This is a genomic window from Streptomyces sp. NPDC007264 (genome assembly GCF_042869095.1).
GTDB lineage: Bacteria > Actinomycetota > Actinomycetes > Streptomycetales > Streptomycetaceae > Streptomyces.
This window is the reverse complement of sequence record NZ_JBIAFD010000010.1, coordinates 56,714-113,772: the sequence shown is the minus strand read 5'-3', so window position 1 is coordinate 113,772 and position 57,059 is coordinate 56,714. Positions and strand designations below refer to the sequence as shown.

The 57,059-nt window shown below is 72.5% G+C and carries 46 protein-coding genes and 2 tRNA genes (2 of these 48 running past the window's edge); 17 read left to right on the top strand and 31 right to left on the bottom strand.

Going from position 1 to position 57,059, the window contains the following annotated elements; all coding sequences use genetic code 11:
• A protein-coding gene (locus ACFYMU_RS19070; RefSeq protein ID WP_388374246.1) for an EAL domain-containing protein crosses the window boundary here: on the bottom strand, nt 1-819 show its start. It extends 1,158 nt beyond the left edge of the window; only the first 819 of its 1,977 coding nucleotides appear in the window; it begins with the start codon at nt 817-819; the stop codon falls past the left edge of the window.
• A 465-nt stretch (nt 820-1,284) separates the two neighbouring features.
• Here ACFYMU_RS19070 and ACFYMU_RS19065 point away from each other — a divergent pair, with 465 nt between their 5' ends.
• Complete coding sequence (locus tag ACFYMU_RS19065) at nt 1,285-2,661, top strand: M6 family metalloprotease domain-containing protein (RefSeq protein WP_388374244.1); 1,377 nt, start codon at nt 1,285-1,287, stop codon at nt 2,659-2,661.
• 203 nt (nt 2,662-2,864) lie between these two features.
• Here the strand turns inward: ACFYMU_RS19065 and ACFYMU_RS19060 are convergent.
• The 8 genes from ACFYMU_RS19060 to ACFYMU_RS19025 form a co-directional block, all read right to left on the bottom strand.
• Nucleotides 2,865-2,938: transfer RNA gene (locus tag ACFYMU_RS19060), tRNA-Lys, on the bottom strand.
• Nucleotides 2,929-3,606, bottom strand: a complete 678-nt coding sequence (locus ACFYMU_RS19055) for a bifunctional DNA primase/polymerase (protein ID WP_388374547.1) — start codon at nt 3,604-3,606, stop codon at nt 2,929-2,931. The genes ACFYMU_RS19060 and ACFYMU_RS19055 overlap by 10 nt, the downstream gene beginning before the upstream one ends.
• A 151-nt stretch (nt 3,607-3,757) precedes the next feature.
• Nucleotides 3,758-4,123 carry a hypothetical protein gene (locus ACFYMU_RS19050; protein WP_388374242.1) on the bottom strand — a complete coding sequence of 122 codons (366 nt, stop codon included), beginning with the start codon at nt 4,121-4,123 and terminating at the stop codon, nt 3,758-3,760.
• A gap of 203 nt (nt 4,124-4,326) precedes the next feature.
• A complete protein-coding gene (locus tag ACFYMU_RS19045; RefSeq protein WP_388374241.1) occupies nt 4,327-5,679 on the bottom strand; it encodes an AAA domain-containing protein in 1,353 nt (450 codons plus the stop codon).
• Nucleotides 5,676-7,280: a hypothetical protein gene (locus ACFYMU_RS19040; protein ID WP_388374239.1), complete on the bottom strand. Its 1,605-nt coding sequence runs from the start codon at nt 7,278-7,280 to the stop codon at nt 5,676-5,678. The genes ACFYMU_RS19045 and ACFYMU_RS19040 overlap by 4 nt, the downstream gene beginning before the upstream one ends.
• Entirely contained in the window at nt 7,271-8,434 is a 1,164-nt protein-coding gene (locus ACFYMU_RS19035; protein WP_388374237.1) for a hypothetical protein, read from the bottom strand. Before ACFYMU_RS19035 ends, ACFYMU_RS19040 begins: the two co-directional genes overlap by 10 nt.
• Entirely contained in the window at nt 8,385-9,338 is a 954-nt protein-coding gene (locus ACFYMU_RS19030; protein ID WP_388374236.1) for a phosphatase PAP2 family protein, read from the bottom strand. Before ACFYMU_RS19030 ends, ACFYMU_RS19035 begins: the two co-directional genes overlap by 50 nt.
• Nucleotides 9,339-9,529: 191 nt before the next feature.
• Nucleotides 9,530-11,074, bottom strand: a complete 1,545-nt coding sequence (locus ACFYMU_RS19025) for a hypothetical protein (RefSeq protein ID WP_388374234.1) — start codon at nt 11,072-11,074, stop codon at nt 9,530-9,532.
• Nucleotides 11,075-11,377: 303 nt separating this feature from the next.
• Here ACFYMU_RS19025 and ACFYMU_RS19020 point away from each other — a divergent pair, with 303 nt between their 5' ends.
• Together ACFYMU_RS19020 and ACFYMU_RS19015 are read left to right on the top strand one after the other, a co-directional pair.
• On the top strand, nt 11,378-11,848 hold the full coding sequence (locus ACFYMU_RS19020) for a hypothetical protein (RefSeq protein ID WP_388374232.1): 471 nt from the start codon (nt 11,378-11,380) through the stop codon (nt 11,846-11,848).
• 188 nt (nt 11,849-12,036) lie between these two features.
• On the top strand, nt 12,037-12,903 hold the full coding sequence (locus ACFYMU_RS19015) for a spermidine synthase (RefSeq protein WP_388374230.1): 867 nt from the start codon (nt 12,037-12,039) through the stop codon (nt 12,901-12,903).
• 84 nt (nt 12,904-12,987) lie between these two features.
• On the opposite strand, the gene ACFYMU_RS19010 is transcribed toward ACFYMU_RS19015, so the two are convergent.
• Nucleotides 12,988-13,521, bottom strand: coding sequence for a hypothetical protein (locus tag ACFYMU_RS19010; protein WP_388374228.1), 534 nt, complete (start codon nt 13,519-13,521; stop codon nt 12,988-12,990).
• Between the two features lie 141 nt (nt 13,522-13,662).
• Between ACFYMU_RS19010 and ACFYMU_RS19005 the strand changes: the two genes are divergently transcribed.
• The 3 genes from ACFYMU_RS19005 to ACFYMU_RS18995 all read left to right on the top strand — a co-directional run bounded on the left by ACFYMU_RS19005 (nt 13,663) and on the right by ACFYMU_RS18995 (nt 17,344).
• Nucleotides 13,663-14,367, top strand: a complete 705-nt coding sequence (locus ACFYMU_RS19005; protein WP_388374226.1) for a response regulator transcription factor — start codon at nt 13,663-13,665, stop codon at nt 14,365-14,367.
• Nucleotides 14,364-15,782, top strand: coding sequence for a sensor histidine kinase (locus ACFYMU_RS19000; protein ID WP_388374224.1), 1,419 nt, complete (start codon nt 14,364-14,366; stop codon nt 15,780-15,782). The genes ACFYMU_RS19005 and ACFYMU_RS19000 overlap by 4 nt, the downstream gene beginning before the upstream one ends.
• Nucleotides 15,783-15,892: 110 nt before the next feature.
• Nucleotides 15,893-17,344 carry a cellulose binding domain-containing protein gene (locus ACFYMU_RS18995; RefSeq protein ID WP_388374222.1) on the top strand — a complete coding sequence of 484 codons (1,452 nt, stop codon included), beginning with the start codon at nt 15,893-15,895 and terminating at the stop codon, nt 17,342-17,344.
• A 142-nt stretch (nt 17,345-17,486) separates the two neighbouring features.
• Here the strand turns inward: ACFYMU_RS18995 and ACFYMU_RS18990 are convergent, their stop codons facing one another.
• The 3 genes from ACFYMU_RS18990 to ACFYMU_RS18980 all read right to left on the bottom strand — a co-directional run bounded on the left by ACFYMU_RS18990 (nt 17,487) and on the right by ACFYMU_RS18980 (nt 22,353).
• Nucleotides 17,487-18,914 carry a phytoene desaturase family protein gene (locus ACFYMU_RS18990; RefSeq protein WP_388374220.1) on the bottom strand — a complete coding sequence of 476 codons (1,428 nt, stop codon included), beginning with the start codon at nt 18,912-18,914 and terminating at the stop codon, nt 17,487-17,489.
• Nucleotides 18,915-18,945: 31 nt separating this feature from the next.
• The gene (locus ACFYMU_RS18985) at nt 18,946-20,754 is read right to left on the bottom strand and encodes a DUF3556 domain-containing protein (protein ID WP_388374218.1); all 1,809 of its coding nucleotides are present in this window, start codon (nt 20,752-20,754) and stop codon (nt 18,946-18,948) included.
• 144 nt (nt 20,755-20,898) lie between these two features.
• Entirely contained in the window at nt 20,899-22,353 is a 1,455-nt protein-coding gene (locus ACFYMU_RS18980; protein WP_388374216.1) for a class I adenylate-forming enzyme family protein, read from the bottom strand.
• Nucleotides 22,354-22,530: 177 nt separating this feature from the next.
• On the opposite strand from ACFYMU_RS18980, the gene ACFYMU_RS18975 reads away from it, so the two are divergent.
• Nucleotides 22,531-23,805: a helix-turn-helix domain-containing protein gene (locus ACFYMU_RS18975; RefSeq protein ID WP_388374214.1), complete on the top strand. Its 1,275-nt coding sequence runs from the start codon at nt 22,531-22,533 to the stop codon at nt 23,803-23,805.
• Between the two features lie 49 nt (nt 23,806-23,854).
• Here the strand turns inward: ACFYMU_RS18975 and ACFYMU_RS18970 are convergent, their stop codons facing one another.
• The 4 genes from ACFYMU_RS18970 to ACFYMU_RS18955 all read right to left on the bottom strand — a co-directional run bounded on the left by ACFYMU_RS18970 (nt 23,855) and on the right by ACFYMU_RS18955 (nt 28,691).
• The gene (locus ACFYMU_RS18970) at nt 23,855-25,282 is read right to left on the bottom strand and encodes a GH1 family beta-glucosidase (protein ID WP_388374212.1); all 1,428 of its coding nucleotides are present in this window, start codon (nt 25,280-25,282) and stop codon (nt 23,855-23,857) included.
• Between the two features lie 147 nt (nt 25,283-25,429).
• Nucleotides 25,430-26,344: a carbohydrate ABC transporter permease gene (locus ACFYMU_RS18965; RefSeq protein ID WP_388374210.1), complete on the bottom strand. Its 915-nt coding sequence runs from the start codon at nt 26,342-26,344 to the stop codon at nt 25,430-25,432.
• The gene (locus ACFYMU_RS18960; protein ID WP_388374208.1) at nt 26,341-27,369 is read right to left on the bottom strand and encodes a carbohydrate ABC transporter permease; all 1,029 of its coding nucleotides are present in this window, start codon (nt 27,367-27,369) and stop codon (nt 26,341-26,343) included. Before ACFYMU_RS18960 ends, ACFYMU_RS18965 begins: the two co-directional genes overlap by 4 nt.
• Nucleotides 27,366-28,691 carry an extracellular solute-binding protein gene (locus ACFYMU_RS18955; protein WP_388374206.1) on the bottom strand — a complete coding sequence of 442 codons (1,326 nt, stop codon included), beginning with the start codon at nt 28,689-28,691 and terminating at the stop codon, nt 27,366-27,368. Before ACFYMU_RS18955 ends, ACFYMU_RS18960 begins: the two co-directional genes overlap by 4 nt.
• A gap of 339 nt (nt 28,692-29,030) precedes the next feature.
• Here ACFYMU_RS18955 and ACFYMU_RS18950 point away from each other — a divergent pair, with 339 nt between their 5' ends.
• From ACFYMU_RS18950 to ACFYMU_RS18940, 3 genes are all read left to right on the top strand, one after another.
• On the top strand, nt 29,031-30,086 hold the full coding sequence (locus tag ACFYMU_RS18950) for a LacI family DNA-binding transcriptional regulator (RefSeq protein ID WP_388374204.1): 1,056 nt from the start codon (nt 29,031-29,033) through the stop codon (nt 30,084-30,086).
• Between the two features lie 440 nt (nt 30,087-30,526).
• Complete coding sequence (locus ACFYMU_RS18945) at nt 30,527-30,940, top strand: hypothetical protein (RefSeq protein WP_388374202.1); 414 nt, start codon at nt 30,527-30,529, stop codon at nt 30,938-30,940.
• A 287-nt stretch (nt 30,941-31,227) separates the two neighbouring features.
• Nucleotides 31,228-31,608, top strand: a complete 381-nt coding sequence (locus ACFYMU_RS18940) for a VOC family protein (protein WP_388374200.1) — start codon at nt 31,228-31,230, stop codon at nt 31,606-31,608.
• 413 nt (nt 31,609-32,021) lie between these two features.
• On the opposite strand, the gene ACFYMU_RS18935 is transcribed toward ACFYMU_RS18940, so the two are convergent.
• The gene (locus tag ACFYMU_RS18935) at nt 32,022-32,441 is read right to left on the bottom strand and encodes a PIN domain nuclease (protein WP_388374198.1); all 420 of its coding nucleotides are present in this window, start codon (nt 32,439-32,441) and stop codon (nt 32,022-32,024) included.
• Nucleotides 32,441-32,695 (bottom strand): type II toxin-antitoxin system VapB family antitoxin, encoded by a 255-nt coding sequence (locus ACFYMU_RS18930; protein WP_361288642.1) that lies wholly within the window; start codon nt 32,693-32,695, stop codon nt 32,441-32,443. Before ACFYMU_RS18930 ends, ACFYMU_RS18935 begins: the two co-directional genes overlap by 1 nt.
• Nucleotides 32,696-33,120: 425 nt before the next feature.
• Between ACFYMU_RS18930 and ACFYMU_RS18925 the strand changes: the two genes are divergently transcribed.
• From ACFYMU_RS18925 to ACFYMU_RS18910, 4 genes are read left to right on the top strand one after another with little or no spacing between them, the layout of a single operon-like run.
• Nucleotides 33,121-34,668, top strand: coding sequence for a TIGR02677 family protein (locus ACFYMU_RS18925; protein ID WP_388374196.1), 1,548 nt, complete (start codon nt 33,121-33,123; stop codon nt 34,666-34,668).
• 40 nt (nt 34,669-34,708) lie between these two features.
• The gene (locus ACFYMU_RS18920; protein WP_388374194.1) at nt 34,709-36,133 is read left to right on the top strand and encodes a TIGR02678 family protein; all 1,425 of its coding nucleotides are present in this window, start codon (nt 34,709-34,711) and stop codon (nt 36,131-36,133) included.
• Nucleotides 36,130-40,269, top strand: coding sequence for a TIGR02680 family protein (locus ACFYMU_RS18915; protein WP_388374192.1), 4,140 nt, complete (start codon nt 36,130-36,132; stop codon nt 40,267-40,269). Before ACFYMU_RS18920 ends, ACFYMU_RS18915 begins: the two co-directional genes overlap by 4 nt.
• Entirely contained in the window at nt 40,259-41,545 is a 1,287-nt protein-coding gene (locus ACFYMU_RS18910) for a TIGR02679 family protein (protein ID WP_388374190.1), read from the top strand. Before ACFYMU_RS18915 ends, ACFYMU_RS18910 begins: the two co-directional genes overlap by 11 nt.
• 185 nt (nt 41,546-41,730) lie before the next feature.
• On the opposite strand, the gene ACFYMU_RS18905 is transcribed toward ACFYMU_RS18910, so the two are convergent.
• From ACFYMU_RS18905 to ACFYMU_RS18885, 5 genes are all read right to left on the bottom strand, one after another.
• Nucleotides 41,731-43,071 carry an endonuclease domain-containing protein gene (locus ACFYMU_RS18905; RefSeq protein ID WP_388374188.1) on the bottom strand — a complete coding sequence of 447 codons (1,341 nt, stop codon included), beginning with the start codon at nt 43,069-43,071 and terminating at the stop codon, nt 41,731-41,733.
• A gap of 326 nt (nt 43,072-43,397) precedes the next feature.
• Nucleotides 43,398-43,473 (bottom strand) — tRNA-His (locus ACFYMU_RS18900).
• A 114-nt stretch (nt 43,474-43,587) separates the two neighbouring features.
• The gene (orn, locus tag ACFYMU_RS18895) at nt 43,588-44,190 is read right to left on the bottom strand and encodes an oligoribonuclease (RefSeq protein ID WP_388374186.1); all 603 of its coding nucleotides are present in this window, start codon (nt 44,188-44,190) and stop codon (nt 43,588-43,590) included.
• Between the two features lie 175 nt (nt 44,191-44,365).
• On the bottom strand, nt 44,366-45,598 hold the full coding sequence (locus ACFYMU_RS18890) for a helix-turn-helix domain-containing protein (RefSeq protein WP_388374184.1): 1,233 nt from the start codon (nt 45,596-45,598) through the stop codon (nt 44,366-44,368).
• A gap of 378 nt (nt 45,599-45,976) precedes the next feature.
• A complete protein-coding gene (locus ACFYMU_RS18885) occupies nt 45,977-46,297 on the bottom strand; it encodes a hypothetical protein (RefSeq protein ID WP_388374182.1) in 321 nt (106 codons plus the stop codon).
• A 408-nt stretch (nt 46,298-46,705) separates the two neighbouring features.
• Between ACFYMU_RS18885 and ACFYMU_RS18880 the strand changes: the two genes are divergently transcribed.
• Together ACFYMU_RS18880 and ACFYMU_RS18875 are read left to right on the top strand one after the other, a co-directional pair.
• Entirely contained in the window at nt 46,706-47,233 is a 528-nt protein-coding gene (locus tag ACFYMU_RS18880) for a universal stress protein (protein WP_388374180.1), read from the top strand.
• A 350-nt stretch (nt 47,234-47,583) separates the two neighbouring features.
• Nucleotides 47,584-48,150, top strand: coding sequence for a GPR1/FUN34/YaaH family transporter (locus tag ACFYMU_RS18875; RefSeq protein ID WP_388374178.1), 567 nt, complete (start codon nt 47,584-47,586; stop codon nt 48,148-48,150).
• 94 nt (nt 48,151-48,244) lie between these two features.
• Here the strand turns inward: ACFYMU_RS18875 and glmS are convergent, their stop codons facing one another.
• From glmS to ACFYMU_RS18860, 3 genes are all read right to left on the bottom strand, one after another.
• Nucleotides 48,245-50,062: a glutamine--fructose-6-phosphate transaminase (isomerizing) gene (glmS, locus tag ACFYMU_RS18870; RefSeq protein ID WP_388374176.1), complete on the bottom strand. Its 1,818-nt coding sequence runs from the start codon at nt 50,060-50,062 to the stop codon at nt 48,245-48,247.
• A 56-nt stretch (nt 50,063-50,118) separates the two neighbouring features.
• On the bottom strand, nt 50,119-50,376 hold the full coding sequence (locus ACFYMU_RS18865) for a hypothetical protein (protein WP_388374174.1): 258 nt from the start codon (nt 50,374-50,376) through the stop codon (nt 50,119-50,121).
• Between the two features lie 67 nt (nt 50,377-50,443).
• Complete coding sequence (locus ACFYMU_RS18860) at nt 50,444-51,394, bottom strand: DUF4429 domain-containing protein (protein ID WP_388374172.1); 951 nt, start codon at nt 51,392-51,394, stop codon at nt 50,444-50,446.
• Nucleotides 51,395-51,490: 96 nt separating this feature from the next.
• Between ACFYMU_RS18860 and ACFYMU_RS18855 the strand changes: the two genes are divergently transcribed.
• Complete coding sequence (locus ACFYMU_RS18855; RefSeq protein ID WP_388374170.1) at nt 51,491-53,083, top strand: beta-N-acetylhexosaminidase; 1,593 nt, start codon at nt 51,491-51,493, stop codon at nt 53,081-53,083.
• A gap of 124 nt (nt 53,084-53,207) precedes the next feature.
• Here the strand turns inward: ACFYMU_RS18855 and ACFYMU_RS18850 are convergent, their stop codons facing one another.
• The 4 genes in view from ACFYMU_RS18850 to ACFYMU_RS18835 are tightly spaced (each overlapping or abutting the next) and all read right to left on the bottom strand, a layout consistent with a single transcriptional unit that may run on beyond the window.
• Nucleotides 53,208-54,977: an IucA/IucC family protein gene (locus ACFYMU_RS18850; RefSeq protein ID WP_388374168.1), complete on the bottom strand. Its 1,770-nt coding sequence runs from the start codon at nt 54,975-54,977 to the stop codon at nt 53,208-53,210.
• The gene (locus ACFYMU_RS18845; protein WP_388374166.1) at nt 54,974-55,522 is read right to left on the bottom strand and encodes a GNAT family N-acetyltransferase; all 549 of its coding nucleotides are present in this window, start codon (nt 55,520-55,522) and stop codon (nt 54,974-54,976) included. Before ACFYMU_RS18845 ends, ACFYMU_RS18850 begins: the two co-directional genes overlap by 4 nt.
• Complete coding sequence (locus tag ACFYMU_RS18840; protein ID WP_388374164.1) at nt 55,519-56,796, bottom strand: lysine N(6)-hydroxylase/L-ornithine N(5)-oxygenase family protein; 1,278 nt, start codon at nt 56,794-56,796, stop codon at nt 55,519-55,521. Before ACFYMU_RS18840 ends, ACFYMU_RS18845 begins: the two co-directional genes overlap by 4 nt.
• Nucleotides 56,780-57,059: the final stretch of a pyridoxal phosphate-dependent decarboxylase family protein gene (locus ACFYMU_RS18835; RefSeq protein ID WP_388374162.1), read on the bottom strand. Its footprint extends 1,163 nt past the window's final position; only the last 280 of its 1,443 coding nucleotides appear in the window; its start codon lies off the right edge, out of view — the gene reads right to left on this strand; the stop codon is at nt 56,780-56,782. The genes ACFYMU_RS18840 and ACFYMU_RS18835 overlap by 17 nt, the downstream gene beginning before the upstream one ends.

Genomic DNA, 57,059 nt, shown 5'->3' with positions numbered 1-57,059 from the left:
GACGGCCACGAGCAGCCGGTCGCCGACACAGTGGCCCAGGGTGTCGTTGACCGCCTTGAAGCCGTCGAGATCCAGATAGCACAGCCCGATCCGGCCGGTGCCGCCCTCCTCGTACGCCTCCGGCTCCAGCGCGGCCGAGAGCCGTTCGAAGAACAGCGTGCGGTTGGGCAGCCGGGTCACCGGGTCGTGCATCTGCAAGTGCCTCAGCCGGGCCTGGAGTTCACGGCGCTCGCTGATGTCGGCGACCGACAGGAGGACCGCCTTCTCCGCCTCCGGCAGCGGTGTGACGGACACCTGGACCCAGAGCGAGTGCCCGTCGGGGTGCTTGAGGCGGCGCGTGCAGCGCAGCCGGGCCCGACGGCCGCGCAACACCTCGCGGTAGGCGTGCCAGGTCCGGGTGTCCGAGGACAGGTCCACCAGGTCGGCGGCGGCCTTCCCGGCCAGCGCGTCCGTGCCGGTGCCGAGCAGCGAGCCCAACGTCTCGTTGGCGGTGACGATCAGGCCGTCCGGGTCGATGAGCGCCATGCCGAGCGGGGCGACGGAGAACGCGGCGCCGAAGGAGGCGGCCCGCGGCGCGGCGGCGCCGGAGCGCGGCGCCGCGTCGGCGGGTGGTGCATGGCCAGGTGGGGGATCGGTGGGTGGTGCGTCGGAAGGTGGGGCGTCGGCGGGTGGGGTGTCGACGGGTGGGGCGAGGGCACGCTCCCCGGGCACGGGCGGCGGCCCGGTGGTCGTACTGGTCGAGGCATCGACCTTACTCTGCGTGACGGCCGGACCGAGGAGGTCTGCCGCGGGTGTCGGTCCTTCGGACGTTCCGCTCACCGCTCGCTCCCGCAGTGCACTCGTTCGTCGTACAGATCTCGTGGGTCCGGTCGGGGTCGACGGCCGCGTGGCGGGCGACCGTACAGGCCGTGTCCGTGCAGGAAAGTGTGCCGATCATAGAGGCTGGCCCAGGGGCCTTCCAGCCGCCGTGCGATCTCCCGGAGCGCGCGGATGTGCTGACAGATCGTTTCTGCTCGCTCCTGGCAATGGTCCGCCGGGTCTTCGGCGGTTGTGACGTTCCGTGAGTATTCGAGGTGTCGGGCCATGTCGGCCGCCCCCTCGGTGCTTGTGCGCCGTCCTGCGCTCCTGTTCCGCACCACCCCTCCCCTCGGCCGTCGCGGTTCCCAACTGGCCTTTCCCCCGACTGGTGGTGTCTCACCCTTCCGGTGCAGACAAACAGGGCGTAGCCATACAAGTAAGACAAGGCTGGGTGCGGAGTTCCGAGAACCGCATCCGGAGGTCGATGTGCCGCGTCCGCTCGCTGGCAACGGGTTCGCCCGCAGGGTCCTGAAGGGCTTCCTGCCGGGTGGGTCGCCCTTCCTGCGCAGCACCGCGGCCGTGGTCACGACGATGACGGCGCTGATCGCGACCTCGCTGGGCGCGGGCCCCGCGCTCGCCGGACCACAGGCGGCGGCCTGCCGGCTGACCCGCAGCCAGGCCCACCACTCGGAGGGTGACGCCACCTGGAACTCCGCGTACGCGCGCCCCACCCGTCCGCTCGACGCGATCATGGTCTATCTGTCCTTCCCGGACGCGACGCCCGTGACCACTCCGCGCGAGCTGACCGCGGACTACTTCCCGGCCACCAGCCGCTTCTTCGAACGCGCCTCCTACGGCAGGTTCACGCTGCGCCCGCACCGGCTGAGCCACTGGATCCGGATGCCGCACCCGTCCACCTCGTACGCCATACAGCGCGACTGGAAGGCCGAGCACCGCAGGGCGTACCTGCGCGACGCGGTCGCCGCGGCGGACAAGGACGTCGACTTCTCGCGGTACGACGTGGTGTACCTGGTGGCCGACCCCGACGCGCCCGGCGTCGACTCGGACGCCACGAAGGTGGTCAACCTCGACACCCCGCTGCGGGCCGACGGGACGGACCTGCGCCGGGTGGTCACGGTCTTCGAGAAGCATCCGCCGGACCGGCTCGTCCTCGCGCACGAGACCGGACACGTCTTCGACCTGCCCGATCTCTACCACCGGCCCGCCGACGGCAAGGGCGACTGGGACACGTACGTCGGCGACTGGGACCTCATGGGCAGCCAGTTCGGGCTGGCGCCGGACCTGTTCGCCTGGCACAAGTGGAAGCTGGGGTGGCTGGACACCCGCCAGATGGTGTGCGTGCGGGGTGCCGGGAGCACGCGGCTGACGCTGGAGGCCGTGGGGGCGGGCCCGAGCGGGGTGCCGCAGGTGCCGGTGAACGCGCGCGGACTGTGGGGGACCGGGGTGACGGGTGCGGCGGGCACCGGCGCGGCGGGCCTGCGGCCCGGTGTGCAGGCGTTCGGGTCGGGGCACGGCACCAAGCTGGCGGTGGTGCGCACGGGGCCGGACAAGGTGCTCGTCATGGAGGCGCGCGGGGCGGTCGGGAACGACGAATCGGTCTGCACGCAGGGCGTCCTCGTCTATCGCGTCCGCAGCGAGACGGCGTCCGGCGGTGGCCCGATCGAGGTCCTCGACTCCCACCCGCACTCCACGGCGTGCCGCGACAACTCGGTCTACCCGCCCCTCGCGGACGCCCCGGTGGGCGTGGGGGAGACCTTCACGGCCCCGGGGGAGCGGGTCAGGGTGGCCGTGGAGGACCGGACGGCCACGGGTGCATGGACGGTACGCATCACCCGCACCTGACGGCGGACGAGTGACGCAGGTCGACCACGGCGACGGGGCCTCGCCGACGGCCCCTCGGGGGACAGCCCACCGGGCGGCGCCCCCGGCCGGCGGTGATGGGGGTGTGGGTGGCGTAGCCCCCACCCCGCGCGGCGAAGCCGCGCAGAAACGACGATGGCGACCCGGTTCGCGCTGTCCGCGAACACGAATCGCCATCGCCATCGTGCGCCGCCAGGGACTCGAACCCCGGACCCGCTGATTAAGAGTCAGCTGCTCTAACCAACTGAGCTAGCGGCGCCTGCTGACGTCGTAGACCTTAGCACCCTGGTCGGCGGGAGGAAAAATCGATATCCGTCCGGCCGTGGAGGCGGCGGCACGGGCGGCCCGCACGGCCGCCCAGAGGAGGACCTCGGGCCCCGGCAGCCAGGGGTGGCGGGTGTCGGGGGCCACGAGCCACCGGGCCGCGCGCCGGGTGGCGGGAGCGCCGGTGGGCACGGTCACGGCGTCCCCGGGGCCGTGGCACAGCAGGGGCGGAACGGTACGGGCGCGCCCGCCCCACTCCTCCCAGGCGAGCAGCGCCGGAAGCCGCAGGGCCGTGCCGGGGGCCGCGAACAGCAGCATCCGGCCGCGGTGCACGGCGACGGGCCCGGAGCCCGGCCCCTCGTCCCAGAGCCGGTCGAGCATGCGCCGTCCGAAGATCGCGGGGGTGTTGAGGACGTCGAACGCGGTGCCGCAGCGCAGGGAGACCGGGGCCGTGGGGCGCTCGGCCCAGGAGGCGAGGGCGCCCTGCGGATACGTTCCTGCGGAGGCGAGCCAGGCCGCGCCCTCCGCCGTGACGCCCGAGACGTCGCACCGGTCGGGAAGAGGGGCTCGGAAGGGGTCGGCGAACGGTGCTCGACTGCTCATATCGCAAGATCTACCGTCGGTGAGCGGGCCATCGCCGAGAGTCGCGGAAAACGGGGACAGCGGAGCGACGGGCGGAGTATGGTGCCGTCCGGCATATGCCCGAAGATCATTCCGCACCCGCACCCGCACCCGCACCCGCACCCGTAGTCCGAACCCGCACCGGGCACAGGGCCGACGCGGGCCCGGGAGCGGGAGGCGCCGGGCCCCGGGCTCAGCCCAGATTCTCCGGCCCGCTCGCGTCACCGCCGCGCAGCAGGTCCCGTCCGAACTCCACCATCTTCTTCGTGTAGTCCTCGGTCCATTCCGCCTGCTCGGCGATCGCCGCCGGCGTCAGCCGGTCGAAGCGGCGCGGATCGGCGAGCTGGGCCGCGGCGATGGCCTGGAACTCCACCGCCCGGTCGGCCGCCGCGCGAAACGCCTGGGTCAGCTCGGTCGCCCGCGCCAGCAGCTCCCGCGGGTCGTCGATCGACTCCAGGTCGAAGAAGTGCTCCGGGTCGGAGGCCGCATCCGCGGGCTCGAAGAGCAAGGGCGCGGGGCGTAGCCGCGGCTCGTTCCGACGCGGCGTGGGCTCCGCCATGTCTTCTCCTCCTCGTACGGTCCGGGTGGCACCGCCCTTCGGGTGGGCCACCGTCCATTGTCGCGCGCCGGGGCAAGAGGGCCGGAGCGGACGGGACGCGCCCCCCCGGGACCGCCCCCGGGCCCCTGCGGCACACGGCCTCGCCGCCCCGAGGCCACCGGCCCGTGCGATGTGCCCTGGGCCCGTCCGCATGCGCCCGCCGGTCAGGGCCGCCACGGCACGCGGTGCTCCGCCAGGTGCGCCAGCACCGCGTGGTTGGCCTCCCACCCGTCGGGAAACTTCACCGTCACCCCCAGCTGCACCGGCTCCGTCGACGGATGGTCGTCCAGCAGCTCCGTCACCCCCGCCCGGCACACCACGATGCACGCGTGCCGGTGCCGGGACGCCAGCACGCACAGCCGCCCCGTCTCGAGGTGGAAGGCCGTCGCGTCCGGGCGCCCGGACAGCGGGTGCAGCACCACCGTCACATCGAACTCCCGGCCCTGGAGCCGGTTCGCCGTGTCCACCGTCACATCCGGCACTCCGAGGTCCGCCAGCGCGGAGCGCACCGCCGCCGCCTGGTCCCGGTGCGCCGTGCCGACGGCGATCCGGTCCGCGGTCAGCGGCACCGGCTCCTCGCTCCGCTCGGACACCGCCGCCCCGCCCCGGTCCAGCAGCCGCCGTACCACTCGGGCGACCGCCCGCACCGCCTCGGGGTCCGTGCGCGGCGTGTGCCGCGCGGGCAGCTCCAGCAGCCCCCAGCCCGTCTGCGCCGCCTCGTCGATCACCCGGTCGGGGCCCGAGCCGTCCGAGGCCACCCCGAACGTGAGCCGCCGGTCCCCGTGCCCCGTGCCGCTGCGGAACGGCGTGTACGGGTAGAACGCGTGCGACACCAGCGGCGCCGCCGACGCCGGCAGCCGCCACGACACCGGCAGGCGGTGCTGCGGCAGCTGCGGATTGTGCGCGAGGAGCGTCGTCACGGCGGACGCGGACGGGTCGTACGACAGCCCCGCCCACTGCTCCGCGCCCACGATCGCGAACGGGTCCAGCTGCCCGGGGTCCCCCACGAACAGCGCCCGCTCGAACAGCCCCGCCACGGCCAGCAGCGCGTCCGAGCGCATCTGGTACGCCTCGTCGACGATCGCGTGCCGCCACTGCTCGACGCCCTTGACATGTGCCCACTTGGCGGCCGTCGAGATCACCACGTCCAGGCCGGCCAGCTCGCCCGCCTTCGCCGACTTCCTGACGTTCGGCAGATCGTCGAGCGCCTTGTCGTACGGGTCCGGGTCGCTGCTGTGCAACCGGCCGACCGGCAGTGCGGGATCCTTCTCCGCCAGCCGCAGCACCAGGTCGTCCACCTGCGCGTTGGTCTGCGCGATCACCATCAGCGGCCTGCCGGCGGCCGCGAGTTCGAGTGCGGCCCGCACGACCAGCGTCGACTTCCCGGCCCCCGGTGGCGAGTCGACGACGACCCCGCGGTGCGTGCCGTGCAGCGTGTCGCGCAGGATCGCCTCGGTGGCCCGGGCGGCCTCGGCTCCCGGATCGAAGGCCCTGCCCGGCTGGGCGAACACGGTCACAGCACGTCCTCCTCGGTCACCGGATCCGGCTGCGGCAGCGCCTCGGCCTCGCCCGGCGGACCGCCGTGCGTCCACGGCGTCTCCTCCGGGTCGGGCAGCTTCGCCCCGCCGCGCTGTTCGTGCTCGAACAGCGTGAAGCAGACGCGGTCGCCCTTCTCGGGTACGGAGCCGGCCTCCGGCTCCCGGCCGCGGCCCATCTTGTCGACGATGCGCAGGACCACGAGGTCCGCCGGCCCGTCGTGGCCCTCGTAGCCGACGAACTCGGCCGCCTGGGGCTTGCCGCCCAGCGACCGGTACACCTTCGTGCGCTCCCCGAGGTGCGGTCGGTCCTCGGTCCGCAGCGTCACCAGGGGGCGCGGGCTGGGACGCTTGCCGTCGCTGTACGCCATCACCACGTCCGTGACCTCGCCCGCGAACGCCTCCCCGGCGAGCCGCCGCCCGGCCATCACCAGCGGGTCGTCGAGCGCCTCCTGGGCGTCCAGGCGGGCCTGCTCGCGCTCGCGCGCGGCGAGCTTGTTCGCCGCGGTGACCGCGTCGTCGCGGCGCGGCTGCGGCGGCTCCCCGGCGGCCACCCGGTCCCGGTGACCGGTGAACGACCAGCGGTCGCGCGTCCAGCGGTCCGCCACGTGTGCGCCCTCCGGCAGGGCCCGCAGGAGGTCGAGTCCGTGCCACACCGCGTCCCAGGTCGGACGAGTACGGCTCGCCACCAGCGCGCGGACGTCCCGTTCCGCCGCGGTGAGCGCGCCGAAGCCGTCGTCCGCCTCCAGGCCGTCCTCGGCGGCGGCGAGCCGGGTCCGCGCGCGGTCGTAGCGCTCGATGGCCGGGGCGAGCAGCCTGTTGTCGAAGGCCGGGTCGGTCGCGGGTCCCGCCGGCGGGCACAGCAACTGGCCGTCCTCGTCCCGCGCGACCTCGGCCCGCAGCGCCGCATGCGCACCGGAGACGCCCTCCGGCGGGTCGATCCAGGCGAGCAGCGCGCCCAGATGCTGGTCCTCCAGGCCGGACTGCCCGGTCGCCCAGTGCCGCGCCAGCACCTCGGTGAGGGCGAGCAGCAGCGAGGAGCCGGGGACCCGGGCGCGCTCCCCGAAGTGGGTGAGCCAGCGACCGAGGAGCGGTACCCGCGGGGGCGCCGGGTGCGGGGTGTCCGGGTCCTGCTCGGCGGTGCGGCGGAACCGCATGGAGCGTCCCAGGAGGCGGACGAGGTCGATGCCCGCCCGGCTCGGCACGATCAACTGCGGGGCGTCGGCGCACAGGTCGACCTCCACCTTGACCCGCTTGCCGGTCTCCGGGTCGGTCTCGGAGCGCTCGGCGGGCTCGACCGCGTCGGCGTACGCGTCGAGGTACGGCAGCACGACGTCCGCGAGCTCGGTGAGGAACGCGAACCTCAGGTCGCGGTCGCGCGGCTGCGGCACCACAAGCAGCCGGGGGGCGTCCCGGTCGGTGCCGACCAGGGCGCCGAGCGGTGCCCCGGCCTCGCCTGCGGTGGTGAGCGGCACGAGGACCAGGGGCCGCTCGGACAGGTGCCGGTGCCGGACCGTGGCGGCGGGCTGGGCGCGGCCGGAGCGCACGGCCTCCAGGCGGGCGAGCGTGGCGATCAGCGACATGCGGCGCCCTCCGGGCGGGCGAGCGCCTCCGCCCGCAGCCGTGCCGCCCTGCGCAGGGCCGCCACCGCCGGGTCGTCGGGGTCCCCGGCCGCCCCGTGGGCGGCGGCCAGGACGTCGTCCACCGTCGTCAGGCCGCCGAGCTCGGCCCGCAGCGACCGTCCGTAGGAGGTCACGGAGCCCTCGGCGCGGGAGCGGTCGCGGCAGTGGAAGGCCAGTTCGCAGGAGGCCAGGCACTCGGGCGCGTACGTCGCCGGGACCGACTCGACGGCGGCCGCCAGCTCCTGGGGAGGCAGGTCGGGGGCGAAGCAGGTGCCCTCCGGGAGGTCGTCCGCGATCTCCTCGATGCGGGTGAGCCGGGCCAGCTGGCGCCGGGTGACCGCGCGCTGCCTGCGGATGTCGACCGGGGACGCGGTCGGCAGGTTGGAGAAGTCCTTCGGGCACACCAACAGGATCCGGTGGCGCACCACGGGCGCGGCGGCGCTCTCCTGGGTGCGCCCCTCCGGCTGCCCGCCGAGACGCGCGGCGACCTCCTCCAGCGCCAGCACGTACACCGCGGACTGGCGGGCGGCGGCGCCCACCTTCGCCGGGTCGGCCGAACCGTCCAGCATCGGGAAGGACTTGATCTCCACGACCGTCCAGCTGCCGTCGGGGTGGACCACCACCGCGTCCGGTTCCAGGAACGCGGGGGAGCCCGCCACGTCGAGGGCGAGCATGGGGTGGTCGAGCAGCGCCCAGGCCCGCGCCTCGGTGGCCTCGCGCAGCGCCATCGCCGTGCGGGCCGTGCGCCCCTCGGGGCCCACGGCGGCGAGGTCGGGAACCAGGGCGTCCTGCGGGGCCGCGGCGGCCGGGTCCAGCTTCTCGTGCACCAGCCGCAGCAGTTCGGCACCGCCGTCCGCCTTGACGCGGGCCTCGAAGGCGTTGCCCCGCATGAAGGCGAACTGCGACTGTCCGAACGCCGAGGGTGCGCCCAGCGCGCCCGCCAGCGCCGCCTTGTCCACCCCGGCCCCGTCCAGGAGCGCGCGCCGCCGGCACCCGGGGTTCGCGGCGAGCGCGGCCAGGGCGCGCGCGTCGAGGGCCTTGGGCCGTAGGGAGGGGCCGCGCAGCTCAGAAAGTTGCTGCCGCAGCGCCCTCCCCCGCGTCCGCGGGGGAGGCACCCTGCTCGGTTCCGGGCTCCGGTCGGGAGGTGCGCTGTCGGGGAATTCGCTCACCCGCGGAAGTCTGGCATCCGGCACTGACAATCGGGGAACCCGTGGCCCGCGGGACGCCGGTGACGGTCGTGGTGTGCGGCCGCAGCCGGGCCCGGACCGCGTCCGCGGCCCGCGTCACCGGCCGGGTCAGCAGCAGGCCGACGCCCATCACGGCGACGCCCGCGACCGCGTCGAGGAAGTAGTGGTTCGCGGTGCCCATCACCACGATCGCGGTCAGCAGCGGATACGCGACGCCCGCCGCCTTGGCCCAGCGCGTCCCGCCGTAGGCCCACAGCATCACTCCGCACCACAGCGCCCAGCCGACGTGCAGGCTCGGCATCGCCGCGTACTGGTTCGTCATGCCGCCCAGGCCCCGCGGCGCGCTCGCCTCACCGCCCCACCAGCCGTAGGAGCTGTACTGGGCCATCGTGTCGACGAAGCCGTGGCCCGTGGAGAGCAGGCGGGGCGGGCAGGTGGGCAGCAGCGTGAAGCCGATCAGGCCGATGAACGTGGACGTCATCAGCCAGGTGCGGGCCGCCCGGAAACGCTCGCCGCGGCGCCGGAAGAGCCACACCAGGATCGCCGGCGTCACCAGGTAGTGCAGTGACGCGTACCAGAAGTCGGCCGGCACGCCGAGCCACGCCTCGTGGGTGAAGAGCCGGTTGAGCGGGTGCTCGGCGTTGATGTGCAGCAGTTTCTCCAGCCGCAGGATCGCCACTCCGTGGTCGACGGCGCCCGCGACGTCGCCCCGGGCCAGCAGCCGGCCCGCGGAGTAGGCGCCGTACACCAGCAGGATCAACGGCAGTTCCGTCCACCAGCGCAGTCGGGGCGGCGAGCCCACTCCGGTGCCTGGTGTCTCGGCCTGCGGCATCCGATTCGCCCTCCCCCTTCTGATCTGCTGCGGCTCCCGGCGGTCCGGTCGTGCCACCTTACGGCGTACGCGTCCGTTCCGTGATGGGTGCCCCCCGGCCCACAAGACGCGCACACCGCTCCCCGGGTTGCCCGCCAAGCGGTGCGGAGGCGCGACGGCGGACGGGCTCCGGGTGGTCCGCCCGGGGCGGTTCATCCGGCGCGACGGGGTTCCGCCGGGCGCGGCAGCATCGCGTGGCGGTCGAGGAACGCCGACACCCCGGACGCGCGCCTGTGCGGCAGCAGCACCCTCGCCGTGCCCGCCAGCATCGCCTGGACCCTGGACGACTGGACCTGGTCCAGGAGGTCCAGGACGCGTCGACCGGCCGCGGCGGCCTCGTCGGGGCGCCCGCCGCGGGCCAGGTCGTCGGCCAGTTCCGCGGTGTACAGCGCGGTGTTCCGGGTGAAGTGCGGGTCCTGGAGCTGTGCCGCGCGCCGGGCGTGCCGGGCGGCACGCGGCCAGTCGCCCAGGGCCGACCAGCACTGCGCCTCCAGGGCCGCGAGTTCGGCCTCCCCGTAGAAGGTCATCCACTCGGGGTCGGCGTCCCTCGGCCCCCGCTCGAAGAGGGCCTGCGCCCGGGCCAGCGCCTGCTCGCAGCCCGCCCGGTCCGCGAGCCCCGCCCAGCCGCCCGCCTCCCGCAGGGCGAGCAGTGACATCAGCCGGTGGGAGCCGAGCGGGCGCGCGACGCGCTGGGCCGCCTGCGCCGCCCGGACGGCCTCCCGGGGCCGGCCCGCGTCGCGCGCGAGGAACGCCGTGTTGCAGAACGCGTGCGCCTCCAGGGCGGGGTCCCCGGAGATCCGGGCCGTCGCCAGCGCCTCGGCGTAGTGCGAGCGGGCGTCGTCGAAGCGCCCCGAGTCGTGCGCCAGCCAGCCCACGGAGATGGCCAGTTCACCGGCGCCCGTGTACAGCCGATCGGCAACCGCCTGCCGGGTGGTGCCCGCGTCGAGCAGCGCGTACGCCGTGCGCAGGGGACCGGCGGCGCGCCGGTAGAGGCCGTCGGCGCCGTGCCGGTCGTCGAGGACGCGGATCCTGCGGACCGCCTCCTCGAGCGCGCCCGCCTCGGACGAGCCGGGACGGCCGGCCGGGGGTTCGGCGGCCGCCGCCCGGCCGCCGAAGGCGAGCCCCAGGGGGCCCAGGGAGGCGGCCGCCACCGTGGCGGTTCCGCCGGTCATGAATGCGCGACGCCGCACGTCGCTCTCCTCGGTGTGCTGGTCGTCGTACGCGTGCATGCCGTACGACTCGTGGGTCTCGTGGGTCTCTTGGCTCTCTTGGCTCTTGTGGGCCTCTTGGGTCTCGTGAGGCTCATGGAGCTTTGCGTTCTCACAGGTCTCATACGTCTCATGCGTATCGCCGGTCTCACCGGAAACGGAAGGACGGCTGCCGGAGTGCGCGGGGGGCGCCTCGTCGGCGCTGCGCGCCCCTCGGCCGCGTACCGCCGAGCGGGGCGCGAAGCCCAGGTCGGTGAGCGTTCGCCCCGGGAACATATGCAGGAACACTCGTTCGTAGGCGTAGTTGGGGCAGCGGATCTCGCCCGCCTCGACGCGCCCGATGTACCGCGCGTCACAACTGACCCGCTCGCCGATCTCGCGCGCGGCGCGCCGTACCGCCGCGGCGAACTCGCCCGGGGAGCGCTGTCCGCGCAACTGCCGGAAGGCCAGGTTGGGCCGCGATGGCCGGGGGAACTGGGACGAGGTCATGGCCGGGCCCTCTCGTGCGAACCGTCGAACCATGCCGGGTTCAGGGTGAGTTGTCTGCCTGGTGGCAGTTGGTTCCCCTGCGTCCGGCGGTGCAAGAACGTACCTGCCCGGCGGGTGTCGGCAGGCGAGGTTTGGCTACAAACCGGATGTCTCCTCCGTGATCTGCCATGAACTGCCATCCTTTGCGGCAGTGTTGCGCCGTAGCCGTTGACGCCCTCGCGCGTTGTACCCCGTGGACCGGGAGCCCCCCGAGCTCCTGACCCAACTCACTCGTCGAGGAGGGGTTCCGTCGTGGAGGCCGGGATGCAGACCAGCCAGAGCACCGAGTTCCGCACGCAGACGCAGACGCAGACGCAGACGCAGAGACAAAGGCAGAGGCAGACGGCACGGCGGGTGCCGGCCGCGGAGCGCGGCGCACCCCCGCAGCAGGGTCCCGACCTCGTGACCGTTCCCGCCCGGCAGGGCCTGGAGGCGGTCGACATCCTCCGCCGGGGCGCGGGCGACTGCGTGGGGCCCGTGCTCCACGACGACGAATGCGACACGCTCGGTTTCCTGGTACCGCCCGGCACGGCGGACGCGTGGGACGTTCCGGGCAGCACCTGCACGCAGACGAACGGGCGCGGCATGAGCCTCGTCGCTCCGGAGTCCCCGGCCGAGGGCACGGACTGGCTGCTCCCGCCCGGCGACGCGGAACTGGCCACGGACCCGGTGGTGCTGCGCGCGGCCCTGGGGGAGGCGGCCCGGCTGATCGAGGCGGCGGACAACTGCCGGTGAGCCCGCCGACGGGTCGCGCGACCTGTCACGCGGACATCGGCACGCGTGGACATCGGACCCGCCTGGCCCTCCGGTCCTCTGACCCTCCGGCCGGACGGGCCGGACGGGCCGGACGGGGAGGATGGGGAGGAACAGGGGGGAAATGGGAAGAAGCGGTATCCCTTCCAGTCGCCCCTGATAATGGCGGGATGGGCAGGTCACGGAACACGCGGCGCAGGGAGGCCGCCGAGGCCGTCGTCGAGGAGGTCGACGGCGGGCTCGCCGAGCTGATACCCGACCGGGACCGGGCCCGCGCCTGGACCCTGCTGATCGACGGCGCCCCGCAGTCGCACGTCGACCTCGACGACCCCGCGTACCTCGGCTTCGAGTACCAGCGCCGCCTCGGTCACGTCATCGACCTGGCCGCCCCGCCCGGACGGCCCGTGCACGCCGTGCACCTGGGCGGCGGCGCCTTCACCCTCGCCCGTTACACCGCCGCCACCCGCCCCCGCTCCACCCAGCAGATCGTCGAGCGTGACGCGGCACTCGTCCATGTCGTCCGGCGCGTACTCCCCCTGGACGCGAACGCGCGGATCCGGGTGCGCTCCGCGGACGCCCGCGAGGGACTCGCCAAGGTGCCGGACGGCTGGGCCGACCTGATCGTCGTGGACGTGTTCAGCGGGGCGCGCACCCCGGCCCACCTGACGTCGGTGGAATTCCTCGCCGACATCCGCCGGGCGCTGAAGGGCGGTGGCGTGTACGCCGCCAACGTCGCCGACGGCCCCCCGCTCGCCCATCTGCGCGCCCAGATCTCGACCGCGGCGGCCGTCTTCCCGGAACTCGCCCTGATGGCCGACGCGGCCGTGCTGCGCGGCAGGCGCTTCGGGAACGCCGTCCTGGTCGCCTCCGCCCATCCGCTCCCGGTCGCCGAACTGACCCGCCGCGCCGCCTCGGACCCGCACCCGGCACGGGTGGAGCACGGCACGGCACTGGCCGCGTTCACGGGTGGCGCGAAGGCGGTCACGGACGCGGCGGCCGTGGCGTCACCGGCGCCGCCGCCCTCGGTGTTCCGCTGACCGCCGCGCCGCTCCGCACGCTCCCGGACAGGGCGCCCACCCCTCCGCACCCGCAGGTCATGCCCCCGGCTTCCCGCGGAACGCTCAGTACGTGCCCACGTCCACATGCGGCGGCCCGTCGTGCCAGGTGCAGAACACCGACACCCGGTCCGTGCCCGAGCTGAACTCCACCCGGATCCACGTCTCCGTCTTCCACACCTGCATCGACCAGCCGGGACCGGGCGTGGCCGACACCAGCGTCGCCGACGTGCTGCCCAGGTCGAACACCGCACGCCCGCCGTCGGTGTCGTAGCTCTTGACCCGGCCCGACGCGGACGAGTCCGGGGATGAGGACGCCGCCGGGGCGGCGCCGGCGCTCTCGGTGGGCTTCGACGAGCGGGCCGGCGTCGGGCTCGGCGCGGACGTGCGGCCCGCGCTCCGCGACGGGCCGGGGCGCCCCGTCGAGGACGTCAGCGGCGTCGGCCCCTGCGGCGTGGCGCCGCCCGCAGTGATCGGCAGGGCGCGCGGCGGATCGTACGCGGTTCCCGCCATCACCGTGTGGACACCCCACCACGACAGCGTGACCGCCGCCCCGGTGGCGAGCGACCACGCCAGTACGTGTACGAGTCCTCTGAGCATCCCGGCCATAGTGCCCCACGCACCCCGGGGATGTCCGACGGATGCGCCACGGCTCGCACGCGCGTACGACGTCCGTTGCCGCGCAACGGAGTTGTCCACAGGCCCCGGTCGGCCTCCGCCCCATGGCGTACGGTGCCGCCCATGGCAAGTGTGCTCGTGGTCGAGGACGATCAGTTCGTACGATCGGCGCTCATCAGGCATCTGACGGAGGCCGGGCACATCGTGCGCAGCGTCGGCACGGCGCTCGAGGCGCTGCGTGAGGTCGCCCACCTCTCGTTCGACGTCGTGATCCTCGACCTCGGACTGCCCGACCTGGACGGGGCCGAGGCGCTGAAGATGCTGCGCGGCATCACCGACGTGCCCGTGATCATCGCCACCGCACGCGACGACGAGACGGAGATCGTCCGCCTGCTCAACGCGGGCGCGGACGACTATCTCACCAAGCCGTTCTCCGTCGAGCACCTGTCGGCGCGCATCGCGGCGGTGCTGCGGCGCTCCCGCGCGGCCGCCGCGGACAGCGCGCCGTCCCCGGTCATCCGGGTCGGCGGCCTCGCCATCGATCCCCGGCGCCGGCACGCCGAACTGGACGGCGCCCGCCTCGACCTGACCCGCCGTGAGTTCGATCTGCTCGCCTTCCTCGCCGGCCGGCCCGGCGTCGTCGTGCCGCGCAGGGAACTGCTCGCCGAGGTCTGGCAGCAGTCCTACGGGGACGACCAGACGATCGACGTGCACCTGTCCTGGCTCCGGCGGAAGCTGGGCGAGACCGCCGCCAGGCCGCGCTATCTGCACACGCTGCGGGGCGTCGGCGTGAAGCTGGAGCCGCCCGGGCCGGAGCCGCTGTCATGAGGTGGGCGCTGGTGAAGGTGGCCGTGGCGGTGACCACGATGGTCGTGGTCGCCTTCGCGGTCCCGCTCGGGCTCGTCATCAAGGAGATGGCGCGCGACCGGGCGTTCTCGAACGCGGAGCGGGAGGCCGCCGCGATCGCGCCGGCGCTGTCCATCACCACGGCCCGGGACGAGCTGGAGCGGGTCGTCGCCGCGGCCGGCTCGGACGACGGAATCGCCGTGCACATTCCGGCGGGTGAGGGCACGAAGGCGGTCGACATCGGCCGCCGGCGCGCCACCGGCAAGGACATCGCCACCACGCGCCGGCTGGGCCGGGCCTCCACCGCCGACGTCGCGGGCGGCTCGACGCTGCTTCAGCCCACCGCGCTCGGCTCGGGCGCGATCGCCGTCGTCGAGGTGTACGTGCCGGACGCCGCGATGACCAACGGCGTGGGCACGGCCTGGGCGGTGCTCGCCGGGGTCGGCGTCGCGCTGGTCGTCGGCTCGGTGGCGGTGGCCGACCGGCTCGGCGTACGGATGGTGCGGCCCGCGCGGCGCCTGGTGGAGGGCGCGCACGAACTGGGGGAGGGCAAGCTCGGGGCACGCGTCCCGGAGGAGGGCCCCACCGAACTGCGGCTGGCGGCGGTCGCGTTCAACTCGATGGCCGACCAGGTCGTCCAACTGCTGGCGAACGAACGGGAGCTGGCGGCCGACCTCTCCCACCGCCTGCGCACGCCGCTGACCGTGCTGCGGCTGAACGCGGCCTCGCTCGGCGACGGGCCGGCCGCCGAGCAGACACGGGCCGCGGTGGCCCAACTGGAGCGCGAGGTCGACACGATCATCCGTACGGCGCGGGAGGCCAAGCCGCAGACGGCGGCGGCGGGCCCGGGCGCCGGGTGCGACGCGGCCGAGGTGGTGCGCGAGCGGATGGCGTTCTGGTCGGCGCTCGCGGAGGACGAGGGACGCAAGTGGCGGATGGCCGGGGCCGACCGGCCGGTGCGCATACCCGTGGCCCGTGCCGACCTCGCGGCCGCCCTCGACGCACTGCTCGGGAACGTCTTCCGGCACACCCCGGAGGGCACCGCGTTCGCGGTCGACGTGCACAACGGCGAGGACGCGGTGATCGTGCTGGTGTCCGACGCGGGGCCCGGCATCCCGGACCCGGCGGCGGCGATGGCCCGGGGCCGCGGATCGGGCAGCGAGGGCTCGACGGGGCTCGGCCTGGACATCGTGCGCCGGCTCGCGGAGTCGACCGGCGGGGACGCGCGGATCGGTTCGTCGGTGCTGGGCGGTACCGAGGTGCGGATCTGGATCCAGCTCGACGGGCGGGCTCCGCTGCGGCGGGGGCACCGGGGCTCGGCACGGCGGCGCCGGCGCACGGCCGCGGCACCAGCCGCACGGGGCGCTGCCTTTAACCGTCCCCGATCCCTCCCTTAAGCGCGTCCTAAGATCCTCGACTCCCGTCCGGATCGCGCCGGTTGTCCGATTCCGCGTCGCTAGCGTGCTGCCCGATTCCACTCCCCGTGAGGAACGAAGGCAGGCACGCGATGAGCAGGACGCACCGGCGCAGGGTGAGCGGGCGGAGCAAGGCGACAGGCGGCCTCGTCGCCGCGGCCGTGGTCGGCGGCGGCGCGCTCGCGCTCACCGGCACCGCGCACGCCGCCGGCGTCGGCGCCGTCTACACCAGGACCAGCGACTGGTCGACGGGTTACACGGCGCAGTACGTCGTCACCAACGACGGCGGTCGGGCCGAGGACGACTGGACACTGCGGTTCGACCTGCCCTCCGGTGCCAGGCTCAGCTCCCTGTGGAACGGCACGTCGACGGTGAGCGGACAGCACGTCACCGTGAAGCCGCCGTCCTGGGACAAGGACGGGCTGGCGGCGGGCGAGTCCATGACCGTCGGCTTCGTCGTCAGCGGCTCCGGCGACCCGACGGGCTGCCTCATCGACGGCGCGAAGTGCTCCGCCGACGACGGCACGACCCCCGAGCCGAGCGGCCGCCCGACCCGGTCCCCGGCCCCCACCCGGTCGGCGACGCCCACCGGCACTCCGGCTCCGACGGCGACGTCCTCCCCGCCCGGGACCCCGGGCACCGGCACGCCGGCCGTCGCCGGCTTCGCCCCGTACGTCGACACGTCCCTCTACCCGGCCTTCGACCTGGTCGCCTCCGCCGACGCCACCGGGGTGAAGGACTACAACCTGGCCTTCGTCACCGACGGCGGCGGCTGCACGCCCAAGTGGGGCGGCGTCACCGACCTCGGCAGTGACGCGGTGGCCGCGCAGATCGGTGCCCTGCGCGCCATGGGCGGCGACGTCCGGGTCTCCTTCGGCGGCGCCTCCGGCTCGGAGCTGGCGACGACCTGTACCTCGGCCGACGCGCTGGCGGCGGCGTACGGGAAGGCCGTGGACGCGTACCGGCTCACCAAGGTCGACTTCGACGTGGAGGGCGGCGCGCTGCCGAACACGGCCGCGAACACCCGCCGCGCCCGGGCCGTCGCCGAGCTTCAGCGGCAACACCCGGGCCTGGACGTCTCCTTCACCCTGCCGGTCATGCCGGAGGGACTGACCCAGGACGGTGTGAACCTGCTCTCCGGTGCCAGGTCCGACGGCGTGAGGATCTCCGCCGTCAACATCATGGCGATGGACTACGGCGCCTCCTACAGCGGTGACATGGGCACCTACGCCGAGCAGGCGGCGACCGCCACCCAGGCCCAGATCAAGAGCGTCCTCGGCCTCTCCGACAGCGCCGCCTGGAAGGCGGTCGCGATCACCCCGATGATCGGCGTCAACGACGTCTCCTCCGAGGTCTTCAAGGTCGACGACGCCACCCAGCTGGTCGGCTTCGCCCGGTCCAAGGGCCTCGGCGGGCTGTCGATGTGGTCGGCCGGCCGGGACAAGCAGTGCGCCGGCGGTGCCAAGCCCACCGCGGACGCCACGTGCAGCTCGATCGTCCAGGAGCCGTTCGCCTTCTCCAAGGCGTTCGGCGCGTACAAGTGACCGGCGCCCGGGCGTGACACCGGGACACCGGGCAACGGGGGACACGCGCCCCGGCCGGTCTGCCCCCCATCCGGCCGGGACGCGCGGCGCGGGCGTACGGGCGGTGCCGGGCGGGCCCGGAACCGCGGCACCACCGCGCCGGCTACCCGCGCGACGTCCGGCGCAGGTGGCGCAGGGCCCGTGCCGCGGCGCGGGCCCCGCACATCCCGTGCGCACCGGGGCCGGGCGGGGTCGCCGCGGAGCACAGGTAGTGGCCGGGTACTCCGACGTCGTAGGGCTGCAGGGTCGGGCGCGGCCCGAAGAGCAGCTGGGGGATGTCCTTGGCGCCGGTCATGATGTCGCCGCCCGGATAGTTCGGGTTGTACTCGGCGAAACCGCGGGGGGTACGGACGCTGGTGCCGACGATCCGGTCCCGGAACCCCGGGGCGAACCGCTCGATCTGGGCGGTGATCGCCGCGGTGGCGTCGCCGGTGTAGCCGTGGGGGACGTGGGCGTAGGACCACACCGGGTGCACGTCACCCACCGACCGCGACGGGTCGGCCAGATACTGCTGGCCGACCAGCACGAACGGTCGGCGCGGCATCCGTCCGGCATGGATGTCCCGCTCGGCGGCGGCGATCTCCTCGAACGTGCCGCCGACGTGCACGGTTCCCGCCCGCCGTGCCGCCGCGGCCGTCCAGGGGACCCCGCCCTCGACCGCGAAGTCGACCTTGAACGCGCCCGGCCCGTACCGGAACCGCCGGTAGGCGCGCGCGATCCGGGACGGCAGCAGGTCGCCCAGGATGTCGGCCAGGGCCGTGGGCGTGACGTCCCACAAGGTCACGTCCGAGGGCGGGAGCTGTTTCGCCGACCGTACCCGCACCCCGGTCCGGATCGTCCCGCCGAGTTCCCGCAGCAGCGCCGCCATGGCGTCGGTGATACGGCCCGAACCGCCCTCGGCGACGGCCCAGCCGTACCGGTGCCCCGCGGTGAGGATGCCGAGTCCGACGGCGGCGCTCAGCGGCCGCTCCAGCGGACGGAAGGCATGGGCCGCCACCCCGCCCCACAGCGCCCTGGCCTCGTCGGTCGAGAACCCCTTCGCCACCACCGAAGCGGGCGCGAGCGCCGGAACACCGAAGCGGGCCAGGCGGACCGGGTGCCGCGGCAGCCGCAGCAGGGGGCCCATCACGTCGTCGGCGTAGCTGTCGTACGCCGACGACGGGCCGTCGAACAGCAGCCGCCAGCGCCGCCCGTCGGCGCCGAGACCGGCCGCGGTCCCGGCCACCGAGCGGTGCAGCACCCCGGCCGTGCCGCCGTCGAGCGGATGCGCGCAGTCGATCTCCGGCCACGCCCATCGCAGCCCGTGGCGATCCAGTCCGAGGCTCTGCAGGAACGACGAGCCGACGGCCATGGGGTGGATGGCCGAGCAGTGGTCGTGCAGCAGTCCGGGAAGGATCGCCTCTCCGGAGCGGGCGCCGCCGCCGATCACGTCGGCCGCCTCCAGCACCGTCACCCGCACGTCCGCCCGGGCCAGGGCGATGGCTGCGGCGAGGCCGTTCGGGCCGGCGCCGACCACGGTCGCTGTCCTCATGTCGTCCTGCCTCTCCGGGTCGCGCCCTCGCTTACGGTGCCAGCCCCTCGGCCACCTCGGCCTGGGCCGCCGGCGGGGACGCCTGCGCGCGGGTCCAGGTGACGTCGAGCGGGATCGGACCGCGCGGCAGCCACGGCTGTTCCCGCACCGCGTCCGCGACCTTCCACGTACCCCGCTCGATCACACCCAGCGCGGCGTCGATCACCTGGTAGTGCTGGGTCCCCCGGTGGATGGGCTGCGACTCCACCCAGACGATGATCCACTCACCCGGCGCGAACCCCACCCGGGCCTGCACGGCCTCGATCAGGTCGAGGCCGTGCAGATGGCCGTCGCCGAAGTTGAACCCGATCAGGGAGTTGCACCCGAACTCGGCCTCGCGCACGGTGCGGCGGTCCAGATCGGGGAGGTTCTTCATCAGCACCGAGAACAGGCCGCGGCCCTGGCTGTGCATCGACCGCCAGGCGATCGTCTGCTGCATGGTGATCTCGGCGACCGCCGGCGGGTAGCCCATCGCCCGGAGCTGGTCGATCTGGTTCTTCGTCGGGCGGTGCCGCAGCGTGTTGAGCTTGTCCTCCGCGCCGGGCGCGAAGACCCACAGCGCGGATGCCCAGTTGCCCGCGTACTGGCGCAGCGAGGGCAGGAAGGACACCAGGTCCGGGCGGAGATTGCCGAGGACCGGGAAGAACAGCAGCGCGGCGGTGATGCCGACGGCCAGCCAGGGCGAGGACATGTCGCCGATGCCGTAGCCGTTGCCCGCCGGGAAGCCGAGGAAGAGGAAGACCGCCAGATAGCCGAACAGGATGTTCCACTCCAGCGGCACCGCCAGCGGGAACGTGGAGGCGATGAACAGGTGGAAGACGACCATCAGCACCACCCCGGCGACGGTGAGCCACCGGTTCGTCGAGAACAGCAGCACCAGCGGGGTGACGATCTCGACGGTCGTACCGCCCACGTGCGCCATGAGGCTCGCCACGGTCGAGGGGCGGATGTCGCGCGGGACGTCGCGGTAGTGCAGCCGCTTGACCCAGGTCCCGGGCACGCAGGGGCTGTTGGAGATCATGGGGGGCACGACGTGGGTGAAGTGCAGCCCGAACTTCGACACACCGGCGCCGATCCAGACCACGCAGAGCAGCAGCTTCGCGGCGATGATCATGTCGGTGAACGGCAGCACGGCGAAGAACACCAGCGCCGGCAGGTACTGCTCGCCCCGGGCGGCCAGGAAGACCGTCTTGTCCCGCAGACCGTTGACGACGTACAGCACGATCGGCGCGATCAGCAGCGCGGGACGCACCAGCCCCGAGGTGTCGTCCGGCAGCGTGTCACCGAGCGAGGAACTCGGCACCCCGGGCATCAGCAGCGCCGTGAGCAGGGACGCCAGGAACGCCAGGTAGAGCAGGACGTCGCCCACGGTGCGGCGGTCGCCGCCGGTGAACGGCACCCGCTTCCACGGCCTGAGCCGGATGGTGCCCGGCCGGGCCCAGAACAGGATGCCGCCGGTCATCGGCTTGAACTTGCCGGCGATCGGGCCCCACGACCCCGCGACGCCCACCGCCTCCAGCAGGACGGTCCACAGCACCAGCTTCTGGTAGACGATCGGCTCGTCCCACCAGTGCGCCACGTCCCAGACCGGACCGGCTCCCGAGGTCCAGGTGGCCAGGGCCGCCCCGCCGAGCACATACAGCAGGACGAGCTTGCACGCGTAGATCGCCGGGATCATCTTCGGCGTTCCGAAACCGTATTCGACCCAGTGCAGGGCGAGCGTTCTCAAGCGGTCCTGAAGAGGTTTCTCCAGAAAGGTCTCCGGGTCGACCGGAGGGAAGTTCGCGGTTTTGAAACCCATGGTGATGCCCCTTTCTCAGGACGGTTTCCGGGCGCGGCTCCCCGCACCCGGAAATGACCGGGTGAAGGATTTCCGGGTGATGAAAAGGCGCGGTTTCTCTACGGGTGTGCGGCCGCGCGGGACGCGGGCATCCGCCTCACCGGTTCACGAGGACGAGCGAAGACGCCGCTTGTCGATCTTTCCCACCGGGTTCCTCGGCAGCGCCTCGGTGACGGTGACCGACACCGGTACCTTGATCCGGGCCAGCGAGCCGCGGCAGTGCTCCATGAGTTCCTCGGCGGTGGCCTCCGCACCCGGCACCAGGACGACGTGCGCGACCGGGACCTCGCCCAGCACCGGATCGGGTGCTCCGACCACCGCCGCCTCCAGCACCGCCGGGTGGGTGTGCAGGACGTTCTCCGTCTCCTTGGGGTAGATGTTCTCCCCACCACGGATGATCATGTCCTTGATCCGGTCGACCAGGACGAGATAGCCGTCCGCGTCGAAACGGCCCACGTCCCCCGTGTGCAGCCAGCCGTCGACGACGGTCCGCGCCGTCTCCTCGGGCAGCCCGAGGTAGCCGCGCATGACGTTGGGGCCGCGCACCACTACCTCGCCCACCGATCCGTCGTCGAGCAGCCGGCCCTCGCCGTCCATCACGGCGACGGTCTGTCCCGGCAGCGGACGTCCGACCGTGCCCGGCTTCCGCGGCCCGGCAGGCGGGTTGATGGTCGAGGCGCAGGTGCCCTCGGAGAGCCCGTACCCCTCGACGACCGGTATCCCGTAGCGCCGTTCGAACCGGGCGATCAGCTCCGCGGGCATCGGGGCGGCCCCGCAGATGACGCGCCGCAGCGACGACACGTCCGGGCGCACCTCCGCGGGCAGCGCGACCAGCAGGGCGTAGATCGCCGGCACCGCGGAGAAGTAGGTGGGCCCGGCGCGCTCGACCGCGGCGAAGAAGGACGGGGCCCTGAACCGTCCGGCGACCGTGGCGCGCCCGCCCGCCAGCAGCGGCGACAGGACGCTCACCACGATGCCGTTGACGTGGAACAGCGGCAGGACCAGCAGACTGTGGTCGGTGGCGTCCAGGCCGAGACCGTCGATGATCATCCGGCACATCGCGGCGACGTTGGCGTGGTCGAGCATCACACCCTTGGGACGTCCCGTGGTCCCGCTCGTGTAGATGATCAGGGCGAGGGAGTCGTGGGCGCGGGCGACGGCGTCCTCGCCGTCGTCGCCGGCCGCGGCGTGGGCGTGCACCACCTCGGACACGTCGAGCGTGGCGACGGCGCGGGAGGGGGCGTCGCAGATCACCGCCTTCGCCGCGGAATCCTCGATCTGATGGCGCGCCTCGGCATCGGTGAGTTCGGGGTTCACGGGTGTCACGGCGGCGCCCAGCCGCCAGGCCGCGAACATGATGACCACGAGGTCGAGGCGATTCGGCAGAATCACCGCGACCACGTCCCCGGCACCGATTCCGTGTGCGCGCAGGGCGGCGGCCGCATTGCGGACCCGCTCCAGGAAAGTCCGGTTGTCGAGTTGTTCGTGGTCGTCCGCGATGCAGGGCCCTGCGGGATTCCGCGCGGCCCTGACGTCCGGCAATTCGGCGATGTGCTGCACGTTCCCTCACCATTGAGTCGCACCCTGACGAAGCTGGTGAGGAAAAGGTAGGGAGGCCGCACATCGCCGGCCATGGGCCTGCGTCCCAGCCCGCGACCGGTGTTTTGTGCCGCCGTCACAAAGGAGATTGCCGCCGGGTCCTGTCGCGTGCGCCGGCCGCCCGGTTACCGTCCCGCCATGAGCGTCGACGCGGACACGACCGTGCGGGATGTCGCCAAGCGCATCCAGGCCGGTCTGGAGAGCCTCACCACCGGGATGACCTCGATGTTCGTCGAGGTCATCCCCGAGTTCCGCCATGACGACGCGGTACGGCGGCTGATGGTCGCCAGCACCTCGTCGAATCTCGTGGCCATCTGCGACATGCTGGCGCTGGGCATCTCGCTCGACGACATCGCCGTGCCGCCCGCCGCCGCCGAGTACGCGCGCCGCTTCGCGCAGCACGACCTGTCGCTGGAGGCGCTGCTGCGTGCCTACCGCCTCGGTGAGCACATGTTCGTCCAGGGGGCCGTGACGGTGCTGCGCGGCCTGGAACTGTCCGCGGACGAGGCGCTGACGGCGGCGAGCCGGGTCGCGCTGCTGACCAACAGGTACATCGACCAGGTGATCGAGGGCGTCATCGACATCTACGAGAGCGAGCGCAGACGCTGGGACGCCCGCTCCGACGCGGCCCGTGCCGCTCAGGTCCGCGCCGTGCTCGACACCGAGGGGCTCGACCTGGCCTCGGCCGAGAAGATGCTGTCGACGTCGCTGCGCGGCTGGCACCTGGCCGCCATCATCTGGACGGGACCCGGCACCGCGGCCCCGGCCTCGGCCGAACTGCGGGCCGGCGCCGCGATGCTGGCCGCGGCCACCGGCAAGGCGCCGCTGACGGTCTCCGCCGACGAGCAGACGTACTGGACGTGGATCTCCTCCACGGGCCGGCCGGCCGTCGACCTCGACCGGATCGAGCGCGATCTGCGCGACCGTCCCGCGCTGCGCATCGCCCTCGGCGACGCGTCCACCGGGCTCGACGGATTCCGGCAGACCTTCCGGGACGCGCAGCGCGCCCGCAGTGTCGCCGTCACCGGGGCCGATCCCGGCCGCGCGCTCGTGGTGCACTCGGACGTCGCGCTGGCGGGCCTGCTCGTCGATCGCCTCCCGGACGTCGGGGCCTGGGCGGGGCGGGTCCTGGGCGGCCTCATGCGCGACGACGACGCCACGGTCCGGCTGCGCGAGACCGTGCAGGTCTTCCTCGACGCGCGGGGCAGCTTCACCGACGCCGCCCTGCGCATGCACGTCCACAAGAACACGGTCCACTACCGCATCCGCAAGGCGGAGGAGATCCTCGGCCATCCCCTCACCGAGAACCGGCTGGACATCGAGGTGGCCCTGCTGGCCTGCGCCCGGTTGGGGCTGGGGCGCGGGAGCGGGCCCGGCCGCGGTGGCCGGGACCCGTCCGGCACCCCCCGGTGAACCGCCCGGGGCGCGGCACTCCCCTCTCGTGTGCCGCGCCGCGGACGGATCAGCCCTCCAGCGGAGGCAGTTCCCCCGTCCGTGCCGCGCGTGCGTACCAGTGCGCGCTGGACTTCGGGGTGCGCTCCAGCGTCGCGTAGTCCACGTACACGGCCCCGAACCGCTTCCCGTAGCCGTACGACCACTCGAAGTTGTCCATCAGCGACCAGAGGAAGTAGCCGCGGACGTCGGCACCGTCCGCGATGGCGCGGCGGACCGCCGACAGATGGCTGTGCAGGTAGGCGATCCGCTCCGGGTCGTGGACGCGGCCGTCCGGGTCCGGCTTGTCGTCGTACGCCGCGCCGTTCTCCGTCACGTACAGGGGCAGGCCCGGCGCCTCCCGCGTGTACCGCATGATCAGCTCGTGCAGGCCCGTCGGGTCGATCGACCAGCCCATCTCGGTGCGCTCGCCCGGCGTCTGGTGGAACGCCACGTCGTCCGCGCCCGGCCAGGGCGAGTGGTCGCTCAGGCCGTGACCGTCCGCGCGGCGGGTGCTCGCGTCCGCCGAGGAGGCCGCCGACACGAGGGCCGGGGTGTAGTAGTTGAGGCCCAGCGCGTCCAGCGGCTGGTGGATCGTCTCCAGGTCGCCGTCCCGGAGGTGCGACCAGTCGGTGATCGACGAGGTCGCCTCCAGCAGCGTCCCGGGGTAGGCCCCGCGCAGCATCGGGCCGTGGAAGACGCCGTTGGCCAGGTCGTCGATCTTGCGGCCCGCCGCCAGGTCGGCCGGGTCCTGCGACACCGTCCGCACCACGGCCGAGTTGAGGCTCACCGCCACCGAGTTGCGGACCGGCATCACGGACCGCAGCGCGGACGTGCCGAGGCCGTGGGCCAGGTTCAGATGGTGGGCCGCGCGCAGCGACGCCGCCGCGTCGGTACGGCCCGGGGCGTGCACGCCCGAGCCGTAGCCCAGGAACGCGCTGCACCACGGCTCGTTCAGGGTGATCCACTGCTCCACGCGGTCGCCCAGCGCCTCGCCCACGAGCCGGGCGTACTCGGCGAACCGGTACGCCGTGTCCCGCTCCGGCCAGCCGCCCGCGTCCTCCAGTTCCTGCGGCAGGTCCCAGTGGTAGAGGGTGATCGCCGGCTTGATGCCGTGGGCGAGGAGTTCGTCCACCAGGCGGCGGTAGAAGTCCAGGCCCCGCTGCACCGCCGGACCCCGGCCGGTCGGCTGCACGCGCGACCAGGAGATCGAGAACCGGTACGCCGCCAGGCCCAGCTCGGCCATCAGCGCCACGTCCTCGCGGTGGCGATGGTAGTGGTCGACAGCGATGTCACCGGTCTCACCTGCGGCGGTCTTGCCCGGCGTATGGCTGAAGGTGTCCCAGATGGAGGGGGTACGGCCGTCCTCCCGCACCGCCCCCTCGATCTGGTACGCGGAGGTCGCCGCGCCCCAGAGGAAGGCGGGAGGAAACGTCACGGACGGAACGGGCTCAGACATGGAAGCGCTCCCATTGATGGTCGTGGAGACCGACGGTGGTAGGGGAGGAACAGGGCGGAGGGGCCGGGGTGCCGGTGCCCCGGCCCCAGGTCTCCGGCCGTGGCGACGGGGATCCCCCGCGCGAGGCCGGACGTGGGCGAGGGAGGATCAGCCCTTGATCGCACCCGCCATGATCCCGCCCACGATCTGCTTGCCGAACAGCAGGAAGGCGATCAGCAGCGGCAGCGTGCCGAGCAGGGCCCCCGCCATGATCACCGCCTGGTCGGGAACGTAGCCGGTGCCCAGGCCGTTGAGCGCCACCTGCACGGTCGGGTTCTGCTGGTTGAGGGCGATGATCGGCCACAGGAAGTCGTTCCAGGCGAACACGAAGGTCAGCAGGCCGAGCACGGCCATCGCCGGCCGCGCCGCCGGGAAGACCACGTGCCACACGACCCGCAGACTGCTCGCGCCGTCCACGCGTGCCGCCTCGATCAGTTCCGTCGGCAGCGCCTGCACCAGGTACTGCCGCATGAAGAACGTGCCGAAGGCGGTCACGAGCGTCGGCAGGACGACGGTCTGCAGCTGGTTGGACCAGCCGAGGTCGGACATCCACAGGTACAGCGGTACGACGGCCAGCTGCGGCGGGATCATCATCGTGCCGATGGTCAGCAGCAACAGGACGCCGGAGAACCGGAACCGCAGCTTGGCGAAGGCGAACCCGGCGAGCGTGGAGAACAGGACCGTGCTGACGGTGATGGTGCCGGCGACGAGCGTGGAGTTGACCATCGCGGTGCCGAGCCCGGCCTGCTCCCAGGCGGCCTGCAGGTTCTTGAACAGGTTCCCGCCGAACCACAGGGGCGGTGGCGTCTCGGCGAGCCGCCGGTCGGTGCGCGAGGCGGCGATCGCCGTCCACACCAGCGGCGCCAGGGAGACCAGTGCGAAGACCGTCAGCACGACATACGTGACCGGGCCCGCGTCCAGTTGCTTGCCGGCGCCCATGACCCGGGGGCGCCGCAGGCCCCTGCCGCGCTCGGCCCGCGTACCGGCCCGGTCCTGAGGAAGAGTCAGGTCGCTTGTGGTCATAGGGACTTCCTCAGCCGTCGGGTGAACAGCATGTTGATCACGGCCACCAGCAGCAGGATCAGGAACATCGCCCAGGCGATCGCGGACGCCTTGCCGAGGTTGCCGATGATCCAGCCCTGGTCGTACATGTACAGGCCGAGCGTCTGGTACTGGTGCTCGGAGCCGCCCTTGGAGCCGCTGACCCCGCCGAACAGCAGGGGCTCGCCGAACAGCTGGGTCGCGCCGATGGTGGAGACGATCACCGTGAACAGGATCGTCGGCCGCAGCATCGGGATCGTCACATGGCGGAACTGCTGCCAGCGTCCCGCGCCGTCGAGGGCCGCCGACTCGTAGAGATCGGTGGGGATCGCCTGCATCGCCGCCAGGTAGATCAGCGCGTTGTAGCCGGTCCACCGCCAGATCACGATCGAGGAGACGGCGAACTGCGAACCCCAGTCGGATTCACGCCAGTTGACCGGGTCGATGCCGACGAAGTGCAGCAGCCAGTTGATCGCGCCGCCGTCCCAGGAGTACAGCAGTGTGAAGACCAGCGTCGCCGCCGCCACCGAGGTGGCGTACGGGGTGAGCATCACGACCCGCCAGACGGTCGAGCCGCGCAGCCGGTAGTTGAGCAGGTGGGCGAGCCAGATGGCCGCCATGAGCTGCGGCACGGTCGAGATGACACCGATGGTGAAGGTGTTCTTCAGGGCGTTCCAGAAGAAGTCGGAGGTCAACAGGTTGCGGTAGTTGTCCAGGCCCGCCCAGGTCTGGTGGTCCAGCGCGGACAACTGCACGTGGTGCAGCGAGTACCAGGCCGTGTACAGCAGCGGGACCATCGAGAAGGCCCCGAAGACGAGGAAGAAGGGGGCGATGAAGACGTACGGCGACGCCTTCATGTCCCAGCGGTACAGCCGGCTGCGCCAGGAGGCGGTGCCCGTCGGCGGCGTACCGCGACCCTGAGCGCCCCGGGCCGCGCCCGGCTGCCTGCCGGGCGCGGCCTCGGCGCTCGACGCGGGGTGCGCGAGAGCCTCTTTGGAGCTGGTCACTGGCCGAGCACGTCCTTGATCTCCTTGGACGCCGCGTTCCAGCCCTGGTCCGGGGTCTTGCCCTTCTGCTCGACCTGGAGGATGCCGATGTCGGTGATCGCGCTGTTGATCGGCTGGTCCTTGGTGCCGAAGTACTGGACCGGGATGGTCTTCGCCGAGTCGGAGAAGATCTGTGTGATCGGCGCGTTCGAGAAGTACGCCGTGGTGTCGGCCTGCGGCTTCAGGCTCGCGTACACCGACGGGGTCGACGGGAAGCTGGCCTGCTTGGCGAAGACCTTCGCCTGCTGCTCGGGCGCGGTCAGCCACTTCGCCAGCGCGACGGCCTCCTTCTGGTGCTTGCTCGCCGTCGGCACGCCGAGGAAGGAGCCGCCCCAGTTGGCCGCGGTGGGTGCCGCGGCCACGTCCCACTTGCCCTTGCCGGATTCACCGGACTTCTGCTCGATGTAGCCGATCATCCACGCCGGGCAGGCCACCGTCGCGAAGGTGCCGTTGGCGAAGCCCTGGTCCCACGGCTTGTCGAACTGCTTCAGCTTCGCCGACATGGTGCTGGTCGCCACGTCCATGGCGACGTTCCAGGACGACTTCACCCCCGAGGACTTGTCCCAGATGACGTTGCCGTCCTTGTCGTAGTACCGCTCGGCCGCGCCGCCGAGGGCCGCGTTGTACACGGAGGACGCGGAGTCGACGTACTTGGTGCCCTTCGGCGCCTTCTTCATGTACTCCTTGCCGAGGGCGGCGTACTTGGCCCAGTCGCCCTTCCACTGCGCGGCGAGCTTGGTGCGGTCCGTCTCCAGGCCGGCCTTCTGGAAGAGGTCCTTGCGGTAGCAGATGGCCATCGGGCCGACGTCGGTGCCGAGCCCGATCGTCTTGCCGTCCTTGGTGGTGGCCTGCGCCGACTTCCAGGGCAGCCACTGGGAGGTGTCGACCTCCTTGCCGAGGTCGACGAACTTGGCGGCCTGCGTCTGCACCGCCTCGGTGATGTTGCCGACCTCGATCGCCTGGATGTCGTCGGTACCGGAACCGGCCTGGAGGCGGGTGAGGACCTTGGGCCAGTACACGTCGGTGCGGGTGGTGACGTTCTCCTTGATGGTGATGTCGGGGTGGAGCTTCATGTACTCGTTGTAGAGGCCGGCCTGCTTGTAGCCGAAGACACCGAAGGTGCCTATCGTCAGCTCCGTCCTGCCCTTGCCGCCTCCACCACCGTTCGAGTCCGACGAGCTGTCGCCCGAGTCGTCGGCGCAGCCGGCCAGCAGCCCCGTGGCCAGCGCGGCGATGGCCGCGAAGGCCGCCACCCTGTGGGACCGGCGGGTACTCGTGCGCATGTGTCCTCCTGTTGCCTGACGTGCCGACCCCCCGGCCAACTGCATTGGTTGGGCCCGTTCGTACTCGCTGCGGCTCGGGCGGGGAACGTGCGGGACGTGTATGTGTCAGGTACTGTGGGAGCGCTCCCACAGGTGATGTGTTGAAGAGTCGCGGGTTCGTGCGGGGGTGTCAAGGGAGGGGACGGGGGGAGACGCGTTCAGTTATCGGGACGTTAACCGGGCCGGCGGGTGGCCGGCTCGGCGGGGTCCTGTGCGGCCTGGCGGCCCCAGGGGCGGTCGGCGGAGTGGACCGGGCTGTTACATTCCAGGCCGGCGTGGTGATGACGGGAGGCGGGGCCAATGGCAAGCCACGGAGTGCGGGGCCGGAGCGGGGGTCGGCCGACCCTCGAAGAGGTGGCCGCACGCGCAGGTGTCGGCCGCGGCACGGTCTCCCGGGTGATCAACGGCTCGCCCCGGGTGAGCGACGCGACGCGCGCCGCCGTCGAGGCCGCCGTCGCGGAGTTGGGCTACGTGCCGAACACCGCGGCCCGGGCGCTGGCCGCCAACCGCACCGACGCCATCGCCCTCGTCGTCCCCGAACCGGAGACCCGATTCTTTGCAGAACCATACTTCTCGGACATGTTGCGCGGGGTGGGTGCCGAGCTGTCCGACACGGAGATGCAGCTGCTGCTGATCTTCGCGGGCAACGACCGTGAACGCCGCAGGCTGGCCCAGTACCTGGCGGCCCACCGGGTGGACGGCGTCCTGCTGGTCTCGGTGCACGCCGACGACCCGCTGCCCGACCTCCTCGCCCAGCTGGAGATCCCGGCGGTGATCAGCGGCCCGCGCTCGGCGCACGAGACGTTGCCGTCGGTGGACTCCGACAACCACGGCGGCGGCCGCTCGGCCGTCGAGCACCTGCTCGCCCGGGGCCGCTCCCAGATCGCCACGATCACGGGCCGGCTCGACGTGTACGGCGCGCAGCGGCGCATCGAGGGCTACCAGGACGCGCTGCGGGACGCCGGCCGCGAGGTGGACGAGGCCCTGATCGCGCCCGGCGACTTCACGGAGGAGGGCGGCCGGCGCGCCATGACGGAACTCCTGGCCCGCCGCCCTGACCTGGACGCGGTGTTCGCGGAGTCGGACGTGATGGCGGCGGGGGCGCGCAAGGTGCTGCGCGAGGCGGGCCGCCGCATCCCGGACGACGTGGCGCTGGTCGGGTACGACGACTCGGCGATAGCCCGCCACATGGACCCGCCCCTGACGAGCGTGCGCCAGCCGATCGAGGAGATGGGCCGCGCGATGACAGACCTGCTCCTCGACGAGATAGCCGACCGCCGCCCGGCGGCCTCGCGGAGCCTGGAGCCCCGGCAGGTGGTCCTGCCCACGCGGCTGGTGCAGCGCGACTCGTCCTGAAGAAGTGCGGAACCGGACGCGGTGCGGGGAGCTGCGGCTCGCGTCCATGCCCGGCGGCGTAAGAAGTCGATCTGGCGCCCCCCGGTCGTGGAGGCCGGGGTGGGCTCGCCGGATGCAACCCCTCCCATGTTCAGCGCGATGCGCACACGTCGTCGGCAGCAGCCGTCCGAGGCCCGTCACGGCCAAGCCGTGCCAAGTTCTCGCATTATCCGAATATCCTATCCGGCCGCCTTGTTCGTGCTATTCCCGTCCGGTGCCTCGGTGAAACGGTGCAATGGTGCATTGAGGGGGAGAGTGACTGCGCGGAGGATATTCCGTCAATACTGCTGTGCTTCTTTCGGATTCTTCCCGACCTGGTCGTCGATATCGACATGGGTGCATCGTAAAGGCAGCACACGGGTCGAACTGCGGCCCTTCAACGGCGGGACGGGAGATTGCACATGGCTCAGGAAGTCGTGGCCACATTTGCTGGTCCACTGGACTCGTTCTCCATCAACCTCACGATCGGCAACGGAAGCAGCGCACAGGTTCAGTCGGTGGGTCTCAGCGGCCGTACGGCCAAGTTCCCCGTCACCTGGGACAGCATGGGCACCTTCGCCGGTCCCGCGACGCTCACCAGCACGGTCGGTGTGGAGTCCGAGGTGGTGATCGCGAACTTCTCCGGGTTCGCCCCCGGGGAGCAGGTGTCGTTCACCGGAATCGACCCCGACTTCACGGGCGCCGCGTCGGCCGGGGTGCGAGTCCTCGATCTGGCCGGGGCCCGGGCGTATGCCCTCTTCTCCGACGGGACGACGGCCTTCGGCGAGTTCGAGGCGACCACCGCTGGGACGCTCCGCGCGGTCATGACGAAGTAGCCGAACTCCCAGACGGACGAAAGACCGAGGGGGAGACTCGGAGGAACTCCCTCGGTCTCTCGTCGGCACGGAATTCGGTGGACGACGCGGAAACGGGCCAGGAATCATGCCGGGAGAGACGTCGCCCCGGCCCGGCCCAGGAGTTGCGGAGCCCACGCCGTGTCTCCCGAGCGTCCGGCAGGAAGACGGTGTCCGTGGTCCGCCCGGGTCCCCGGGGAACGGTTCGGCGGCGTGGGCACGTTCGTGGACGCGTGGCGGGCCGTGGCCGGGACTGACACCATCGGGGGATGCTGGGTATCGGGTCCGTCGTGCTGGGCGTGTCCGACGTGGGGCGGGCCGCCGCCTTCTGGACGAAGGCGCTGGGCTATGTGCCGAGGGACGAGATCGAGGACGACTGGGTCGTGCTCGTGCCGACGGACGGGGCCGCCGGGCCGCGGCTGTCGCTGGGACTGAGCGAGACGCCCGTCCAGGAGCACCCGCGGGTGCATCTCGATCTGTACGCGGGCGGCGCGGCCGACCAGGCCGCCGAGGTGGAGCGGCTGCTGGCGCTCGGCGCACGGTGCGTCGACTGGGAGCTGTATCCCGAGGACGCCGACTTCGTCGTGCTGGCCGATCCGGACGGCAACCGGTTCTGCGTCGTCGACACCAAGGGTGCGGCGGAGGGGTGAGGCGTCTGTGCCGGGACGCACTCGGCCGGTGGCCCACTGAAGCGGGTCACCGGCCGGTTGCTGAGAGTGAGTGACGGGACTCGAACCTGTTTCGTATCGCTACCGTGACCTGCGCCTTTGCTGTGGTCGTGGGCAAATCAGGGCGTACGAGTGACGGGGGATGACGCTGGATGACGCTGTGCGGCATCCGGTTTGGCCATGGCCAAACGCTCCCGTCGGGGTCGGGGACGGTGGATGCGCATGCGCGTGGAGATCGTGCCCATGCGCACCACGTGCCGGATGGAGATCCGGATTCACCCGTGAACAGGCGGTCCGCAGTCGGACCGCGGCGGACCTGGCATGGCTGATGGCGCTACGGAACCCGTGACTGAGGCTTCCGGCCGCCGACCTCGCCCGGTGGACGGGCGGCCCGCTCAACGGTCGGCGCTGCCGGGCGGTACGACCCATTCGGCGGGTTGTCCCGTCAGGCAGGCGATCATGTCGAAGTCGCCGTCGTAGTGGAGGACCGTCCGCTGGTGCAGTTCCGCCGTGGCGGCGACCAGTAGGTCGGGGAGGGACAGTGTGCGGTGGAAGCCTGCGTTGAGAGCGTGGCGCTGAACTTCCAGGGCGCGGACGAAGGTGTGGTCGTCGGCGTGGATGTAGTCGAAGGCGTGGAGCCAGGTGCTGATCCGGGTCGCCTCGGAGCTGTCCCGTGCAGAGTGGATCATCTCGTACTCGGTGGGCTGGCACACTGCGAGGAGGTAACGCTCGTGGAGGGGCGCGAGCACCTCCTTGACGCTCGGTTTCGTCCAGCGGGCGAGGGCGGACTTGTCGATCAGGTAGCGGTCCTGCATCAGGCGGCCCGGCCTCCGTCGCGGTCGCCGTCGTGCTTGAGAGAGCCGTCAGCGTTGCGGGGGCCGGTGTTCTCGACGATCTCACTGAAGTCGAACTCGCCTGCCTCCATGGCGTCGAAGCCCTCCTGTCTCAGGTGCCTCTTGACGGCGTCTTCCATAGCGAGGCGGACGGCTTTGGCCTTCGTTTTGGCCCCGAAGATGCGCATGGCCTCGGTGACCATGTCTTCATCGAGGTCGATGACTGTTCTGGCCATGTGGACCGTCCCTCCGCTGCTAGCCCTGCCAATTGAAACGATACCTTTTATTGTCCAGAATAGATGTCGTTTCGGTCGGAGGTCTCATCGTGGATGGACGATCCTGGCAGCGCGGCAGGGCTGGGGAAGGAGGGCCGCAGCGAGGTTTGCCCACGGCGAAGACGGGGTGGCTGGCCGCGGGCGGCTCACCGGTGTGGCTGAGGGCGTACGCAGCGATCCGCCGCTGAGCCGGTCGCCGGGTGCATCCCCGACGGCGACCACTGCCCGGTAGGGCGGTGCGAGAGGGGCGTATTGTAGCGCAGCTGGAACGAGCCGAGGAGCGACTTACCCGCGCTGGTCGGGCTACGGCAGACTGGTGTGGATCCGGTGGTGTCCGGTCGGACGTGCACCGGCCGGAACAGGGGAGAAGGGAAGCCCGCAGATCCGTGAGTGACGAGTTCGACGTCTCGGAGCCCTCGGCCTCGGAGTCCGTTGACGAGGGCGCGTTCGGCATCGACGCGTTCTCCGTCGACGACCGGCTGCGGCTGTTCCACTTCGCCGCCGCCGAGAAGCGCCACGAGTACCTGTGGCTGCTGCGGGCCTTCGACCGCGGGCGGGCCAACTACCAGGTGCTGCTGCACGCTTCGGACGTGGTGGGGCTGCTGGAGCGGCTCGCCGTCGACCATCCCGCTGCGGGCGCCGCCGGCGGGCCCGCCGGTGTGCAGCCGCTGCTCGACGCGCTCGCGGAGTGGCAGGTCCTGGACCGGTCGTACGACGGGACGCGCGCCGCGAACCTTGCCGAGTACCGCAACCGCCACTACGTGTACCAGTTCACCCAGGCCGGATACCGGGCTTACCGGGCGGTGGAGGACGTGCTCGGCGCCAGCCTGGAGGACGCCCAGCTCTCCCGCCTCGTCTTCCCCGACATCCTCGGCGATCTGCGCGCCCTGGCCGAGGCCAACACCGCGGGCGACGGCGAGGAGGTGTACCGCAAGCTCGGCCGTCTCGACTCGGTGCTGAACGAGATGGCGCAGCGCGCCGCCCGCTTCTATCTCATGCTGGGCGACCTGGCGCGCACCAACGACACCCGGCCCGAGGTGTTCCTCGCCCACAAGGACACACTCCTCGCGCACATGCGGGAGTTCACCGCCGAACTCGGCCGCTACGCTCCGCTGCTGGCCGAGGCCGTCGAGAAGGCCGCGGCCACCGGCGTGGACCGGATGATCGAGTACGCGGCCGAGGCCGACGAGCGGCTCTTCCGCAGCCCCGCCGAGCGCCTGGCGGACTGGCGGCACCGGTGGGACGGCATCGTCCACTGGTTCGCGGAGCGCGAGCACAGCGAGACCGAGCGGCTGCAGGACGCCACCGTCACCGCGATCCGCTCCGTCCTCGCCCTGCTGCGCCGGGTCACCGAGGCGCGCCGTGGCGGGGTGAGCCGGGAGAGCCAGCTGCGCCATCTCGCCCAGTGGTTCACCTCCTGCGAGAGCGACGAGGACGCGCACGCCCTGTTCCAGGCGGTCTTCGGGCTCGGTGCACCCCGCCACATCGCCGTCCCGTACGCCGATCCCGAGCTGATCCCGGGACGTACGTCCTGGTGGGAGGCGGAACCGGTCGAACTCGCCCGCACCCTGGTCCAGTCCGGCCGCACCCCGGCCCTGCACGGCCCCGGCCGCATCGAACGCGACGACGACCGGCGGGCCCTGCTCCGCGCCGAACAGCTCAAGGAACAGGCCGAGCGCCGGGGTGCCGCGAACTCTCTCGCCTCGGACGGTGTGTACGGCCGGACGCTCGACGAGCCCGAGACACGGGCTCTGCTGGCCCTGCTGGACGTGGCCCTCGCCGCCCGTGTCCCCGCCAGCCGTCGGGTCACCGCCGCTTCCGGCTCCGCCCACGGGGTACGGCTCACCCTCACCCCCGCCGAGGGTTCCACCACCGTCGACACCGTGCGCGGGCGTCTCCATCTCGACGGGTTGCGCCTGGAGGTCACCGCATGAGCCGTACGAGCCGTACGAGCCGTCACCTCGGCAGGACCGCATGAGCCGCGTCGCAGAGGGCGTCTCCCCGCTCGAACTCGCCGACTACCAGAAGGCGGTACGGCTCGTCCTGCGGCATCCGCTGATCACACCCGGGTACCCGGACAAGGCGGCGCTGGCGACCGTGCGCCGCTGGGCCGACCAGCTGCGCACCGACCTGATGGAGGTGCTCGGCCACCGGCTTGTCACCACCGCCGACACCGCGCGGCTCCAGCGCGCCCAGGACGGCCTGGACGCCACCCGCCCGGCCCTCACCCGCGCGGGACGGCCCTTCGACCGCCGCCGCTACGCCTACCTCGTCCTCACCCTCGCGGCCCTGGGCCGCCACGGCGCGCAGGTGGCGCTCGGCGAGTTGGCCGACGCGGTCGCCGCCGACGCCGTACGCATCGACGGACTCGGCCTCGACACCGCGCGCAAGCCCGACCGGGACGCCTTCGTCGACGCCGTCACCTGGCTCACCGAGCGCGGCGCGCTCACCCTCGCCGACGGCTCCGCCACAGCCTGGGCCGGCGACCCCGAGCGGGCCGAGGCCCTGTACGACATCGACCGGGAGATCCTCCTCGCCGTCCATCACCCGACCCGCGTCCTGCAGCACATGACCTCGGTCACGGCGCTCCTGGACTCGGCCGGTGCGCTGGGCATGTCCGCAGGGCGTGCGGCCCAGCGTCGCGACCAGGCCCGCCGGGCCCGCCGTCTGGTGCTGGAGAATCCGGTCGCGTACTACGCCGACGCCGACACCGAACTCCTGGGCCAGCTGCGAGCCCCCGCCCTCGCCGAGGACCTGGAGCGCCTGACCGGGCTGACGGTGGAGCGGCGGGCCGAGGGCGTGGCGCTCATCGACACCTCCGGCAGGCTGTCCGACGTCCGTTTCCCCGGCGGCGGTACCGTCGCGCAGGCTGCGCTGCTGCTGGCCGCCCGGATCAGCGCCGCCGTCCAGCGTTCCGGACGGCACGCCCTGGAACTGCTGCCCGCGCCCACCGCCGCCGAACGCCTCGCGGCGCGCGCCCGGCGTATCGACGCTGCGCTGCCGTCGCGTGGTCCGGTCGCCGAACTCGCCGCACTCGCAGAGCCGGACGAGGCGTCGGCGCACGCGGCACCCGGTGACGACGGGCGGGAGCCGGCGGAGACCCGCTACCCCTTCGTCACGGACTCCTGGCTCCGGGGCAGGCTCAAGGAGATCACCGCCGAGTACGGCGCGGGCTTCGCCGCCGACCTGCGCGGCGACCCGGAACGGCTGCTGGACCAGGCGCTCGATCTGCTGGCCGCCATGTCGCTGATCGCCCGGGTCGACGGCGGGGCCCTCGCGCTTCCGCTGCTCGCCCGCTACCGGGGGGTCACCGCCCGGGTGAGAACCCGTACGGCGGCCGGGCCGCCCTCCCGGACAACCCTGTTCACCGACGACATCGCCAAGGACCCGATTCCGTGAGCACCGCCGCTCCCACCCAGGCCTCCGCCCCCTCAGCCCGGTTCGTCCCCACCCGCGCCGGGATCATCAACCTGTGGGACTACCGGGACGAGGAGTTCTCCTTCGCGGGCGGCTGGTTGGTGCTGCGGGGCCCCAACGGGTCGGGGAAGACCAAGGCGCTGGAGGTTCTGTTCCCGTTCGTCCTCGACGGCCGTATCGACCCCAAGCGGCTCAACCCGTTCGCCGCCGAGGACCGCACGATGAAGTCCAACCTGCTCTTCCGCGGGCAGGACAGCGCGCTCGGCTACGTCTGGATCGAGTTCACCCACCGGGAGACCGGCGAGGCCGTCACCTGCGGCATCGGGCTGCACGCCCAGCGGCACCGCGACACACCCGCCCGCTGGCACTTCGTCGCCGAGGGCCGCGTCGGTGAGGACTTCTCCCTCCTCACCCACGACGACCGGCCGATGACGAGGAAGCAGCTCGCGGCCGAACTCGGACGTGAGCTGATCACCTCCACGGCCGACTACCGTGCCGCCGTCGACCAGCGCCTGTTCGGCCTCGGCCCGGAGCGGTACGAGCAACTGCTCACCCTGATCCTCACCCTGCGCCGCCCGCAGCTCGCCAAGAACCTCGACCCGGCCAAGCTCTCCGACACCCTCACCGCCGGCCTGCGCCCGCTCGACGACGACCTGATCGCCGAGGCGGCCCGTTCCTTCGACGACATGGAGTCCGTGCAGCGCACGCTGGAGGGGCTGGCCGCCGCCGACGACGCCACCCGCGCCTTCCTCGCGAGCTACTCCACCTATCTGCGGGTACACGCCCGTGCCGCCGCGGACCGGCTCTCCGCCCGCCGCGCCGAGACCGCCGAGCGCGCCGCCGCGCTGCGCACCGCCACCACGGACCTGGCGGCGGCCCGGGACCAGCAGGCCGCCGCCGAGAAGCACGCCGAGTCGGCCGACGCCGCACTCGCCGCCCAGCGCGCCCGTCTCGACCAGCTGCGCTCCTCCGCCGCCTATCAGGCCGTCGAGCAACTGGCCGACCTGGAACGCCTGGTGCGCACCTGTGAGCAGACTGCCCGGCAAGCGAGCGCCGAACGCGAACGCCGCACGGCCGCCACCGGCCGTGCCCGCGCCGAGGCCGGACACGCCGCCCGGCTCGCCGCCGAACTCGACGCCGCCGTCTCCCGGGACGCCGCCGCCGTCGCCGACCACGCCCACACCGCCGGCCTCCCCTGGACCCCGGCCGACGCCGAGCCCGCCCACCTCGCCGAACGCTCCGCCGCACTCGCCGCCGCCCGCCACGAAGGCGTCCGGGCCGTGCGCGCCGCCCAGCAGGCGGCACGCGGCGCCGAGCAGACCCGTGACCTCGCCCGGGTCTCCCTCGACCGCGCGCAGGAGGCCGTCACCGCGGCCGAGACCGCGGAGACCGCCGCCGAGTCGGCCCTCGATTCCGCCCGAGAGCAGGCCCGTACGGCACTCGGCCAGTGGACGCAGGCGCACGGCGAGCTCCTGACCGAGGAGGGGGTCGGCCGACTCGCCGGAGCCCTCGAACGCACCGGCGAGGCCGAGGCGGTCACGCTCGCCGACGCCTTCACCGAGGCCACCGCTCCCGCCGTGCAGGAACTGCGCGACACCCTCGCCTCCCTGCGCGCCCGGCGCACCGACGTCGAGCGCCGCCGCGCCGAGACGGAGGCCGAACGTGACCGGATCGCAGCCGAACACGACGACGCCCCACCCCCGGCCCGTGGCCGCTGCGCCGACCGGGCGGCTGGTGACGGCGTCCCGTTGTGGCAACTCGTCGACTTCGAAGAGGAGCTGACAGAACGTCAACGAGCGGATCTGGAAGCGGCCCTGGAGGCGTCGGGCCTCCTCGACGCACTCGTCACCGCCGAGGACACCCCCGTGGCGGCCGGGCGCAGCGAAGGCTACCTGCGTGCCGGCGCCCCGGTGAACGGACCGAGCCTCGCCGATCTCCTGCGCCCCGAGAGCCCCGAGAGCCCCGAGAGCCCCGAGAGCCCCGAGAGCCCTGGGGTCGGCATGGCGATCCCGACCGCCGCCCGGATCACCGCCGTACTGCGCTCCGTCGCCGTCACCGGCGACCTCGACACCGGCATCCCGCACATCGGTCCCGACGGCCGGTACGCGGCCGGTGTCCTGGTCGGCGCCCACACCAAGGAGCACGCCGAGTACGTCGGCGCGACCGCCCGCGCCCGCCGGCGTGCCGCCCGGATCGCCGCCTGCGAGGCGCTGCTGGCCGAACTCTCCTCCCAGCTCGACGAACTGGCGCGCCTGCAGGCCCGTACGGACGCCTCCCTGGAGGCGTACGCCGCAGCCCGCGCCGCCCTGCCCCGCACCACCGGCATCACGCAGGCCCTGCGCGAGCTCGACCGGGCCGCGGCGAGGCTGCGCGCCACCCGCGACGCCGCCGACGCCGCCCAGGGCGCGTACGACGAGTCGGTGGCCGCCTGCTCGGTCGCCGAACGTGCTCTGCGCCGCACCGCGGCCGAGCACGCCATCGAGACCGAACGCGTCGACGCCGTCGAGACCGCCACCCGCGCCTTCGAGACGGCGGTCCGCGAACTCGCCGCCCGCCGCCGCGAACACACCCGCCAGCGCGAGGCGGCCGAGGCCGCCGCCGACCGGCTCGGCGCCGCCGCCGAGGACGAGGAGGCGGCGGCGGACACCGAGCGCGCGGCGCGCCGCCGGCACACCGAGGAGGCCGCGGGACTCGAGGCCCTCCAGCGGGCCGTCGGGGCCGAGGCACAGGAGGTGATGCGCCAGGTGCAGGAGACCGAGGACGGGATCGACGCCCTGGTCCGGGAGGCCGAGACGGCCCGCACCGCCCAGCACACCGCGATCGCCGGCACCGCGGCGGCCGAGGCCCGCCGTACGGCCGCCGCCGAGGCCGGGGCGGTCGCCGCGGCGGAGGAGAAGGACACCGCCCGCGGGCTGCGCCCCTACGCCGCCCGTGAACTCCTCGACATCCTGCGCTGCCCGCCCGGCCTCGCCTGGCCCGCCCAGGAGGCCGACTGGGCCGGTGCGGCACTCCCGCCGGCCGTGGTCGCCGTCCATGAGGCGGTCCTGTCCGTCACCCGCGACCTCACCCCCACCGAGAGCAGCCTCAAGCAGTCCGTCACCCGTCTCACCAAGGCCCTGGACGACCTGCAGGCGCAGCTCGCCGCCGCCGGACAGGACTACCGGCCCGAATGGGACGGCTCCGACGGGGTCATCCTCGTCCGAGTGGCCGACGAGGAGGGCCCGCTGCCCGTGGCGGCCTTCGCCGAGAAGATCGCCTCCCACCGTCGTGACCAGGCCGAACTGCTCTCCGAGTCCGAGCAGCGCATCCTGGAGGACGCCCTGCTCACCCGGCTCGCCCAGCAGATCCACGACCGCACGGTCGACGCCCGCGACCTGATCAGGCGGATGAACACCGACATGCGCCGGCGCACCATGTCCTCGGGGACCACGGTCGGGGTGAGCTGGCTGCTCGCCGACCACCTCGACGACGAACAGCGCGCCGTCTGCGCACTCCTCGACGCCGACGCCGCTCGCCTCGGCCCCGACGGTCTCGCCCGGGTGCGCGTCCACTTCGCCGCGCAGATCAAGACCGCCCGAGCCCGCCACCGCGACCAGCCCTACCGCGAACTGCTCGCCGAGGTTCTCGACTACCGGCGCTGGCGGCAGTTCGCGTTCCAGCTGGTACGCCCCGACAAGACGGAGGAGCGGCTCACCCGCGCCCGGCACAGCCGCCTGTCGGGCGGTGAGCAGTCCGTGTCGCTGCACCTGCCGCTGTTCGCCGCCGCACACGCCATGCTCAACTCCGCCGACCCGCACGCCCCGCGCCTGCTCGCCCTCGACGAGGCCTTCGCCGGAGTGGACGACACCGGGCGCGGCGAGCTCATGTCACTGGCCGCCCAGTTCGACCTCGACCTGTTCATGACCGGCTACGACCTGTGGGCCGCCCACGCCTCCGTGTCCGCCGCCGCCCACTACGACCTCGCACACACCGCCGTCGACCACACCGTCTCCGCGCTTCTGCTCGTCTGGGACGGCGACCGGCTCCTCGCCGACGACACCGGCGACCTCACCACAGCCCTCGGCTCGCCCGGCACCCGGCGCGCCCCGACGCCCGAGGAGACCGCGGTTGTCGGCTGAGCAGCGTGAAAGCCATGGGTACAACGAGTTGCGGGGCGAGGGATGGACCCGCCTGCTCGCCGCTGCCCGCCGCAGACTGGAGCGCACCGGCGGCGCGCTCGACGGCGACATCGGGCTCACGGGGCCCAGCGAGGCCGAGCGCCGCACCGTCATCGGCATCACCGGCCGCTACCGGCCCGAGACCGCCAAGCGCCTCGCCGTACCCCTGCGTGACCTGGACGGGTATCTGTACGACCGTTACGGCACCGGTCTCCTCCAGACCCTCGGCCGGCTCCACGGTCCGCTGCGCGACCGGCCGGCCGAACGGGCCGACGAACAGGCCCGCCGGGAGCAGGCCCTGACGTCGGCCCACTCCAGTCGGCTCGCCGGGCAGGGATGGTTCGCCGCCTGGCTCGACCGCGTCGCCGCCGACGGCACTCTCACCCGTCTCGTACGCCGGGGGGACGCGCCGCTCCTGGACGCGGCGGTACGCGTCCTGGAAAGACTGACCGGTGACGGGGACCACCGTACGGGCTCCCCGTACCGGGTTCCCGGTGTCCTGCCGCTTCCGGTACTCGCCGAGTGGGCCACCGGCGACACCAAGGCCCTCGTGCCGGGCGCCCCGCTCGAACAGCTCGTCCTGCGCGCCCTCGCCCAGCGCGCCGGCGACGGCCGCGTCGTCCCCCGTGAGCGGGCCGGGCGGCGAGCCCTGTGGGAGAGCGCCGGAGCCATCGCCGACGACCTCGCCAGCCAGGTACTCGTCCTCAACATCGGGGCCGAGGGCGACACCGTGGTCTGCGACTGGCTGCGCGACGCCGCAGACTTCGGCATCCCCTTCCGGCTCACCCTCCACCAACTCGCCACCGACCCCGTCGTCCCCGCCGCCCGCACCATCTACGTCTGCGAGAACCCGGCCGTACTGCGCGCCGCCGCCGGCGAACTCCAGGCCACCGGTGCCGCCCTCGTGTGCACCGAGGGCGTCCCGTCCGCCGCCTGCCACAAACTGCTCGGCGACGCCGTACGAGCGGGAGCCCGGCTGCACTGGCGCGCCGACTTCGACAGGGCCGGACTGCGCATCACCGCCGACGCCGTGGCCCGCCACGGTGCCCGCCCCTGGCGGATGACCGCCGCCGACTACACGGCAGCACTCGGCGAGGGCGAGTCCACCCCGCTCGCGGGACCGCCCGCGGCCAGCCCCTGGGACCCCGGACTGGCCCTCGTGATGGAGGAGTCGGGCAGTGCGGTCATGGAGGAACGCCTCCTGCCCGCGCTCCTGTCCGACCTCACCTGCGCCTGAACCGGCGTCCGGTGGTGGTCGGATCGATCCGTCCACCACGGAGTGCCGGCCGGCATCCACCGGCGAGTCGGCGTCAGTGCCCGAGCACCCTGGGGCTGACTGGAACGGCGGTGTCAACTCGGGGAGCGGGCGACGTCGAGCCCCGCTGAACCGCCCCGTAGATCTTCGACGGCTCCGGTGCCCGGTCAGAACAGTTCCAGATCCTCACCGCTGGTGTCCGCGATGACTGGCCGGGACTGGGCGGGGAGGCTGTCCAGGCGGTCGGGACCGGCCGCGGCGGCCACGGCGGGGGCCGTCTCGGTCAACCAGACCCGAAAGCGGTCGGCGGCTTCGCGGTAGGGGACTTGCGCCAGGACACGGTGCTCGCCGGCGGGGCAGAAGTCGACGGCGACGGTGAGCAGGCAGGAACGGGGCGCCTGTTGACTGCCCGTCCAGGACACGCGCAGGACGCCGCAGGGTTTGCGCCCGCGGGGGGCGGGGTGGGTCGGGCGCAGCGGTCGGCAGGCTATGTGGGCGGTCCATGCGGCGAGGTGCGGCAGGGGCAGGGTGGTGCGTGCGCGGCAGCCGGGGCAGCGGTGCCAGTGGCGGAGCCAGTCGTCGGCGTCGGTGTGGAAGAGGCGTGTGTAGCGGTTCGCCACGCGGATGTCGTTGCTGTACAGGTGGTCGGGGCGTTCCAGTGTGTTGCAGGACTGGCAGACGGGGGCGCGGACGTAGCCGTGTTCGTGGCAGTGGTCGAGCACGGTGGCAGGCGCAGTGCGGCAGACTGCGCACGCCCACCCGGCCACCCTGCGGGAGGTACCGGGCTTCCTGCTGAGCACCGAGTACAGCTGGCCTTCCAGCTCTTTGTCGTACGGGCGCAGTGAGGCGGTGGGGCCCTCGGGGCTCGTCGTCTGCCGACCGCCGGCGTTTCGGGCCCGTCCGGGGGAGGGCGGCTCGGTGGCGGCCGCGCTTGCCTGGCGGGCTCGCGCGGCTTGCACCCACTGCGTTTCGGCGTGCTCGGCTGCGTCCAGCAGCCTGACCACAGCGCGCGGCAGCCACCACGTGCGCTGCGTCCCGTCGCGGGTCTGCTCCACGAGTATCTGTCGCCAGTCGATCCCCGCCAGATGGTACGGCCGGCCGGCTTCACGTCGTGCTGCCCGCTCGGGGCCGCCCAACTCCTGCAGTTCCCCCGCGATGCGTCGGCGCCAACGCAGCGGCGTTTCCTCGTCGCACTCCTGCCTCGGCGCCCCACGAAACGGACCGATGAGTACCAGGTCCTGCGGATCCATCCCCACCGCGTTCAGTTCCGCGGCTGCCCGGCGCACCCGGGCCTCCGGAACACTCCACTGACCGCCGCTCACCCCCACCGTCGCCACCACATGGCCGCCGAGCAGGACGTACCCCATCCGGGCACGGGCAGGAGAGCAGGTGAATGCCCCAGAAGCTGTCGGCACGGCACTGTCGGCGGTCAAATCGACCCACAGAGCGTCCGCGGCACCCAGGGCGATCAGACCGTCCGTGCGACCGGGCATGACACGCTCTGACATACCGACAGGCTAGCGGCCTGCGACGAGCCAACCGGTCTCCGAGCGCCTCGGTCGGCCGGGCCGCCGGCCGCAAGTCCTTGTTTCTGAGCAACTGGTTCGTCAGTGCCTTCCGTGGGTCTGTATCCCGTCACTCAGCGGCGGATCGATGACCGAAAGCTATACCGAGGGTGAATGGAAGCATACGTTGAGCGAGATTCCGTGCGGACTTACGGCCCTAGCTTCTTCGTCGACGGCTCGAATCGCGGGTGGATGGGCCGTGGTGAGACCCTGGCCAAACGGCAGATAGGCCCATGATCCGCGTTCCCGCAGGTCATGGGCCTATCTCATGGGGTGAGTGACGGGACTCGAACCCGCGACATCCTGGACCACAACCAGGTGCTCTACCATCTGAGCTACACCCACCACGACCGGTGTTCTTGCAGTGGTTTCCCCTACCGGCCGAGAAAAAGTGTACAGGGTCCGAAGGGGTGCTCGCGCCAGGCTTTCCCGTGGCCCCGGTGGGCCGCGACGGGACGCTTACCGCGCCGGCAGCACGTGTCTGGCCGCGATCGTGCGTGCCGTGTCCGAATCGGGGCCCGGCTGCGGGACGAAGATCGCCTCGCGGTAGTAGCGCAGCTCGGCGATCGACTCGCGGATGTCGGCCAGGGCCCGGTGGTTACCGTTCTTCTCGGGGCTGTTGAAGTACGCCCGCGGATACCAGCGCCGGGCCAGCTCCTTGATCGAACTGACGTCCACGATCCGGTAGTGGAGATAGTCCTCCAGCGTCGGCATGTCACGGGTCAGGAAGCCGCGGTCGGTGCCGACCGAGTTGCCGCACAGCGGGGCCTTGCCCGGCTCCTTGACGTGCTCCCGCACATACGCCAGGACCTGCTCCTCGGCGTCGGCGAGCGTCGTGCCGGCCGCCAGCTCGTCGAGCAGTCCCGAGGCGGTGTGCATCTGACGCACCACCTCCGGCATCGTCTCCAGGGCCGCGTCCGGCGGCCGGATCACGATGTCCACCCCTTCGCCGAGTACGTTCAGCTCGGAGTCGGTGACCAGCGCGGCCACCTCGATGAGCGCGTCGTCGGACAGCGAGAGACCGGTCATCTCGCAGTCGATCCACACCATGCGATCGTTCATGCGTCCACCTTATGGCCCGCCCGGGCCGGGCGGACCGCCCCTGCACGCCGCGAGGACCCCGGGGGCATGTGCGGCGCTCCCCCGGGACACGCGGGACGGGCGGGCTCCGGCGCGCGTACGACCTGCGTACGGCCTCGCGGATCCCGCCCGTCCTCGGCGGCGGCGCGGGTGGGGGTTACGGCGCGCTGCGCTGCCCGGGCACGCTCGGACGGCCGGCCACGTACAGCTCCGGTACGTGCCTGACGTGGTCCGTGGACAGGGACGCCGTGGGCCCGAGCGCGCTGGCCGCGGCCGTGCGCCGGGTGTGCAGCGGGACGGGGGCGGCCTCCTGTGCGACCTGCGGCAGCGACGGGCCCGAGGGACCGTCGCCGTCGCCCGGCCGGTCACCCTGCGGGCGCCGGGCCCGGTACGCGGCCCGGTAGGCGGCCGGCGACGAGCCGAGCTGGCGCCGGAAGTGCCCGCGCAGCGCAACCGGTGAGCGGAAGCCGCAGCGCCCGGCGACCTCGTCGACCGAGTAGTCGGAGGTCTCCAGCAGCCGCTGGGCCTGCAGCACCCGCTGGGTGATCAGCCACTGCAGCGGCGCGCTCCCGGTGAGCGAGCGGAAACGCCGGTCGAACGTCCGCCGGCTCATGTACGCGCGGGCGGCCAGGGTCTCCACGTCGAACTGTTCGTGGAGGTGCTCCAGCGCCCAGGCGACGACCTCCGCGAGCGGGTCGGCGCCGATCTCCTCCGGTAAAGACCTGTCGAGGTAGCGCTCCTGGCCGCCGCTGCGGCGCGGCGGGACCACCAGGCGCCGGGCGAGCGCGCCCGCCGCCTCGTTGCCGTGGTCCGTGCGCACGATGTGGAGGCAGAGGTCGATGCCGGCCGCCGTGCCGGCCGACGTCAGGACGTCTCCGTCGTCCACGAACAGCTCGCGCGGATCGACGTGCACCGACGGATAGCGCTTGGCCAGCGTCGGCGCATACATCCAGTGGGTGGTGGCCGGCCGTCCGTCCAGCAGTCCGGCGGCGGCCAGTACGAAGGCGCCGGTGCACAGCCCGACGATGCGGGCACCCTCTTCGTGCGCCCGGCGCAGCGCGTCGAGCGCCTCGTCCGGTGGCGGCGAGGTGATCGACCGCCAGGCCGGCACCACGACGGTGCCCGCCCGTGAGATCGCCTCCAGCCCGTACGGTGCGCTGAGTTCCAGGCCCCCTGTGGTCCGCAGCGGGCCTTCCTCGCCCCCGGCCACCAGTAGTCGGTAGCGCGGTACTCCGGCGTCCTGGCGGTCAATCCCGAACACCGAAAGCGGTATGGAACTCTCGAAGATGGGGCCGCCGCTGAACAGCAGCACCGCGACGATCTCCTTGCGGCGTCGCCCGGAAAGCTTCCGGGCCGCGGCGTCCGGCGCGGCAGTGGAGTCGTGGCTCATCCTGCTAAGCCCCCCTCGGTGGTCGCGGCTCCTCGGTTGTGTCGCTCCTGCACGTTTCCCCTCGGTCCTGCACGAGTCCCCCGCCGTAAGACAGTCATGATCGAATCTACTGTGTCCCGCCATGCCGGCGTGGCCAGTTCACGATCCGGCACATTGTCGACATGGCAACTTGGCGTGAAGCATTCGATCACGAAGCGTTGCACTCGTGGGCCGTGCAGGGAAGTGCGCCTCGTCCCGGTGGCCAATCCCCATAGGGTGCGTGCGTCCTCCAACACCCTTTCGGTGCAGGTCGAACGGGGGGTGAGGGGGTGTTCGGGTGGGTGATGTGCAGAGGTCGGAAGTTGGCTGAAAAGAACCGGGGGCGTGCGCGGAAACCGGTCAGTCGACCGGAGTGCTTCCGCCGCTGTGCCGACCGCCCCTGTGCGCCCCCGTTCCGGTCCTGCTGTGCCGTCCGCGGTGCGGGGCGCGCTCCTCGGCGGCCAGCCGGGCGGCACCCCGCTCGGATTCCCGCAGCAGCAGTCGGCACACCCAGGTGATGGTCGCAAGGCCCAGGGCGGTGCTGATGGCGCCGGCGATCGAGGTGCCGTACCAGACGAGCACCACGGGCACGAGCGCGCAGCTGAAGACGGCCCAGCGCACCACATCGCTCGCGGTGTCCGGCACGGGGCGCTGCGGAGGGGCGGTGCGGGGTCCGGACACGGCGTGCTCCCTGAGGCGGTCGGTCACCGGATTCAACGCGTGCCGAACCGCCCGGTCACTGCCGGATCCACGGACGCGCCCCCACCGTCCGACGGTCGCGTGCCCACCGCACGGCCACCGCAAGTCCGCCGCACGGCCACCGCAAGTCCGCCGCACGGCCGCCGCGGCCGGAACCGGCCCCGGTGGTGGTTGAACTCCGTGCGAACCGGCTGTACAGGGCAGCAACCGTTGCGTTACGGGCGTCCCCTCGTGCATGCTCCCTGGAACCCCCGTGCAGGGTGCGCGGGATCTGGGCTAAGGAGGCGTGCCGCCGTACCCTTGGGGGTATGGGGTTGGGAAGATGTTTCCCGGACACAGCTCCGCCGCACACTGCCGTCCCACCCAGAGGATCACAACGCCGAGACACCCATGGCCGGTCACGAATTCTTCGATCCCGCGGACCGCAAGCGCCCCGTCGCCGATCCCACGGCGGCCGAGCCCGAGGCGGCGGAAGAGTCACGCCCGTCCTGCGACCCCGCCTTCAAACACGGCGTGGTGGTCGGCTTCGACGGCTCCACCTCGAGCGAGCGCGCCCTGGCGTACGCGATCGGCATGGCCCACCGCTCCGGCTCGGGGCTGATCATCGTCCATGTGGCCAACCGGCTGCCCACCACGGTGTGGGCCGGCTGTGAACCCCCGGTCTTCGTCGACGTGCCGGACCACCGCACGGAGGTCCTCGGGCTCGAGCTCGCCTGTGCCGACCATCTCGCCGAGGTGCCCTGGATCCTGGTCGAGCGCGGCGGTGACATCTGCCACGAACTCGAAGAGGTGGGCGGGGAGTACGAGGCGGACGCGATCGTGGTCGGCTCCACGCACGGCATCGTCGGCCGCATCTTCGGCTCGGTCGCCGGCCGGCTCGCCAAGCGCGCACGGCGGCCCGTGATCGTCATTCCCTGAGCCGTCCGGGCCTTCCCGGGTCGTGGCCTTCCGGGTCCTCCGGGTCTTCCGGGTCCTCCGGGTCCTCCGGGCCTTCCGGGTCCTCCGGGCCTTCCGGGCCCGCCGCACGATTACGGTCACCGCCCCGCTCCGGACGGGCGCCCGGAAGCGTCCGTTCCGCCGTCCCGGCGTTGCCGTTCCGCAACGTGCCGTCGTGCCAGGTGAGATGAGCCGTGGGTGGCCGCCGCCTCCTCGTGTCGTCGCGGGAATTCTTCCTCAACCTACTTGCGCGTAGAGGTGTTTGTGCTCTTGTGAAGGGCATATATCGGTCACCGCACAACCGTGCATGCAGGACAAGAAGGGAGCCCGCCGTGGACAACGACGTCTCTGCGGGAAGCACCACCTCGACCGTCGGACGGCTCGCACTCGGCATCACACTGCTGGCCTTCGGCCTCGGAACCACCAAGGTCATCGACGGCGTGACGACGGCCGACGCCGTGTCACTGGCCCACTATCTCGGCGGCGTGGCCCTGTTCCTCGCCGGCCTGTTCGCCTTCCGCGACCGTGACACCGCCACGGGGACGGCCTTCTGCGCGCTCGGCGCCCTGTGGTTCACCTGGGCCGTCACGGCGGGCAGTCCGATGTCCGACAACGCCGCCGGACTCTTCCTCCTGCTGTTCGCCCTGGTGGCGCTGACCCTGACGCTCGGGGCCGCCGGCGGCGTCCTCGACCAGGGGGCCTACGGTCTGTTCTTCGTCTCGCTGCTGCTGCTCGCCGTCGCGCGCTTCGCGGACAGCGACTCGCTGGGCAAGGCCGGCGGCTGGTTCGCGGTCGCGGCGGGCGCGGTCGCCTGGTACGCGGCGACGGCGGCCCTGGCCAAGTGGCCCACGGCCCTCCCCCGACGCGCTGCCGGCCGGGGAGTGACGGCCGCCGGCTGACGCAGCGCCGGGCCGGAGGCGGGTTCCCGGCCCCCGAAAAGGAGCGACCCCCTGTGCAGGTGGCACACAGGGGGTCGCCTCTTTGCGGACGCGCCTACTCCACCGTCACCGACTTGGCGAGGTTCCTGGGCTTGTCGATGTCCCGGCCCAGGGCCAAGGCCGTGTGGTAGGCGAGGAGTTGCAGCGGGATGCCCATCAGGATCGGGTCCAGCTCGTCCTCGTTCTTCGGCACCAGGACGGTGTGGTCGGCCTTCTCCTGCTCCTGGTGGGCGACCGCGAGGATCTTGCCGCTGCGGGCCTTGATCTCCTCCAGGGCCGCGCGGTTCTTCTCCAGCAGGTCGTCGTCCGGCACGATCGCGACGGTCGGCAGGGCGGGCTCGATCAGCGCCAGCGGGCCGTGCTTGAGCTCGGACGCCGGGTACGCCTCGGCGTGGATGTAGGAGACCTCCTTCAGCTTCAGGGAGGCCTCACGGGCCACCGGGTAGCCGCGCACGCGCCCGATGAAGAGCATGGAACGGGCCTCGGCGAACTGCTGCGCCAGCTTCTTGATCTCCTCTTCCTGCTTGAGGATCTCGGAGATCTGCCCGGGCAGCTTCCGCAGGCCCTCGATGATCCGCTTGCCGTCACGCACCGACAGGTCCCGCGTGCGGCCGAGGTGCAGGGCGAGCAACGCGAAGGCGACGGTGGTGTTGGTGAAGCACTTGGTGGACACCACGCACACCTCGGGGCCGGCGTGGACGTACATGCCGCCGTCGGCCTCGCGTGCGATCGCCGAGCCGACCACGTTGACGATGCCCAGCACCCGGGCGCCCTTGCGCTTGAGCTCCTGCACGGCGGCCAGGACGTCATAGGTCTCGCCGGACTGCGAGACGGCGACGTAGAGCGTGTCGGGGTCGACCACCGCGTTGCGGTAGCGGAACTCGGAGGCCGGCTCGGCGTCGGCGGGGATGCGCGCCAGTTCCTCGATCATCTGGGCGCCGATCATGCCCGCGTGGTACGAGGTGCCGCAGCCGAGGATCTTCACCCGGCGCACGGCACGCGCCTCACGGGCGTCCAGGTTCAGGCCGCCCAGGTGCACGGTGGAGAACCGGTCGTCGATGCGGCCGCGCAGCACGCGGTCCACGGCCTCGGCCTGCTCGTGGATCTCCTTGTGCATGTACGTGTCGTGGCCGCCCATGTCGTAGGACTCGGCCTCCCACTCGACGGTGGTCGGCTCGGCCGTCGTCCGGGTGCCCTCGGTGGTGTACGTACGGAAGTCGTCGGCCTTGAGGGTGGCCATCTCGCCGTCGTCGAGGGTCACTATCTGCCGGGTGTGCGTGACCAGCGCGGCGACGTCGGAGGCGACGAACATCTCCTTCTCGCCGATGCCGAGAACGACGGGGGAGCCGTTGCGGGCCACCACGATCCGGTCGGCGAAGTCCGCGTGCATCACGGCGATGCCGTAGGTGCCCTCGACGGAACGCAGCGCCTGGCGGACCTTCTCCTCCAGGGTCTCGGCCGAGGCGCGGGCGATGAGGTGGGTGAGGACCTCGGTGTCCGTCTCGGACAGGAACTCGACGCCGTCCGCCTCCAGTTTCTTCCTGAGGTCGGCGGCGTTGTCGATGATCCCGTTGTGGACGACGGCCACCGTGCCGTCGGCCGACAGGTGCGGGTGTGCGTTGACGTCGGAGGGGGCGCCGTGGGTGGCCCAGCGGGTGTGGGCGATGCCGGTGGTGCCCTTGAAGCGCGCGGGGACCTTGGCCTCCAGATCGCGGACCCGGCCCTTGGCCTTGACCATCTTCAGGCCGGCCGACTTGGGGGACGTGACGACGATGCCCGCCGAGTCGTAGCCCCGGTACTCCAGCCGCTGCAGGCCCTCCAGCAGCAGCGGGGCCACATCGCGCTTACCGATATATCCGACGATTCCGCACATATGAGTCCTTTAGTCCCTTTTGTCCTGCGCTCGGTGACGTGATGTCGTCCGGCGGCTCAGCCGTAGACGATGCGGCGCAGCTGCCGGAGGGTGAGCTCGGGCGGCGCGACCGCGCGGTACTTCAGATCCGCCTCGATCCGGTCGAAGATCGTCGCGTTCATCAGGCCCTGGGCCTGCAGTTCGCGGTGGCGGCGGCGGACGAATTCCTCGGTCGTCTCGTCGAAGTAGGCGAGCACGTCCTGGATCACGCGCAGCGCCTCGCCCCGGCTGAGGGGTGTGGACCGCTCCAGATGATCAACGAGTTCGTCGTGCACCCGCTAGATCATGGTGTACGGGCGAGGGAAGTGCAAGAATCCTGCCCGATTCCGGGCAGGATGTGGCTCACATTCGTTTGAGGACCGCCTGCTTGGCCGCCGCGAACTCCTCGTCGGTCAGCACTCCCGTACGGTGCAGCTCGCCCAGTTCGCGCAGCCGGCGCAGGAGTGCGTCGTGGTCGTGCTCGGCGGCGGCGGGCGGCGGGGCGAGCGCGGCGGGTTCGTCCGCGGGCGGCGCGTCGGCGGCCGCGGTGCCCGCGGTGCCTGCGGTGCCTGCGGTGCCTGCGGTGCCTGCGGTGCCTGCGGTGCCCGCGACTGCCGCCGGGTGCGGCATCCTGGCCTGCACGGCCGCCGCGACGAGCGCCATCAGCGGGTCCTTCTTGAAGCCCCACAGCACGACGGAGTGGGGGTCGTACTTCGGTGGCGTCGTGGTCGGAGCGCCGCGCACGACGAAGCGGAGATAGCCGTTCTCCAGGCCCACCGCCGGCTGCCAGTCCACAGCGGTGACGGTGGCCACGGGCAGGGCGCGGACGCCCCCGGACGCCTTGGCCTCCTCGGTCTTCCAGTTCCACTCCAGGCGTATGCGCTCGCCGTCGAAGCTCGCCGAGCCGTCCCCGGCGGACGCGGACAGCGGCACCGCGGGGCCGGGCAGCAGATAGTGGTCGACGGGGCCGGACGGCACCTGCTCCAGCAGGAGCGCGTGGCGGACCTCGTCGGCCAGGTACTCGGCGACGCCGTAGCGGTCGGGCTCGACGACCAGCCGGTAGGGGTCGTCGGACTCGCCGAGCCTGCCGCCGGTCGCCTGGAGCAGCGGGTCGGCGCCCTCGCGCAGCCGCAGCCTCAGCCGTCCGGCCTTCTTGCCCTGCTCGAGGGAGATGCCCGCCAACGCGCCCAGCGGGACGGTGAGTTCGCCCAGGGTCCGGCGGAGCAGGCTGACGTTCTTGTCGCGCCCCGGGGTCAGCCGCAGCACGTCGCCGTCAAAGATCCACGTGCCGTCCTTCTGGATGATTTCCGCCATGAGGAGGATTGTTCCATCCGAGGTACGAGAGAGTGGTCTATACCCCTCGGCGTCGCACCGGACAGGCACCGTGGGACCTCATGGAAGGGAGCGCATGTGACACGGCACCACAGAACGCCCCGCCTCCTCGGGACGCTGCTGCTCTTCGCGGCCGCCGGACTCACCCTGAGCGCCGGCGCCGCACCCGCCGCGCCCGCGGACCCCGCCACCCCCTTGACCCAGGTGATCCCGGCGCCCGCCTCGGTGGCCGCGGGGGGATCCCCGTACCGGATCACCCCCGGCACGCGGATCCGCGTCGACGGCTCGCGCGAGACCCGCCGGGTCGGCGAGTACCTCGCGGACGTCCTGCGGCCCTCGACCGGCTACCGCTTGCCGGTCACCGCACACGGCGCCGGCGGCATCCGGCTCCGCCTGGGCGGCGGCCCCACCGGCGGCGAGGGCTACCGCCTCGACAGCGGACCCCGGGGCGTCACCATCACCGCCCGCAGGCCCGCGGGGCTCTTCCACGGCGTGCAGACACTGCGCCAGCTCCTGCCCGCCGCGGTCGAGCGGAAGACCGCGCAGCCCGGGCCCTGGGTCGTGGCGGGCGGCACCATCGAGGACTCCCCGCGCTATGCCTACCGCGGCGCGATGCTCGACGTCTCCCGCCACTTCTTCACCGTCGCCCAGGTCAAGCACTACATCGACGAGTTGGCGCTCTACAAGATCAACACCCTGCATCTGCACCTGAGCGACGACCAGGGCTGGCGGATCGCGATCGACTCCTGGCCGCGCCTGGCGGCCTACGGCGGCTCGACACAGGTCGGCGGCGGCAGAGGCGGCCACTACACCAAGGCGCAGTACCGGGACATCGTCCGTTACGCGGCCTCCCGCTATCTGGAGGTCGTCCCCGAGATCGACATGCCGGGCCACACGAACGCCGCCCTCGCCTCGTACGCCGATCTCAACTGCGACGGGGTCGCGCCGCCGCTCTACACCGGCACCAATGTCGGCTTCAGCTCGCTGTGCGTGCCCAAGCAGGTGACGTACGACTTCCTGGACGACGTCCTGCGCGAACTGGCCGCCCTCACGCCGGGCCGCTACCTCCACATCGGCGGCGACGAGGCGCACTCCACCAGCCACGACGACTACGTGACGTTCATGGACCGGGTGCAGCCCCTCGTGGGCCGGTACGGCAAGACGGTGATCGGCTGGCACCAGCTGACCGGTGCGCACCCGGTGAAGGGCGCCCTGGCGCAGTACTGGGGCCTGGACGGCACCAGCGCCGCGGAGAAGGCCCAGGTGGCCCGCGCGGCGCAGAACGGCACCCGGCTGATCCTGTCCCCGGCCGACCGGGTCTACCTCGACATGAAGTACACCAAGGACACGCCGCTCGGACTGGACTGGGCGGGGCTGGTGGAGGTGCGCCGCTCCTACGACTGGGACCCGGGCGACTACCTTCCGGGTGCGCCGGGTTCGGCGATCGCCGGGGTCGAGGCGCCGCTGTGGTCGGAGACGATCGTCACGGGTGCCGACATCGACTACATGGCCTTCCCGAGGCTGCCGGGAGTGGCCGAGCTGGGCTGGTCACCGGCCGCCACGCACGACTGGGACGCCTACCGGACACGGCTCGCCGCACAGGGGCCGCGCTGGCAGGCGCTGGGGATCGGGTTCTACCGGTCGCCGCAGGTGCCCTGGCCGGCGGGCTGAACACCGCGCACGGGCACCCCGGAGACCGCACTCCGGGGTGCCCGTGCCGTCCTCCCGGACCTGAGCGGTCCCCGGAAGCCGGGCCTGAGCGGTCCCGGGAAGCGGGGCACCTCCCCGAAACCGCTCAGCGCCCGGCGACCGGGTTCCGCAGGGTCCCGGCCAGCTGGAGCGCCCCCGACGGGTCCGCCAGGTCGACCATCTGCCGGTTGTCGCGCAGCTGGAGCCGGTTGAGGCAGGACAGGGGGAACTCCGGGGCGAACAGGTCGTACCGCCGGAACCGGTCGGCCAGTTCGGGGTGCGCGTCCTGGTACGCGTGGGCGACCTCGGCGATCGTCCGCCAGAAGTCGTCCTCCTCCATCACCCCCTCGGCGGCGAGGTGGGCGGCCAGGAAGCGGAAGAAGCAGTCGAAGACGTCCGTGAAGACCGACAGGAGCCGTTTCTCCTCCGGCACCTCGACACGTATCCGCGCGACGGGCGGGGGCAGCACCGTGTGCGGGTCCATGACCGCGACCTCCTCCGCGATGTCCTTGAAGACCGCGCGTCGCACCACCCCGTCCGCCAGGACCAGGATGACGTTCTCGCCGTGCGGCATGAAGACCAGGCCGTGGGCGTAGAAGCTGTGCAGCACCGGGACGAGGTACGCCCGCGCATAGCGGCGCAGCCACTCCGCGGGCGTGAGCCCCGACCGCTCGATCAGCGCGCCGGCGACGGAGGCGCCCTCGTGGTCCACGTGGAGCAGGGACGCCATGGTGGCCAGGCTCTCGCCCGCCCGCAGCGACGGCACCGGGCTCTCCCGCCACAGCGCGGCGAGCATCTTCCGGTAGGGCGAGTGGTGGTCCGTCGCCGCCTCGTACTCCGCGTGGCGGTAACCGACCGCCGCCCGCTCGCGGATGATCGTGAGGCCCGTCGACGTCAGCACCGGGTCGTCCGCGACGAGCCCCGCCAGCCAGTCGTTGATCGCGGGGGTCGCCTCCATGTAGGCGGCCGACAGCCCGCGCATGAAGCCCATGTTGAGGACGGACAGGGCCGTCTTCACATAGTGCTTCGTGGGGCTGCTCCGGTTGAAGAAGGTCCGGACGGACTGCTGGGCCAGGTACTCGTCGTCGCCCTCACCCAGGCGGACGAGGTGCCGCCGGGCCATGTCGGCGGCGAAGGTGACGGCGAGCTTGTTCCGCCACTGCCAGGGGTGGGCGGGGACGAGGAGGTAGTCGGCGGGGTCCAGGCCCTGGTCGGTCAGCTGCCGGTGGAAGCGCTCGACCGTCGCCTCGCCCAGCTCCTCCCGGACGAACGACCGGTACTCGACCCCGGCGCCCGCCGTGAACACCGCCCGCGAGCGGTGCGCGGCCAGCCACACCAGCCGGACGGGGCGTGCGGTCTCGGGCGCGTACGCGAGGTGGTCGTGGATGCCGAAGCCCAGCCGCCCGTTGTTGGCGACGAAGCAGGGGTGGCCTTCGGTCATGCCGCTCTCGATGTCCTGGAACCCGCTGCGGGCGAGTTCCGCGGCGGTGACCTTCGGCTTGGCGAGCTTGTAGCAGGCGCCGGAGAGGGTGGCGGAGATCTCCTCCAGGTAGACCGGGAGCACCTCGTCGCTCAGCCCCAGCGAGGTCCGCAGCTCGATGACGAGGTCCAGGGCCTCCAGGGGGAGCGCGCGGCCGTCGCGGTGCCGGGTGAGGGAACCGGGGTCCACCTGCCAGTGGTCGAGGGCGCGGCGGGTGGCGGCGAACCGGTAGGCGGTCCGTCCGTCGTCGCTGCGGACGAGGTACCGGCCGTCGCCGTCCCCGCCGGGCGTGATCAGCCGCTCGTGGGCGAACTCGGCGAGCGCCTTGCGGGCGAGGAGGCGGTTGGCGCGCTCCCAGCGCTCGGGGGACAGATGGGAGACGGCGTCGGCGCTCATGCCGCCACCGCCCGCTCGAACCGCTCGCGGGTGCAGAAACTCAGCAGCGCCGTCTTCTCCGGCTTCTGGATCTCGCGTTCGGGCAGGAACCCGACCGCCGCGTTCAGGGCGTGCACGGCCGAGTTGCGCACATCGGGTTCGACGACGACACGGGCGGTCGCCGGGTCGTCGAACAGATGGCGCATGACCGTGGTGAGGACGGCGCGGGTGAAGCCGTGCACGGGTGTCCCGGCCGGCGCGACGAGGAAGTGCATGCCGACGTCACCGGGCTCGGCCGGGTACAGGCCGGCCAGTTCGCGGTGCGCGGGGTCGTACCTCTCCATCAGGAAGGCGGGTACGCCGTCGTGCAGTCCCAGGAGGGCGTGGTGGTGCTCGTCGGCCGCGATCGCCCGATAGGCGCGCTCGACGTCGGCCGGTCCGGCGTCCTGCATCATCCAGAAGGCCGCCTTGGGGTGGGTGACCCAGGCGTGCAGCAGCCCGGCGTCCCCGGCCGGGTCGAGGTCGCGGAGGCTGAGGGCGCCGAGGGCGCCGGGGGCGGTGCTCATGCGGCGAACTCCTGGAAGGCGATGGACTTCTCGACGGGGTAGTACTCGCTGCCGAGCAGTTCCCGGATGATGTACGCGTTGCGGTAGGGGCCCATGCCCAGGTCGGGGCTGGTGACGCTGTGCGTGTGGAGTCCGCCGTTCTGCAGGAAGACGCCCCGGCCCGTGGTGTCGACGGCGTAGTTGCGGGCCACGTCGAAGTTGCCGTGCGCGTCGTAGCGCAGGCGGTCGCGGATCGGCCGCAGGAAGCCGGGTTCGGCGTAGCGGTAGCCGGTGGCGAGGACCAGGCCCTGGGTGCGCAGCTCGTAGTCCTTGCCCTGCTCCTCCTGGCGCAGGCCCAGCGTGTAGCCGCCGTCCTCGCGGCGGACGCCGTTCAGCGAGGAGTTGGCGAGCAGGCGGGTGGGTACGGGGCCGTCGAGGTTCTTCTCGTACAGCAGGTCGAAGATCTCGTTGACCAGGGCGCCGTCGATGCCCTTGAACAGCGGCTTCTGCTGCCGCGCGAGACGGTAGCGGGTCGGCTCGGGCAGCGCGTGGAAGTAGTCGATGTACTCCGGGGAGGTCATCTCCAGGGTGAGTTTGGTGTACTCGAGCGGGAAGAAGCGCGGTGAGCGTGTGACCCAGTTCAGCCGGTAGCCGTGGACGTCGATCCCGCCGAGCAGGTCGCGGTAGATCTCGGCGGCGGACTGACCGCTGCCGACCACGGTGATCGACTCCAGTGTCTGCAGCCGGCGCTTGTGGTCCAGGTAGCGGGAGGAGTGCACGACATCGCCGTCGAGGCCGCGGCAGGCCTCCGGGACGTACGGGGTGGTCCCCGTGCCGAGGACCAGATGGCGCGCCCGGTAGGCGTCCCCGTCCCGCGTCCGCACGACGTACAGCTCGTCCTCGTACGTCACCTCCGTGACGGTGGCGCCGAAGCGGACGCCGTCGACCCTGGCGGCGGCCCAGCGGCAGTAGTCGTCGTACTCGACGCGGAGCGGGTAGAAGTTCTCGCGGATGTAGAACGAGTACAGCCTGCCCTGCTCCTTCAGGTAGCTCAGGAAGGAGTACGGGGACGTCGGGTCGGCCAGGGTGACCAGGTCCGACAGGAACGGCGTCTGGAGGTGGGCGCCGTCCAGGAACATCCCGGAGTGCCACTCGAAGGCGGGCTTGGACTCCAGGAAGACGCCGTCGAGGGCGGTGATGGGATCGATCAGGCACGCGAGGCCCAGGTTGAAGGGACCGAGCCCGATCCCCACGAGGTCGTACGTCCGGTCGGGAGCTTCAGGAAGCGCGGTCAAGGGACTCTCCCAGGTACTGCCCGGCGTGGCGGGCGATCAGGTCGAGCACGGCGGCGATGTCGTCCGTCGTGGTCTCGGGGTTGAGCAGGGTGAACTTCAGGTAGTGGCGGCCGGCGACCTCGGTGCTCGCGACCACGGCGTCGCCGGAGGCGAACAGGGCGGTGCGGGCGTGCAGGTTGGCGCGGTCGATCTCGGCCGGGTCGGCGGCTGCCGCGGGGACACAGCGGAAGACGAGGGTGGACAGCTGCGGCTCGACCACCACC

What these genes read in the sequence shown, in the direction of transcription:
- ACFYMU_RS19020 (WP_388374232.1), top strand. Translation starts at nt 11,378, where the DNA reads ATGCAGACCAGCCAGAGCACCGAGTTCCGCACGCAGACGCAGACGCAG.
- ACFYMU_RS18920 (WP_388374194.1), top strand. Translation starts at nt 34,709, where the DNA reads ATGAGCCGCGTCGCAGAGGGCGTCTCCCCGCTCGAACTCGCCGACTAC.
- ACFYMU_RS18930 (WP_361288642.1), bottom strand. Translation starts at nt 32,695, where the DNA reads ATGGCCAGAACAGTCATCGACCTCGATGAAGACATGGTCACCGAGGCC.
- ACFYMU_RS18995 (WP_388374222.1), top strand. Translation starts at nt 15,893, where the DNA reads ATGAGCAGGACGCACCGGCGCAGGGTGAGCGGGCGGAGCAAGGCGACA.
- ACFYMU_RS19030 (WP_388374236.1), bottom strand. Translation starts at nt 9,338, where the DNA reads ATGCCGCAGGCCGAGACACCAGGCACCGGAGTGGGCTCGCCGCCCCGA.
- ACFYMU_RS18975 (WP_388374214.1), top strand. Translation starts at nt 22,531, where the DNA reads ATGAGCGTCGACGCGGACACGACCGTGCGGGATGTCGCCAAGCGCATC.
- ACFYMU_RS18935 (WP_388374198.1), bottom strand. Translation starts at nt 32,441, where the DNA reads ATGCAGGACCGCTACCTGATCGACAAGTCCGCCCTCGCCCGCTGGACG.
- ACFYMU_RS18850 (WP_388374168.1), bottom strand. Translation starts at nt 54,977, where the DNA reads ATGAGCGCCGACGCCGTCTCCCATCTGTCCCCCGAGCGCTGGGAGCGC.
- ACFYMU_RS19015 (WP_388374230.1), top strand. Translation starts at nt 12,037, where the DNA reads ATGGGCAGGTCACGGAACACGCGGCGCAGGGAGGCCGCCGAGGCCGTC.
- ACFYMU_RS19005 (WP_388374226.1), top strand. Translation starts at nt 13,663, where the DNA reads ATGGCAAGTGTGCTCGTGGTCGAGGACGATCAGTTCGTACGATCGGCG.
- ACFYMU_RS19050 (WP_388374242.1), bottom strand. Translation starts at nt 4,123, where the DNA reads ATGGCGGAGCCCACGCCGCGTCGGAACGAGCCGCGGCTACGCCCCGCG.
- ACFYMU_RS18845 (WP_388374166.1), bottom strand. Translation starts at nt 55,522, where the DNA reads ATGAGCACCGCCCCCGGCGCCCTCGGCGCCCTCAGCCTCCGCGACCTC.
- ACFYMU_RS18965 (WP_388374210.1), bottom strand. Translation starts at nt 26,344, where the DNA reads ATGACCACAAGCGACCTGACTCTTCCTCAGGACCGGGCCGGTACGCGG.
- orn (WP_388374186.1), bottom strand. Translation starts at nt 44,190, where the DNA reads ATGAACGATCGCATGGTGTGGATCGACTGCGAGATGACCGGTCTCTCG.
- ACFYMU_RS18945 (WP_388374202.1), top strand. Translation starts at nt 30,527, where the DNA reads ATGGCTCAGGAAGTCGTGGCCACATTTGCTGGTCCACTGGACTCGTTC.
- ACFYMU_RS18890 (WP_388374184.1), bottom strand. Translation starts at nt 45,598, where the DNA reads ATGAGCCACGACTCCACTGCCGCGCCGGACGCCGCGGCCCGGAAGCTT.
- ACFYMU_RS19040 (WP_388374239.1), bottom strand. Translation starts at nt 7,280, where the DNA reads ATGTCGCTGATCGCCACGCTCGCCCGCCTGGAGGCCGTGCGCTCCGGC.
- ACFYMU_RS18860 (WP_388374172.1), bottom strand. Translation starts at nt 51,394, where the DNA reads ATGGCGGAAATCATCCAGAAGGACGGCACGTGGATCTTTGACGGCGAC.
- ACFYMU_RS19010 (WP_388374228.1), bottom strand. Translation starts at nt 13,521, where the DNA reads ATGCTCAGAGGACTCGTACACGTACTGGCGTGGTCGCTCGCCACCGGG.
- ACFYMU_RS18950 (WP_388374204.1), top strand. Translation starts at nt 29,031, where the DNA reads ATGGCAAGCCACGGAGTGCGGGGCCGGAGCGGGGGTCGGCCGACCCTC.
- ACFYMU_RS19000 (WP_388374224.1), top strand. Translation starts at nt 14,364, where the DNA reads ATGAGGTGGGCGCTGGTGAAGGTGGCCGTGGCGGTGACCACGATGGTC.
- ACFYMU_RS18905 (WP_388374188.1), bottom strand. Translation starts at nt 43,071, where the DNA reads ATGTCAGAGCGTGTCATGCCCGGTCGCACGGACGGTCTGATCGCCCTG.
- ACFYMU_RS18880 (WP_388374180.1), top strand. Translation starts at nt 46,706, where the DNA reads ATGGCCGGTCACGAATTCTTCGATCCCGCGGACCGCAAGCGCCCCGTC.
- glmS (WP_388374176.1), bottom strand. Translation starts at nt 50,062, where the DNA reads ATGTGCGGAATCGTCGGATATATCGGTAAGCGCGATGTGGCCCCGCTG.
- ACFYMU_RS18970 (WP_388374212.1), bottom strand. Translation starts at nt 25,282, where the DNA reads ATGTCTGAGCCCGTTCCGTCCGTGACGTTTCCTCCCGCCTTCCTCTGG.
- ACFYMU_RS18955 (WP_388374206.1), bottom strand. Translation starts at nt 28,691, where the DNA reads ATGCGCACGAGTACCCGCCGGTCCCACAGGGTGGCGGCCTTCGCGGCC.
- ACFYMU_RS18990 (WP_388374220.1), bottom strand. Translation starts at nt 18,914, where the DNA reads ATGAGGACAGCGACCGTGGTCGGCGCCGGCCCGAACGGCCTCGCCGCA.
- ACFYMU_RS18940 (WP_388374200.1), top strand. Translation starts at nt 31,228, where the DNA reads ATGCTGGGTATCGGGTCCGTCGTGCTGGGCGTGTCCGACGTGGGGCGG.
- ACFYMU_RS19025 (WP_388374234.1), bottom strand. Translation starts at nt 11,074, where the DNA reads ATGACCTCGTCCCAGTTCCCCCGGCCATCGCGGCCCAACCTGGCCTTC.
- ACFYMU_RS18985 (WP_388374218.1), bottom strand. Translation starts at nt 20,754, where the DNA reads ATGGGTTTCAAAACCGCGAACTTCCCTCCGGTCGACCCGGAGACCTTT.